Annotated in this window: 47 protein-coding genes and 1 pseudogene (1 of these 48 running past the window's edge); 27 read left to right on the forward strand and 21 right to left on the reverse strand. The window is 70.8% G+C overall.

Annotated elements, in window-relative coordinates; translation table 11 throughout:
• Positions 1-421, forward strand: a 421-nt coding sequence (locus AOK17_RS24485) for a saccharopine dehydrogenase family protein (protein WP_483855181.1), incomplete at its 5' end; no start/stop codon positions are given.
• 52 nt (positions 422-473) lie between these two features.
• Positions 474-1,370, forward strand: coding sequence for an adenosine kinase (locus AOK17_RS24490; protein WP_055614702.1), 897 nt, complete (start codon positions 474-476; stop codon positions 1,368-1,370).
• Here AOK17_RS24490 and mmpA read toward each other — a convergent pair.
• The 3 genes from mmpA to AOK17_RS24500 form a co-directional block, all read right to left on the reverse strand.
• A complete protein-coding gene (gene mmpA / locus AOK17_RS51325; protein ID WP_169801948.1) occupies positions 1,351-1,497 on the reverse strand; it encodes a morphogenic membrane protein MmpA in 147 nt (48 codons plus the stop codon). The genes AOK17_RS24490 and mmpA overlap by 20 nt on opposite strands.
• Before the next feature lie 128 nt (positions 1,498-1,625).
• Positions 1,626-2,318: an endonuclease V gene (locus tag AOK17_RS24495; RefSeq protein WP_055614703.1), complete on the reverse strand. Its 693-nt coding sequence runs from the start codon at positions 2,316-2,318 to the stop codon at positions 1,626-1,628.
• 79 nt (positions 2,319-2,397) lie between these two features.
• Positions 2,398-3,510, reverse strand: a complete 1,113-nt coding sequence (locus AOK17_RS24500) for a WD40/YVTN/BNR-like repeat-containing protein (protein WP_079053257.1) — start codon at positions 3,508-3,510, stop codon at positions 2,398-2,400.
• 297 nt (positions 3,511-3,807) lie between these two features.
• Here AOK17_RS24500 and ssgD point away from each other — a divergent pair, with 297 nt between their 5' ends.
• On the forward strand, positions 3,808-4,224 hold the full coding sequence (gene ssgD / locus AOK17_RS24505; RefSeq protein WP_055614704.1) for a spore wall synthesis regulator SsgD: 417 nt from the start codon (positions 3,808-3,810) through the stop codon (positions 4,222-4,224).
• Between the two features lie 29 nt (positions 4,225-4,253).
• Here the strand turns inward: ssgD and AOK17_RS53985 are convergent.
• Together AOK17_RS53985 and AOK17_RS24510 are read right to left on the reverse strand one after the other, a co-directional pair.
• Positions 4,254-4,448 (reverse strand): annotated as a pseudogene (locus AOK17_RS53985) (isocitrate lyase/phosphoenolpyruvate mutase family protein); the annotation flags it as partial.
• A 46-nt stretch (positions 4,449-4,494) separates the two neighbouring features.
• Positions 4,495-5,163, reverse strand: coding sequence for a GOLPH3/VPS74 family protein (locus tag AOK17_RS24510; RefSeq protein WP_055614705.1), 669 nt, complete (start codon positions 5,161-5,163; stop codon positions 4,495-4,497).
• Positions 5,164-5,484: 321 nt separating this feature from the next.
• Here AOK17_RS24510 and AOK17_RS24515 point away from each other — a divergent pair, with 321 nt between their 5' ends.
• The 4 genes from AOK17_RS24515 (at position 5,485) to AOK17_RS24530 (ending at position 11,621) form a co-directional block, all read left to right on the forward strand.
• Positions 5,485-7,116 carry an ABC-F family ATP-binding cassette domain-containing protein gene (locus AOK17_RS24515; RefSeq protein ID WP_055614706.1) on the forward strand — a complete coding sequence of 544 codons (1,632 nt, stop codon included), beginning with the start codon at positions 5,485-5,487 and terminating at the stop codon, positions 7,114-7,116.
• Positions 7,117-7,126: 10 nt separating this feature from the next.
• Positions 7,127-9,469, forward strand: a complete 2,343-nt coding sequence (locus tag AOK17_RS24520) for an ATP-binding cassette domain-containing protein (protein WP_079053258.1) — start codon at positions 7,127-7,129, stop codon at positions 9,467-9,469.
• Between the two features lie 178 nt (positions 9,470-9,647).
• Positions 9,648-10,424, forward strand: a complete 777-nt coding sequence (gene ddaH / locus AOK17_RS24525; RefSeq protein ID WP_055614707.1) for a dimethylargininase — start codon at positions 9,648-9,650, stop codon at positions 10,422-10,424.
• 216 nt (positions 10,425-10,640) lie between these two features.
• Positions 10,641-11,621 carry an acyl-ACP desaturase gene (locus AOK17_RS24530; protein ID WP_055614708.1) on the forward strand — a complete coding sequence of 327 codons (981 nt, stop codon included), beginning with the start codon at positions 10,641-10,643 and terminating at the stop codon, positions 11,619-11,621.
• A 110-nt stretch (positions 11,622-11,731) separates the two neighbouring features.
• Here AOK17_RS24530 and AOK17_RS24535 read toward each other — a convergent pair whose 3' ends face one another.
• A complete protein-coding gene (locus AOK17_RS24535) occupies positions 11,732-15,124 on the reverse strand; it encodes a hypothetical protein (RefSeq protein WP_055614709.1) in 3,393 nt (1,130 codons plus the stop codon).
• A gap of 177 nt (positions 15,125-15,301) precedes the next feature.
• Between AOK17_RS24535 and AOK17_RS24540 the strand changes: the two genes are divergently transcribed.
• Positions 15,302-17,773: a hypothetical protein gene (locus tag AOK17_RS24540; protein WP_055614710.1), complete on the forward strand. Its 2,472-nt coding sequence runs from the start codon at positions 15,302-15,304 to the stop codon at positions 17,771-17,773.
• A gap of 38 nt (positions 17,774-17,811) precedes the next feature.
• Here the strand turns inward: AOK17_RS24540 and AOK17_RS24545 are convergent, their stop codons facing one another.
• Entirely contained in the window at positions 17,812-18,087 is a 276-nt protein-coding gene (locus AOK17_RS24545; RefSeq protein WP_206190819.1) for a WhiB family transcriptional regulator, read from the reverse strand.
• 383 nt (positions 18,088-18,470) lie between these two features.
• Between AOK17_RS24545 and AOK17_RS24550 the strand changes: the two genes are divergently transcribed.
• Positions 18,471-19,259, forward strand: coding sequence for a VOC family protein (locus AOK17_RS24550; RefSeq protein ID WP_055614712.1), 789 nt, complete (start codon positions 18,471-18,473; stop codon positions 19,257-19,259).
• A gap of 266 nt (positions 19,260-19,525) precedes the next feature.
• A complete protein-coding gene (locus AOK17_RS24555; RefSeq protein ID WP_055614713.1) occupies positions 19,526-20,752 on the forward strand; it encodes a glycoside hydrolase family 64 protein in 1,227 nt (408 codons plus the stop codon).
• 96 nt (positions 20,753-20,848) lie between these two features.
• On the opposite strand, the gene AOK17_RS24560 is transcribed toward AOK17_RS24555, so the two are convergent.
• Together AOK17_RS24560 and AOK17_RS24565 are read right to left on the reverse strand one after the other, a co-directional pair.
• Complete coding sequence (locus AOK17_RS24560) at positions 20,849-21,895, reverse strand: LacI family DNA-binding transcriptional regulator (RefSeq protein ID WP_055614714.1); 1,047 nt, start codon at positions 21,893-21,895, stop codon at positions 20,849-20,851.
• 203 nt (positions 21,896-22,098) lie between these two features.
• Entirely contained in the window at positions 22,099-23,067 is a 969-nt protein-coding gene (locus tag AOK17_RS24565) for a multicopper oxidase domain-containing protein (protein WP_055614771.1), read from the reverse strand.
• Between the two features lie 373 nt (positions 23,068-23,440).
• On the opposite strand from AOK17_RS24565, the gene AOK17_RS24570 reads away from it, so the two are divergent.
• Both AOK17_RS24570 and AOK17_RS24575 read left to right on the forward strand, forming a co-directional pair.
• A complete protein-coding gene (locus AOK17_RS24570; protein ID WP_079053263.1) occupies positions 23,441-25,870 on the forward strand; it encodes a ThuA domain-containing protein in 2,430 nt (809 codons plus the stop codon).
• Between the two features lie 14 nt (positions 25,871-25,884).
• On the forward strand, positions 25,885-28,101 hold the full coding sequence (locus AOK17_RS24575; RefSeq protein WP_206190820.1) for an OmpL47-type beta-barrel domain-containing protein: 2,217 nt from the start codon (positions 25,885-25,887) through the stop codon (positions 28,099-28,101).
• A 23-nt stretch (positions 28,102-28,124) separates the two neighbouring features.
• Here AOK17_RS24575 and ligD read toward each other — a convergent pair whose 3' ends face one another.
• Together ligD and AOK17_RS24585 are read right to left on the reverse strand one after the other, a co-directional pair.
• Positions 28,125-29,159: a non-homologous end-joining DNA ligase gene (gene ligD / locus AOK17_RS24580; RefSeq protein ID WP_055614716.1), complete on the reverse strand. Its 1,035-nt coding sequence runs from the start codon at positions 29,157-29,159 to the stop codon at positions 28,125-28,127.
• A gap of 140 nt (positions 29,160-29,299) precedes the next feature.
• On the reverse strand, positions 29,300-30,085 hold the full coding sequence (locus AOK17_RS24585) for a sulfite exporter TauE/SafE family protein (RefSeq protein WP_055614717.1): 786 nt from the start codon (positions 30,083-30,085) through the stop codon (positions 29,300-29,302).
• Positions 30,086-30,280: 195 nt separating this feature from the next.
• Here AOK17_RS24585 and AOK17_RS24590 point away from each other — a divergent pair, with 195 nt between their 5' ends.
• Both AOK17_RS24590 and AOK17_RS24595 read left to right on the forward strand, forming a co-directional pair.
• Positions 30,281-31,351: an ATP-dependent DNA ligase gene (locus AOK17_RS24590; protein ID WP_055614718.1), complete on the forward strand. Its 1,071-nt coding sequence runs from the start codon at positions 30,281-30,283 to the stop codon at positions 31,349-31,351.
• Positions 31,352-31,564: 213 nt separating this feature from the next.
• Positions 31,565-32,551, forward strand: a complete 987-nt coding sequence (locus tag AOK17_RS24595; protein ID WP_055614719.1) for a DUF3048 domain-containing protein — start codon at positions 31,565-31,567, stop codon at positions 32,549-32,551.
• A gap of 17 nt (positions 32,552-32,568) precedes the next feature.
• Here AOK17_RS24595 and AOK17_RS24600 read toward each other — a convergent pair whose 3' ends face one another.
• Positions 32,569-33,042: a MarR family winged helix-turn-helix transcriptional regulator gene (locus AOK17_RS24600; protein WP_055614720.1), complete on the reverse strand. Its 474-nt coding sequence runs from the start codon at positions 33,040-33,042 to the stop codon at positions 32,569-32,571.
• A gap of 204 nt (positions 33,043-33,246) precedes the next feature.
• On the opposite strand from AOK17_RS24600, the gene AOK17_RS24605 reads away from it, so the two are divergent.
• The 8 genes from AOK17_RS24605 (at position 33,247) to AOK17_RS24640 (ending at position 40,694) form a co-directional block, all read left to right on the forward strand.
• Positions 33,247-34,041, forward strand: a complete 795-nt coding sequence (locus tag AOK17_RS24605; RefSeq protein ID WP_055614721.1) for a CoA transferase subunit A — start codon at positions 33,247-33,249, stop codon at positions 34,039-34,041.
• The gene (locus AOK17_RS24610; protein WP_055614722.1) at positions 34,041-34,712 is read left to right on the forward strand and encodes a CoA transferase subunit B; all 672 of its coding nucleotides are present in this window, start codon (positions 34,041-34,043) and stop codon (positions 34,710-34,712) included. The genes AOK17_RS24605 and AOK17_RS24610 overlap by 1 nt, the downstream gene beginning before the upstream one ends.
• Positions 34,709-35,911 (forward strand): thiolase family protein, encoded by a 1,203-nt coding sequence (locus AOK17_RS24615; RefSeq protein ID WP_055614723.1) that lies wholly within the window; start codon positions 34,709-34,711, stop codon positions 35,909-35,911. Before AOK17_RS24610 ends, AOK17_RS24615 begins: the two co-directional genes overlap by 4 nt.
• 8 nt (positions 35,912-35,919) lie before the next feature.
• Complete coding sequence (gene pcaH, locus AOK17_RS24620) at positions 35,920-36,690, forward strand: protocatechuate 3,4-dioxygenase subunit beta (RefSeq protein WP_055614724.1); 771 nt, start codon at positions 35,920-35,922, stop codon at positions 36,688-36,690.
• A 2-nt stretch (positions 36,691-36,692) separates the two neighbouring features.
• Positions 36,693-37,256, forward strand: coding sequence for a protocatechuate 3,4-dioxygenase subunit alpha (gene pcaG, locus AOK17_RS24625; RefSeq protein ID WP_055614725.1), 564 nt, complete (start codon positions 36,693-36,695; stop codon positions 37,254-37,256).
• Positions 37,257-37,321: 65 nt separating this feature from the next.
• Positions 37,322-38,662, forward strand: a complete 1,341-nt coding sequence (pcaB, locus tag AOK17_RS24630) for a 3-carboxy-cis,cis-muconate cycloisomerase (RefSeq protein ID WP_055614773.1) — start codon at positions 37,322-37,324, stop codon at positions 38,660-38,662.
• Positions 38,659-39,807, forward strand: coding sequence for a bifunctional 3-oxoadipate enol-lactonase/4-carboxymuconolactone decarboxylase PcaDC (gene pcaDC / locus AOK17_RS24635; protein ID WP_055614726.1), 1,149 nt, complete (start codon positions 38,659-38,661; stop codon positions 39,805-39,807). The genes pcaB and pcaDC overlap by 4 nt, the downstream gene beginning before the upstream one ends.
• Positions 39,808-39,893: 86 nt before the next feature.
• Complete coding sequence (locus tag AOK17_RS24640) at positions 39,894-40,694, forward strand: SDR family NAD(P)-dependent oxidoreductase (protein ID WP_055614727.1); 801 nt, start codon at positions 39,894-39,896, stop codon at positions 40,692-40,694.
• Positions 40,695-40,728: 34 nt separating this feature from the next.
• Here AOK17_RS24640 and AOK17_RS24645 read toward each other — a convergent pair whose 3' ends face one another.
• Entirely contained in the window at positions 40,729-43,419 is a 2,691-nt protein-coding gene (locus tag AOK17_RS24645) for an ATP-binding protein (protein ID WP_055614728.1), read from the reverse strand.
• A gap of 225 nt (positions 43,420-43,644) precedes the next feature.
• On the opposite strand from AOK17_RS24645, the gene AOK17_RS24650 reads away from it, so the two are divergent.
• From AOK17_RS24650 to AOK17_RS24660, 3 genes are read left to right on the forward strand one after another with little or no spacing between them, the layout of a single operon-like run.
• A complete protein-coding gene (locus AOK17_RS24650; protein ID WP_055614729.1) occupies positions 43,645-44,949 on the forward strand; it encodes an MFS transporter in 1,305 nt (434 codons plus the stop codon).
• A 4-nt stretch (positions 44,950-44,953) separates the two neighbouring features.
• The gene (locus tag AOK17_RS24655; RefSeq protein WP_055614730.1) at positions 44,954-46,264 is read left to right on the forward strand and encodes an anhydro-N-acetylmuramic acid kinase; all 1,311 of its coding nucleotides are present in this window, start codon (positions 44,954-44,956) and stop codon (positions 46,262-46,264) included.
• Positions 46,265-46,318: 54 nt separating this feature from the next.
• On the forward strand, positions 46,319-47,281 hold the full coding sequence (locus AOK17_RS24660; protein WP_079053259.1) for a DUF2510 domain-containing protein: 963 nt from the start codon (positions 46,319-46,321) through the stop codon (positions 47,279-47,281).
• Between the two features lie 148 nt (positions 47,282-47,429).
• Here AOK17_RS24660 and AOK17_RS24665 read toward each other — a convergent pair whose 3' ends face one another.
• Positions 47,430-48,071 carry a TetR/AcrR family transcriptional regulator gene (locus AOK17_RS24665; RefSeq protein WP_055614731.1) on the reverse strand — a complete coding sequence of 214 codons (642 nt, stop codon included), beginning with the start codon at positions 48,069-48,071 and terminating at the stop codon, positions 47,430-47,432.
• Positions 48,072-48,318: 247 nt separating this feature from the next.
• Between AOK17_RS24665 and AOK17_RS24670 the strand changes: the two genes are divergently transcribed.
• Both AOK17_RS24670 and AOK17_RS24675 read left to right on the forward strand, forming a co-directional pair.
• Entirely contained in the window at positions 48,319-49,197 is an 879-nt protein-coding gene (locus tag AOK17_RS24670) for a phosphatase PAP2 family protein (protein WP_079053260.1), read from the forward strand.
• On the forward strand, positions 49,194-50,201 hold the full coding sequence (locus AOK17_RS24675; protein WP_055614732.1) for a DMT family transporter: 1,008 nt from the start codon (positions 49,194-49,196) through the stop codon (positions 50,199-50,201). The genes AOK17_RS24670 and AOK17_RS24675 overlap by 4 nt, the downstream gene beginning before the upstream one ends.
• Positions 50,202-50,299: 98 nt before the next feature.
• On the opposite strand, the gene AOK17_RS24680 is transcribed toward AOK17_RS24675, so the two are convergent.
• From AOK17_RS24680 to AOK17_RS24710, 7 genes are all read right to left on the reverse strand, one after another.
• On the reverse strand, positions 50,300-51,208 hold the full coding sequence (locus AOK17_RS24680; protein WP_055614733.1) for an LURP-one-related family protein: 909 nt from the start codon (positions 51,206-51,208) through the stop codon (positions 50,300-50,302).
• 86 nt (positions 51,209-51,294) lie between these two features.
• Entirely contained in the window at positions 51,295-53,343 is a 2,049-nt protein-coding gene (locus tag AOK17_RS24685) for a phosphocholine-specific phospholipase C (RefSeq protein WP_055614734.1), read from the reverse strand.
• Positions 53,344-53,522: 179 nt separating this feature from the next.
• Entirely contained in the window at positions 53,523-54,575 is a 1,053-nt protein-coding gene (locus AOK17_RS24690; RefSeq protein WP_055614735.1) for a 2-aminoethylphosphonate ABC transporter substrate-binding protein, read from the reverse strand.
• Positions 54,576-54,642: 67 nt separating this feature from the next.
• Positions 54,643-55,440 (reverse strand): ABC transporter permease, encoded by a 798-nt coding sequence (locus AOK17_RS24695; RefSeq protein ID WP_055614736.1) that lies wholly within the window; start codon positions 55,438-55,440, stop codon positions 54,643-54,645.
• Positions 55,427-56,323 carry a 2-aminoethylphosphonate ABC transporter permease subunit gene (locus AOK17_RS24700; RefSeq protein ID WP_107102486.1) on the reverse strand — a complete coding sequence of 299 codons (897 nt, stop codon included), beginning with the start codon at positions 56,321-56,323 and terminating at the stop codon, positions 55,427-55,429. The genes AOK17_RS24695 and AOK17_RS24700 overlap by 14 nt, the downstream gene beginning before the upstream one ends.
• Positions 56,316-57,368, reverse strand: a complete 1,053-nt coding sequence (locus tag AOK17_RS24705; RefSeq protein ID WP_055614738.1) for an ABC transporter ATP-binding protein — start codon at positions 57,366-57,368, stop codon at positions 56,316-56,318. Before AOK17_RS24705 ends, AOK17_RS24700 begins: the two co-directional genes overlap by 8 nt.
• Positions 57,365-57,671, reverse strand: the 3' end of a protein-coding gene (locus AOK17_RS24710) for a phosphonatase-like hydrolase (RefSeq protein ID WP_055614775.1). 383 nt of this gene lie beyond the right edge of the window; the window shows 307 of its 690 coding nt (coding positions 384-690); its start codon lies beyond the right edge, outside the window — the gene reads right to left on this strand; it ends in the stop codon at positions 57,365-57,367. Before AOK17_RS24710 ends, AOK17_RS24705 begins: the two co-directional genes overlap by 4 nt.

Consider the following 57,671-nt stretch of genomic DNA (forward strand, 5'->3'; position numbering starts at 1 on the left):
GTACGGGCCCGACTTCCGTTACCGGCACTACGCGGCCGTCGAGACGCTGCCGTTCGCGGTGGGCGGGGCGGCGGGGGCCGGGGCGGTCATCGCGGCGGCGCAGGTGCCGCCGGTGCGGCGGTGGCTGTCGGACCGGCTCAAGCCCGGCGACGGGCCCAGCGAGGAGAAGCGGGCGGAGAGTTGGTTCTCCGTGCGGTTCGTCGGCGAGGGGGGTGGTCGGCGCGTGTTCACCGAGGTCTCCGGTGGGGATCCCGGGTACGGGGACACCGCGAAGATGCTGGCCGAGTCCGCGTTGTGCCTTGCGTTCGACGAGCTTCCCTCGACGTCTGGGCAGGTGACGACGGCTGTTGCCATGGGGGACTCGCTGATTGAGCGGCTGCGGGGAGCTGGGATCAGTTTCCGGGTTGCCGCCACGCGGTAGTGCTCCGCGAGGCGCCCCGCGAGCCTGGACCCCGGCCACCACAGGAGTGCACTTGAGCCGCGCGATCGACGTGCTCGTTCTCGGTGGTGCCGGGGTCGACACCATCGTGTACGTGCCCGAGTTGCCGCTGCCCTTCGCCGACAGCCACATGGTGCCCGCGATCGAGACGCGGGCCGGGCAGACCGGGGACTTCGTGGCGCTCGGGGTGCATGCGCTCGGGCTGCGGGCGCACCATCTCGACATGCTCGGTGAGGATCACGCGGGGGATCTGGTGCGGGCGCTTCACCGCGACCGGGGTATCGCGCTCACCGAGGTTCCGCAGCCGGCCGGTACCAAGCGGGCGGTGAACCTCGTCGGGCCGGACGGGCGGCGGCTCTCGCTGTACGACAGCACGCGCGCGCGGGAGGAGGACCGGCTGCCCCCGGAGACCGTACGGGCCCTCGCCGCGAGGAGCCGGCACGCGCATGTCTCCATCACGCACCCCTGCGCGTACGCCCTTCCGGAGCTGCGCGAGGCGGGGGTGAGCATCTCGACCGATCTGCACAACTGGGACGGTACGCAGGCGTATCACGAGGCGTTCGCGTACGAGGCCGACGTCGTGTTCCTGTCGGCGGCCGAGCTGGCGGACCCGGAGCGGACCATGCGGCGGATCGCCGAGCGGGGCCGGGCCGAGGTGGTCGTCGCGACCGCCGGGGCCGAGGGCGCGTACCAGTTGCTGGACGGTGAACTGACCCGCATCCCGGCCGTCACGCCGAGCGCGCCGGTCGTGGACTCGAACGGGGCCGGGGACGCCTTCGCGGCGGGCTATCTCTTCGGCCGGCTGAGCGGCGAACCGCCCGAGCGGTGCGGGCTCTTCGGCGCGATCGCCGGGGCGTACGCGTGCACGGTGCCGGCCACACGGGCCGACGTCATCGGCCGCGAGGAACTGCTCAGAGCGGCCACCCCATGACCGTGTAGATCATCCCGGCTATCCAGGCGACTCCGGCGAGGACGGCGAGGAGCAGTCCGGCCATCACGGCCCGCTCGACGGGCTGGGTGGGGCTGGTGGCGGGCTTCGGGGCGCGGTGTGTCGTCATGCGTCACAGCCTGCCGATCATGCCGGGGGCCCGGCATCCGTACAGATACTCAGAACCGGTACTCAGAAGGCGTACTCAGAAACCGGCGCCGAGTACGCGTACTCAGGGGCCGCCCTCAGGGGTCGTCCTCAGGCGGCCGTCGCCTTCAGCGCGCGTCGGCACAGGGCGTCCGCGTGCCTGGTCGTCTCCGGTTGGCGGAAGCGCGGCGCGAGATGGAGGGTGTGGGCGCAAGCGGTGTCCAGGGTCACCCGGTGGCCGACGGAGACGAACACCGGCTTGACGCCCGGCTGGGTGCGCAGCGCCCGGCCGACCTCCTCCTCGCCCGCGAGCAGCGGTGAGGCGGATCCGCGTGGGGCGCCCGGCTCCTCGTACGTGAAGGTGAACGGGTTCTTGGCGACGCCGACCGTCGGAAGGCCGGTGAGGACGCCGAGGTGGCTGGCCAGGCCGAAGCGGCGCGGGTGGGCGAGACCGTAGCCGTCGCAGACGACCAGGCCCGGTGCGCACGGCAGCGCTTCGAGGGCGGCCAGGACGGCCGGGATCTCCCGGAAGGCCAGCAGCCCGGGGACGTACGGGAACGGCACCTGTCCCACGGCCGTGGCCTCGGCGACCACGTCGAGGGTCGACGCGTCGAGCACGACGGCCGCGGCCACGACGACATCGCGCTCGTCGTCGTACGCCACGTCGACCCCGGTCACCCGGCCGGTTCCCGGCGGCGGCCCGGGCTCGTCGAGCACCACCCGCCCCCGCAACTCGTCCTGCACGGCCCGGGCCTGGTCCTCGGTGGCGGGCCAGCCCGCGGGGATGCGTACGGTCGTCGTCATGATGTGACGAGCGTACGACCCCGCGGCCGACGGTCACTTGCCGTACCCGTTCCGGTCCCGTTCGCCCGGGGGACCCCGGTCAGCGCTCCAGGCGGGCCACCCGGCCCTTCTCGCCGGAGGCCCAGCAGGCCCGGTCGGGGGTGCAGTCCACGGTGTCGTACGAGCCGGTGTCCACGGTGCGCCAGGTGCGGCCACCGTCCGTGGTGAGGTCGGTGCCGGTGGGGCCTACCGCGAGGGCCGACGTGCGGCTGTGCGGGAGCCAGGTGACGCCCGAGCGGTAGGCGGGCGGCGGTGTGCCGGCCGTCGTCCAGGTGCGGCCACCGTCGCGGCTGGTCGCGGCGGCCTGCGGGGAGGCCTGGTCGGCGCGGTAGTCGCCGCCGACCGCGATGCCGTGCGTCCGGTCGCGGAAGGCGACGGCGAAGACGCCGCGCGCCGGGTCGCCCGCCGGGATCGGCGTGTCGGTGACCGTCCAGGTCAGGCCCCGGTCGGAGGAGTGCAGCACGCGCGCGCGTGCCGCTCCGCCGGTGGCCAGCCACACGTCCCGCGACCCCGAGCTCACCAGGCACTGTCCACTCGCCGCGAAGCCCGCCTCGCCCGGCTGGGCCGCGGGCATGCCGGCGCTCGGCAGCACCTTCCAGGAGCGTCCGCCGTCGCGGGTCGACAGGATGCGGAACTTGCCGTCCACCGGGTCGCTCATGGCCAGGCCGTGGCGGCTGTCGAAGAAGGTGATGCAGTCGTAGAAGGCCTTGGCGTCGGTGTTGCGGAACGACTCGGTCCAGGTCGCGCCGCCGTCCTCGGTCCGGAAGACCCTGGACGCCTCGCCCTCGCCGATGGCCAGCACCACGGCACGCCTGCCGTCGAAGGCCTCGATGTCGCGGAACTCCAACTCGGCGGCTCCCGGCGGCGATACGTTCCGCCAGTTCTTGCCGCCGTCGGCGGTGCGCAGCACGGTTCCCTTGGACCCGGCCAGCCAGGCGGTGTTCCGGCTGACGGCGGAGAGCCCGCGGAAGCGGACGTCCGCGCCGCTGTCCTTCAGCTCCCAGTGCGGCGCCTTCCCGCCACCGGAGCCGCTGCCCGGGCCGCCGCCCGGCCTGTTGTCCGCCACCTGGCCCGATCCCTGGTCCGGTCCGTGTGCCTGCGCGGGTGCCGTGAGCGTGGCGGCGAGTGCGAATCCGCACGCCGCCGCCGTCACCAGTCGCCTCGTGGATCCCGTACGGCCTGTGGATCTCGTATGTCTCGTGCGTCGCGTCTTCCCCAAGCCCCTCATGGCGGGCGAAGCTAGCCCACTCCCCCAGTGGCGTCCAGATGCCCCGGAAGGCATCGGCGGTCACTTGAGGAATCTTTGATCACTTCCGTGATTGAAGGCGGTGACGGAGGTCACTCGAATTTCATGCACTTTCATGCGCACGGATCGGCCGGTTCGAGCGTCTCTACAAGTGCCCGGCTCATCCGTCCGCCGTTCGTCCAGCCGTCACAAGGGAGCAAGGCGTTGTCCACCGTCATCGAGCAGCCCGTAGAGGCCCGTCTCGTCGCCGCGGCTCCGCGGATGCCGAGCATTCCCGCAACCCTCCGGTACGACCCGCACGACCCCTTCGCCGTCCGCATGTCCTTCCCGGCCCCTGCCACGCTCGAAGGCGTGGACGTGATCTGGACCTTCGCCCGCGAGCTGCTCGCCTCGGGCCTGGAGGAGCCGGTGGGCCGCGGGGACGTCCGCGTGCGGCCGTACGGGTACGACCGCATCGTCCTGGAGTTCCACGCCCCCGAGGGCACCGCCGTGGTCCACGTCCGCACGGGCGAGCTGCGGCGCTTCCTGGAGAGTACGACCCAGGTCGTGCCCTTCGGTCTGGAGCATCTGCACCAGGACCTGGACCAGCAGCTCGCCGAGCTGCTGCGGGACGCCTGCTGACCCCTTCCGGAGAGATCCCGGAGAGGTCGGCGCCCCTTCCCCAGCAGGGTGTTGAGCTCGCCGTGGTCGAGTCCGCCGGCCGGCGACTCGTACGTTCCCGTGCCCAGCAGCTCCCGCGCGGCACGGCGGACAAGCGCGTGTGCGGCCTGCGCGATGCCCGCGCCGACACCGATCCGGGCGACGCCGAGTGAGGACAGCTCGGCGACGGACGGGGCGCCGGGTCCGACATCCCTCCGTGCCTCACCCGCGGGGCGGGGGCGGCTCCCGCGCTCAGCTTCCGGGCACCCCTGTCGTCGTCATCACCAGGACCACCGCCGAACGGACCTCCTGGACGGCCTTCTTCAAGGCGGGAGTGGTCGCCCCGCTGCGTTCGACCAGGTCCTCGATCCGCTGCTTGTACTGCCGCTGCTCCTTGCCCGACAGCAGGGTGCGCAGCTCGGCCCCGGCGGCGAGGGCGACGAGTGCCGCGTCCTGCTCGGGCACCTCCTCGACGGGCACGGGCCCCTCCAGTACCTCCCGGGCCTCCACGCGCAACGCGTCCACGACGGCGACGCGGTCGATCTCGTACTCCACGGACGGGAACACCCCGAGCACCCGTGTCTTCTCCGCGCGCAGGTACCCGTCGGCGGCGAGCTGCGCCCGTACGGCGTCCAGGGTGACGCGGGCCCGCAGGCCGACCCAGGTCTTCCACCTGTGCGGGCGGGACTCCTCGACGAGTTCCAGGAGCCCGTCGAGGACGGGGTCCCCGGTCTGGGCGTCGGGGTCCGTGGGCGTGGCGATGCCGTCCACGTCGGCGAGCAGCCCGCGCTGTGCCAGCTCGGTGAGGGCACCGGCCCGGACGAGATGGGGAAGGTGGGCGGCGTCGGTGACCTTCAGCTTCGTGGTGTCCCAGGCCAGCAGGTAGAGCCGGGCGGGCAACGAGAGGGAACCGGTGGGCACGGGGTCTCCTTGGTGCGGTCGAGGTGGGGGCTCACGTTAATTCGTTGACAGCCGTGAGAGCCCTTCGTACGGTGTATGACGGTTCTGTTGTCGCCGATTGGAGAAGGACGTTGCTCGTCTGAGGTCCTGAGACACCTCGTCACACACGTATCCGTGTGTGCGCAGCGTGCGACCTCGGCATTCGAGCCGTCCTTCGGAACAGGGCCTTCCCCTTCCCTCCGAGGATGCCTTGAGGATCTCTGTCCGTCCTCTCGGCCGTCGTCGCCGCCCCGGTGTCTCGATACGCGTTGCCCTGACCGCATCAAGTACCGCGAGGCGCGTATGTCAACCTTCCCCACCTCCATCACCTGTACCTCCCTTTCCTTCGCCTGGCCGGACGGCACCTCCGTCTTCGACGATCTGCAGGTGGCTTTCGGACCCGGCAGAACCGGCCTCGTCGGCGTCAACGGATCAGGAAAATCAACCCTGTTGAAGCTGATCGCCGGGCAACTGACCCCGGCCGACGGCACCGTGCGTGTCGCGGGCGAGGTCGGCTATCTGCCGCAGAACGTCACCCTGGACACCGGTCTGCGGGTCGACGAGGCGCTGGACATCGCCGCCAAGCGGACCGCGCTGCACGCCATCGAGGCGGGCGACGTGTCCGAGGCGCACTTCGACGTCGTGGGCGACGACTGGGACGTGGAGGAGCGAGCCGTCGCGACCCTCGGCGAACTCGGCCTCGGCCACATCGAGTTGGACCGCACCATCGGCGAGGTCTCGGGCGGCGAGTCGGTGCTGCTGCGGCTGGCAGCGCTGCTGCTGCGCCGGCCCGACGTCCTCCTCCTCGACGAGCCCACCAACAACCTCGACCTGTACGCGCGCCGACGGCTGTACGCGGCCGTCGAAGCCTGGTCCGGAGTCATGATCGTGGTCAGCCACGACCGTGAACTCCTGGACCTGGTCGACCAGATCGCCGATCTGCGTTCCGGCGAGGTGACCTGGTACGGCGGCAACTACTCGGCGTACGAGGAGGCGCTCGCCACCGAGCAGGAGGCGGCCGAGCGCATGGTGCGTGTCGCCGAGTCCGATCTGAAGAAGCAGAAGCGTGAACTGGCCGAGGCGCAGGTCAAGTTGGCCCGGCGCAAGAAGTACGGACAGAAGATGTTCGAGCAGAAGCGCGAGCCGAAGATCGTCATGGGTGCCCGCAAACGGGCCGCCCAGGAGTCCGCGGGCAAGCACCGGATCATGCACGAGGAGAAACTCGCCGAGGCGAAGGAGCGCCTCGACGACGCCGTGGACGCGGTGCGGGACGACGACGAGATCCGCGTCGACCTGCCGTACACGGCCGTACCGCCGGGCCGGAACGTACTGACGCTCCTGGACCTGGAGTTGGCGTACGGCGCTAGCGTGGGCAGCTTCGATCTGCGCGGGCCCGAGCGGGTCGCGCTGATCGGGCGCAACGGGTCGGGCAAGACGACTCTGCTGCGGACGATCGCGGGAGAGCTGGAACCGGTCTCCGGGGAGGCGCGGGCACATGTGCCCCTGCGTTTCCTGCCGCAGCGGCTCGACGTGCTCGACGACGAGCTGACGGTCGCCGAGAACGTGGCCCGGTTCTCGCCCGGCGCCACCAACAATCGGGTCCGGGCGCGGCTGGCCCGCTTCCTGTTCCGGGGCGCGCGGGCCGACCAGCGGGCGGCGACGCTCTCCGGCGGCGAGCGGTTCCGGGCGGCCCTGGCCGCGCTGATGCTCGCCGAGCCCGCGCCGCAGGTCCTGATGCTGGACGAGCCGACCAACAACCTGGACATGGCGAGCGTGCGGCAGCTCACCACGGCCCTGGAGTCGTACGAGGGAGCGCTGATCGTGGCCAGCCACGACGTGCCGTTCCTGGAGTCCATCGGGATCACCCGCTGGCTGCTGCTGGAAGGAGGAGAACTCAAGGAAATCACGCCAGAAGCTGTCGGGTATCCCGGCTAGCTTCGGCGGTATGAGCCAGTTGACCACCGGTACACATCAGCCCGCCACCGGCCCTGACCAGCACGTTTCCGGTACGCACTCGTTCATCCGGGTGGTCGGGGCCCGGGAGAACAACCTCCAGGACGTGACCCTGCGCATCCCGAAGGGCCGGCTCACGGTCTTCACCGGGGTGTCGGGGTCGGGGAAGTCGTCGGTCGTCTTCGACACCATCGCGGTCGAGTCGCAGCGCCAGCTGAACGAGACCTTCACCTGGTTCGTCCGCAACCGGCTGCCGAAGTACGAGCGACCGCACGCGGAGGCCATCGAGGACCTCTCGCCGGCGATCGTCGTCGACCAGAAACCGGTCGGCGGCCACTCCCGGTCGACGGTGGGCACGATGACGGACGTGTACTCGGTGATCCGGGTGCTGTTCTCGCGGCACGGCAGCCCGAGCGCGGGCCCGGCCACCGCGTACTCGTTCAACGATCCGTCGGGCATGTGCCCCGAGTGCGACGGCCTCGGGCGCACGGTCCGGCCCGACTGGGACCGCATCCTGGATCCGGACCTGTCCCTGGCGGACGGCGCGATCATCTTCCCGCCGTTCGCCGCGGGGACCTGGCAGGGGCAGGGGTACACCAACACCACCGAACTGGACCCGCACAAGCCCGTACGCCAATTCACCACGGCCGAGCGGGAGTTCCTGCTGCGCGGGCGGCCCGGCAGCAAGGTCACCATCAGCGGCTCGGGCGGCACCTGGAACACCGACTACGAAGGGCTCGCCGACCGTTTCGAGCGGCTGTATCTCAAGCGGGACCTGTCCGCGCTCAGCCAGAAGACACGCGACCAGGTGCAGGGCTTCATGACGGAGGGGCTCTGTCCGGGGTGCCGGGGCGCGCGGCTGAACGAGGCGGCACTCGCCACCCGGATCGGCACCGGGCCCGCCGGGCGGCCCGGCCTGTCCATCGCCGACTGCACCAGGATGCAGATCAGCGACCTGATCCCCGTACTGAAGGACATCGACGACCCGGTCGCCACTCCGGTCGCAGCCGCCGCCGTGGCTTCGCTGGAGCGGATCGAGGGGATCGGGCTCGGCTATCTCAGCCTGGACCGGGAGACGCAGACGCTGTCCGGCGGGGAGGGGCAGCGGCTGAAGATGGTGCGGCACCTCGGGTCGAGCCTGACCGGGATGACGTACATCTTCGACGAGCCGAGCGTCGGGCTGCACCCGCGTGACGTGGGGCGGCTCGGGGATCTGCTGCTGCGGCTGCGGGACAAGGGGAACACGGTGCTGGTCGTCGAGCACGACCCGGACGTCATCGCCCTCGCCGACCACATCGTCGATATGGGACCGCGGGCGGGGGCGGACGGCGGCCGGGTCGTCTTCGAGGGGACTCCCGGCGGGCTGGCCTCGGCCGACACCCCGACGGGCCGCTGTCTGCGCCGCCGCACCGAGGTGAAGCGGCGGACGCGGACGGCCACCGGCGGGCTCTGGGTGAAGGGTGCCGGACTGCACAACCTGCGGGACGTGACGGTCGAGTTCCCCACGGGTGTGCTGACCGCGGTGACCGGTGTCGCCGGTTCGGGAAAGAGCACGCTCGTCTCGAAGGAGTTCACGGCCGCGCACCCGGACGCCGTGGTCGTCGACCAGTCGTCCATCGGCATCTCGGCGCGGTCCACTCCGGCGACGTACCTCGGCGTCATGGACACCGTACGGAAGATCTTCGCGCGGGAGACTGGCGTGGAGCCGGGCCTGTTCAGCTTCAACTCCGATGGAGCGTGCGGGACTTGCCAGGGGCGCGGGGTCAGCTACACCGACCTCGCGTTCATGGACCCGGTGACCACGACCTGCCCCGACTGCGAGGGGCGGCGCTTCAAGGACGAGGTGCTGCGGCTGACCGTGGGCGGCAACTCCATCGTCGACGTACTGGAGATGACGGCCGATCAGGCCCTGGGCTTCTTCGAGGACTCGGGCGTCCGCCGCCGTCTGCGGGCTCTACGGGACGTAGGGCTAACGTATTTGACGCTCGGTCAGCCGCTGTCCACTCTCTCCGGCGGGGAACGGCAGCGCATCAAACTCGCGACCCGGCTCCACCGGACGGGGGCGGTGTACGTGCTCGACGAGCCGACGACCGGCCTGCACATGTCGGACGTCGACGGCCTGCTCGCCCTCCTCGACCGGCTGGTCGACGCGGGCAACACCGTCCTGGTCGTCGAGCACAACCTCGAAGTCGTCGCCCACGCCGACTGGGTCATCGACCTGGGGCCCGACGGCGGCAAGGACGGTGGGCGGGTCGTCTTCGAGGGGACGCCGGGGCAGCTTCTGGACGCGGAGGGGTCGTTCACGGCGGAGCACCTGCGGCGGTTCGTGGCGTAGGGCTCCGGCGGGGGCATGAGGGCGAGGGCATGGGGGCGATCGACCGCGGGAGGGAGTGCGGATAGGGACACACCCGCCACAATCCCCTCTCCAGCCCCGCACCCCGGGGGGCTGTTGCGACTCCGGCATGGGCTGCATGATGTGCGGGGACACAACCGGCCGAGACGGAGAAACGTACGTGCCCAGCCAGAAAGCCCTCATCCGCCGCCCGAGCCCCCGCCTGGCCGAGGGTCTGGTCACGCACATCGAACGCACGAAGGTCGACGTCGAGCTGGCGGCCGAACAGTGGGAGGCGTACGCGGAGGCACTGCGTACGCACGGCTGGGAGACCGTCGAGGTGGACCCCGCCGACGACTGCCCGGACTCCGTGTTCGTGGAGGACGCGGTGGTCGTCTACCGCAACGTGGCGCTGATCGGCCGCTCCGGCGCGGAGTCGCGGCGCGGCGAGACCACCGGGGTCGAGGAGACCGTGGCACGGCTCGGCTGCTCGGTGAACTGGGTGTGGGAGCCGGGCACGCTCGACGGCGGTGACGTCCTGAAGGTCGGCGACACGATCTACGTCGGCCGGGGCGGACGGACCAACGGGGCCGGCATCCAGCAGCTGCGGGCCGCCTTCGAACCGCTCGGCGCCCGCGTCGTGGCCGTACCCGTGAGCAAGGTGCTGCACCTGAAATCGGCGGTCACCGCCCTCCCGGACGGCACGGTCGTCGGGCACGAGCCCTTGGTGGACACCCCGTCGATCTTCCCGCGCTTCCTCGGGGTGCCGGAGGAGTCCGGCGCCCACGTGGTGCTCCTCGGCGGCGGCAAGCTGCTGATGGCGGCCAGCGCACCCAAGACCGCCGAGCTGTACGCCGATCTCGGCCACGAGCCCGTCCTCGTCGACATCAGCGAGTTCGAGAAGCTCGAAGGCTGTGTGACTTGCCTCTCGGTCCGGCTCAGGGGGCTGTACGCCTGAACGACCGACTGGGACACCCGTTCGCCCCCTGGGACCTGCGGTGTCCGCCAGGTGGGCGACTCCGGGAGACCGCTGTTGCCGATCTCCGGAGAGATCCTTGCTGATCAGGGCTCTTTACGTCGCGCTTAACCTACGGCATCGTAACCTACGGATACGTAGCCTACGATGCCGTAGGTTGTGTGAACGCTCAGTATTTTCGTCCCCTCTGGAGCCCTCGTGACGATCACTTCTCCCCATCTCGGCAGCCCGTCCTCCGACTGGACCGACGCACGGCTGCTGTTCGCGCTGGAAGAAGTGGTGGAGACCGAGCTCAACCGTCACCTGAAGGTCGCCAAGGACTGGATGCCGCACGAGTACGTGCCCTGGTCCGACGCCCGCAACTTCCCCGGCATCTTCGAGGACGGCGAGGCCTGGGACAAGGAACAGTCCAAGGTCACCGAGCTCGGCCGCATCGCGCTGGTCGTGAACCTCCTCACCGAGGACAACCTGCCCAGCTACCACCACGAAATCGCTTCCCTCTTCGGCCGCGACGGCGCCTGGGGCACCTGGGTGCACCGCTGGACCGCGGAGGAGGGCCGGCACGGCATCGTGATGCGCGACTACCTGCTCGCGTCGCGCGCCGTGGACCCGGACCAGCTCGAAGCCTTCCGCATGATGCACATGAGCGAGGGCTTCGAGTCGGACAACCGCCACTCGATGCTGCACTCCGTCGCGTACGTCGCCTTCCAGGAGCTCGCGACCCGCGTATCGCACCGCAACACCGGCCACCAGTCGGGCGACCCCGTCTGTGACCGCATGCTGGCGCGCATCGCGACCGACGAGAACCTGCACATGGTCTTCTACCGCAACCTCCTCAAGGCCGCGTTCGAGCTCGCCCCGGACCTGACCATGCAGGCCGTGCGGGACGTCGTCGTCCAGTTCCGGATGCCCGGACACGGCATGCCCGGCTTCGAGCGGGCCGCCGCGCAGATGGCGATCGGCGAGGTCTACAACATGCGGATCCACCACGACGACGTGCTGATGCCGGTGCTGCGTCACCTCAAGGTCCTGCAGATCGACGGCCTGGGCCCCGAGGGCCTCAAGGCCCAGGAAGAGCTCGGTCTCTACATGGGCGGGCTCGACGCCGAGGCCTCCAAGTTCGACGAGAAGCTCGCGGCTCGCAAGGCGCGGATGGCGGCGAGGGCCGCGGCCGTCTGACCGATTGGCTCGGGCGAGTCGTTCAGCTGCGGCTCGCCGAGCGCTGAGCGCGCCCACGCGGCGGAGCCGCATATCGACACAGCCCCGCGCCCCTTGGGGCAGCCCCTGGCTCACTCGTACGCCGTCATCTGTGCCAGTGCCGCGTCGCGGACGTCGGGCTGCGGGTGGCGGCGCAGGGTCCGTAGCTGGGCCCGCCACTGAGGCGCCCAGCCCGTGCGGGTGCCGAGTGTGGCCGTGATTGCCGTGGCCAGCAGTCCCTCGCTGTGGCCGCCGTGGACAGTCAGCCGTTGGGCGGCGCCGAGCAGGATCTCGGCGTCGCCCTCCTGCGTCCGGCGGAGCCTGGCGGCGAGTTCCGTGGCGGTGCGGGCCGCGAGCACCGGCCGGCCTGCCGTCAGCGCGGCCAGCCGGTCCAGGGCCGTGTCGACCTGCTCCGCCTCCGCGTCCAGGTCGAGATGGAACGCCGCGATGGTGGCGGCCTGCGGTACGAATCCGTCATAGCTCGCGAGCAGCTCACCGGCTCCTAGGGCCGCTTCCCGGATGGGCCCGGCGGCTGTCCTGGCCTGCTGGGCGAGCCGGGCGACGAGGTAGTCGACCCGTTGGCGGGCGGGGCGGTCGCGACGGGCTTCGGCGTCGGCGGCGAAAGCGTTGGCACTGGTCCCAATTTCGGGCTCGGACTCGGATTCCCCCTCCGCCTCGGCCAGTACGCGCAGAGCCTCCCGCAGGCCCCCCGCTCCCCCGGCCGCTCCTGCCGCCGCGACCACGAGACCCTGCCCCGCCGCCCGCCAGCTCGTGCGGTTCGACAGGTCCGCCGTGGCCGAGGCCAGGACGGTGGGGGCGTCCGGGGACCAGGGCGCCCAGTGGGACAGGGCGGCGAAGGCGAGGGTCGCCGTCGCCGGGTCGTCGGTCGCGCACACGTCACGTACGAGACGGGCGTACCGCGCGCGGTGCCGTTCCGGCAGGTCGAGGGGCGAGACGCGCAGGACGGCCGCGCGGAGCACCGGTTCGGCGCCCGAGGCGTCGTGCAGGAGCGTCCAGACACTCTCCTCGGTGAGCAGCGTGCCCGCAAAGGCTACACACGCGGCCCGGACGTCGAGGTGGGCACCGGGCCGCTCGTACGCCTCGGCGAGGAGCCCCGCGGCCACCGGTATCGGGAGCCGGGCGGCGGCCAGACGGGCGGCCTCCTTGCGGCTGGTCACCTTGATGCCCGGGCCGAGCAGCACCTCGCGCAGCTGTTCCACCAGCCGCGACGGCGGCACGTGCCGGGATGCCCGGGTGGCCGCGTACACGGCGACTCGGGCGCGGTCGTTCCCGGCGTGCGCGAGGAGTTCGGGCAATGCGTCGCCCGGCCGGTCGGTGTGGGCGAGCGCACCGAGCGCGGCCTCCGCGAGCACGACGTCCGACGAGCCGGTCCAGTCGCGTACGAGTCCGACGCCCGCGCCCGGTATCCGCGCGCCCTGCGCGATGGCGGCCACCCGCGTGTACGACGGCAGCCCGGCATCGGCGGCCTGATCGGCCAACTGCCGGGCTACGGCCTCCTGTTGACGTGGCAGCCAGCGTCGTACGTCGTGGTTCACGGGCACTGTCCATGGGCTGCCCTTGGTGAGGAAACGCCCGTACGGCGGGGTGTCCGCGAGGAGCACGTCGAGGAGGTCGGTACGGCGTCGGGTGATCACGTCCAGGACCGGCCACAGTGTTCCCGCCGAGGGTTCGAGCGAGAGGACGCGCGCGGCCCGTTCGTCACGGGTGGCGGGCGGCTCAAGCCACAGCTCGACCGCGTCGCGTACAGTGCCGTCGCTTCCGAACCTGACGGCCTGCCACAGGAGTTCCTGCAGCTCGGGCATGCCCGCGGTGCGACGTCCCACGGCCCGGGCGAGCGAGAAGGCGAGGCTGTAGTCGGACTTCTCCGCGCCCGCCTCGATCCACGGCCGCAGTGCCTCGTACACCTGGTGTTCCTGGCCGCGCCGCAGCTTCTCGTCGAGTCGGCCCAGATCGGCGCGTCCGGTGTTGCCGGAGATCCGGACGAGTGTGCGCAGCGCCCAGTTCACCAACTCGCGCGACCCGCCCGCCGCGTGCTCCCGCAGCACGGACAGGGCGAGCTCGCTGAGGTTGTCCCGGGTCTGGTGCGAGGAGTCCCGGGCCTCGACGGCGTCGGCGGCGATCCGGTCGAGGTGCGGCTCGGCGTCCTCGGTGAACAGGGCGGGCGGGGTGCGGGAGACCGCGTTCAGAGCGGGCAGCCGCACCGGGTCCTGTTCGTTGCGCAGCCGGGCCGACTCCTCCAGGACGGAGGTGACGGCCGCGGAGTCGCCGGAGCGGGCGGCGTTGCGGATCAGCAACGGCCAGGCCAGCGCCCGGTCTTCGGCGGCGGGGCGGCGCGTGGCCTCGACGAGCCGCTCCCGTACCTCGTCGACGGGCAGGAAGGATTCGGCGAGCAGCACGGTGTCCCATGTCTCTCCGCGCTCGCGTGCCGCGGCGGCCATACGCCGGGCCTCCTCGGCGACGCAACTGCGGGGAAGCGCCTCAAGGATGACCGCGTCCACGGAGGCACCGCCGGCGCCCCGATCCGCGGTCGACGCCGTGTAGAAGGCGTGACGGCGAGCGGGCGGCAGCGCCTGCAGGAGCGGCGCGAGGCCACCCGACGCGGCCAGCATCCGCCCGTAGACGGCGAGTTCCTCGGCTTCCGATCGGGCCAGTCTGCGCTGCAGCGAGCGACTGCGTGCGCCGATGTAGGAGGGGAAGCGGCCCGAGATCAGCAGCCGGAGCACGCGTTCCGGCGCGACGGCGGCGAACTCGCCCACCCGGTCGAGGAGTTGAGCCGGGATCCTGGAGGGGCCGAACCGCTCGACCAGCTCCAGGACCCGCAGTGGCTCGGCGGTCACGGTGACGACGACGACCTCCGAGTACCGCTGCCACCAGGCGTCACGCAGCGACTCCGGCAGCCCTGCCAACTCCCGTTCCACCACGCCCAGTAGGGCCCCGGGGTGCCGCCGGCCGAGGGACTTCGAGCCCTTTACGGCGTGCAGCAGCGAGGGCAGCAGCCGGGCGACCGTCGCCGGGGAGCACCCGGGCAGCAGCCGTGCCGCCTCCTCGTCGCCCCATTCCGCCCGCACCCCGTCGACGAGCCGGTCCGCCAGCGCGGTGCGCCGGCCCGCGACAACAGCACGCAGCAGCTGCCGGCGTATCGCCTCGGGCGCGTCGATGAGCGCCGACTCGTAGGCGGAGTCCGGCACTTGGAGACTGTCGGCGGTACGCAACGCGTGCCCGCGCACGAAGGAGTCCGGATCGGCGATACGCGCCGCGATCCACTCGGTGTCCCCGGCGACGGCCGCCGCGACGACGGCGAGCCCTCGCTCGTAGGCACCGCGGGTTTCGAGTTCGTCCAGCAGCGGACGCGTCTCCTCCAATTCCCGTGTGCGAGCGGCGAGTTCGCGCATGCGCAGGGGGTACGGGAGTGGATCGAGGGCGTTCAGCAGGCTCTCGGCCTGGTGCCGCGGGGTGTGGACCATGGGGTGGATTGTGCCTGCCGGGGCCCGTGGTGCGCGCCGAATTACCGATGTGGCCTGCCCCGAAGCCGAAAGCCGCCCATCGTGCCCCGCCCGTCCGCCGTACGCATTTAACCGTCCGTCGTACGCATTTACGGGTCGCCCCCGCGGTGCAACGGTGCCCGGAGGGGGTGACACACCATGGCACAGACCCATGAGTGGATGTTCTACGAGGTCATGTGGCGCGGCTGGGCGGGCAAGGGGCAGGTTCCGTATCCCGTGCCCTGGTGGGCGCAGCAGGCCTTCCGGCGCTGGAGCGACGACTTCGACGCCGGCACGTACGACTCGAAGGAGGCGGCCTTCGCCTCCAACGCCCTGTACCGCTACTGGCACATGGTCGGGGTCAAGGACCACCGGCAGGAATCCCTGATCGGGCAGGCCGGCGAGATCGAGCCGGTCTACGACAAGTACTGTCTCTCGTTCTTCCTGCACGATCCGGCGACGGGCACGCTGCGGCTGCCCCAGCTCCCGGACGGCGGAAGCGTCGAACAGCGCATGGAGGCACCGCACTTACCGGTCGTCGTCACGACGTTCCGTACTCCGGAGGGCGTCGAGCTCGTGCAGCGCACCTTCGCCACACCCGTCGGCGCACGGCAGCGGGACCTCGTCGTCTCACGGGTGACGGTGAGCAGCCCTACCGGGCAGCCGCACGAGGGATTGCTGTGCGCGGCGGTCATGCCCGCCGGGCCGAGCGGGTTCCAGCGGCACGACCGCAACGGCCGTCAGATCACCGACCGGCGGCTGACCTACTTGCGTCACTTGCCGGACGAACAGCGCGTGGAGACCAACTCGGGGTGGGGGCCGGTCTTCGACACCCCGCCCGAGCAGTACGGCGTGTACGGCAACCCGGACTCCTCCTTCGATCCGGACACGTATCTGGCGCACAGCCCGTTCCACGACCTGGTTACGGGCGGCAAGCTGAACGGCGCCCTGGACGCGCAGGACCAGGTGGCCGGGCTGTGCAGTGCCGTGTTCGCCTGGCCGTTCCGGGTCACCGCGGACGAGGTCTTCGAGCTGGACGTACGGCTACCGGTCGATCTGTACGCCGGAGCCGACGATCTCGCGGAGCTGAAGGGAACCCAGGCAACTGAACTGGAGTCCGCCAACCGCGACTTCTGGGCGGCGAAGCTGCTGGGCCAGGGACTCCAGCCTCAACTACCGTCCCCGGTCGGCCATCTGACGGACCTCTTCCGGCAGTCGCGGTCACAGCTGCTGATCCTCTCCGACCACGGGGAGATCCATCCGGGCCCGACGGTCTACGACTCGTTCTGGATCCGCGACTCGTCGGTGGAGGCCACAGCCTGCTCGCTGGTCGGCGATTCCGCCCTGGCGGAGCACCAGTTGGGCACGCACTACCCGCTGCGGTTCAACCGGGGCACCGGCCGGATCGGCCCCTGCGCCGAGTACGGCTTCTACGGCGGCCCGCACGAGAAGGACGACCGCGAGTGGGACAGCAACGGCCAGGCACTGTGGGCCATCGGCCGGTTCGACCGAACCGTCGGCCGACAGACGGCGTTCGGGGCGAAGTTGTACGTCCCGTACGTGCGCGACGCGGCCCGCTGGCTCCGCGACAACCGTGACGGGTACGGACTGTTGTACAGCGGCTGGAGCGCCGAGCACCTCGGCGAACGCGACAAGCCGCACTACTGGGACGACCTCTGGGGCCTCGCCGGGCTGTACGAGGCGGCGCGCCTCGCGGAACGGATCGACGCACCGGAGGTACCCGAACTCTGGGCCGCCTTCGACGACTTGAAGCGCGCCACCGGCGACTCGATCCGCTGGGTGCTGGCCGAGCAGCGCGCTCGCGGCGCCTGGGAGACGTACATCCCGACCGGGCCCGCCGACGTCGGACGGCTCGACTCCACGATGATCGGCACGGCCGCCTACTTCCACCCGCTGCGCCTGCACATGGGCAGCAAGCTGGGCGAGGAGGTCGACCGGGCCGCCCGCTCAACCCTGGACACGATGTACGCGCACTTCGTCACCGGCGGCTATCGCCACGAGGCGGCCTGGAACGCGTACGGGCCTTATCTGACCCTCCAGTTGGCGCACGCCTACCTGCTCGCGGGTGATCCCGCACGGATGGACGAGTTGCTCGGCTGGACGGTCGGCGCGGGCTTCCCACGAACGGCGGGACGGGTGGCGGCACTTGGCGCGTGGAACGAGCAGCACGCGTTCCCGGTCGCCTCGGACTTCGCCGAAGTCCCGTACCGGCCCTGGTACATGGGCGACATCCCGCACGGCTGGGCGGCTGCCGAGTATCTGCTGCTGATCCGCGACATCCTCTTCTTCGAGGCGGACGAGGACCGCGATCCGCATCTCTACATCGCGCCGGGCATACGTCCGCACTGGGTGCCGGAGGGCGAGGAGGTCGCGGTGGAGGCGGCGCCCACGCTCTTCGGGGAACCGTTCGGGTACCGGCTCGCGCACGATATGGCCGAGCGAACGGTGACCGTCGACATCACGGAGGCTCCGGACGGGGTGCGGTTCGTTTATCCGTGCCGGTTCGGCCGGGTGCGGGCGGCGTCGGCGGACGGGCGGGACCTGGAGGTGACGGGCCAGGACGTGCGGGTACCGGCCGGGACGGAGCGGTTCACCGTGACGTACGGGTGAGACCTACGAGTGAGACATACGAGTAACCGGCGCCGCCGTCAGTACTGCTGCTGGTGCTGGTGCTGCTGCTGGTCCTGCGTGCGGCGGAGACTGAGCCGCTCCTTCTCGGACAGGCCACCCCAGACGCCGAAGCGTTCGTCGTGGTCGAGCGCGTATTCGAGGCAGGCGGAGCGTATCTCGCACAGTCCGCAGATGCGCTTCGCCTCACGCACCGAACTGCCCGGCTCGGGAAAGAAGAACTCGGATCCGGTCTGGGCGCACAGTGCCTGTTCCTGCCAGGAGAGGTCGGGCGCGGCAATGGTGTCGTTGTGCATGCCCAGGATCGTGCCGCGCACCGAAAAACGTTCGATCAACGCCGGATCAATGCCAAGCCCCGACACCCCGCTGGGGCCCTCCACGCCGCGACCGGCCCCAGCGCGAGCGCAGACCCATTGATGCGCGCGGACCCCATGGTGCCGCCGACAACCGCCCGGCCGCACGGCGGCGCGCCCTATAGGGGCGCGCGGAACTGCGCGGCCAGCCCCCACCGGCCCGCACGCAACTAGGACAGCGAGACAGCACCCCACACAGGGAGCACCCGACTACCAAGAGTAACCACAAGCCCCACCAAGCCCAGCGGCAGCGCTCCGGCAGCGATTGTCAGTGCGCGGTGCAAGACTCGGGGTGCAGGCAACGGGACCCCTCAAAGGAGGGCAACATGCTCACCACCCGTTTCGTCACCGGCGCCCCGAACTGGGTCGATCTCGGCACGAGCGACATCGACGGCGCCACATCCTTCTATAACCGCCTCTTCGGCTGGGACTTCCGGTCGGCGGGACCGGAGTCCGGCGGTTACGGCTTCTTCCAACTGGCGGGGAAGACCGCCGCCGGCGGCATGCAGACCTCTCCCGAGCAGGGCCCACCGTCCTGGAACGTGTTTTTTCAGACCCCGGACGCCGACGCCACGGCCAAGGCCGTAGAGCAGACCGGCGGCAGGGTGCTCATGGCGCCGGACGACGTCATGAAGGAGGGCCGACTGGCCGTCTTCAGCGACAAGGCCGGCGTCTCCTTCGGCGTCTGGCAGCCGGGCCAACTGCGCGGCATCGACATCGCGGGCGACCCGGGCTCCTTGTGCTGGGTCGAGCTCTACACACCGGACATCGCCGCGGCGGCAGCTTTCTACTACTCCGTACTGGGCCTGGAGACCTCGGCCATGCCGTTCCCGGGCGGCACATACACCTGCCTCAACCCCGCGGCGGGCGGCGAGGACTCCATGTTCGGCGGTGTCGTCCCGCTGGCCGACGACCCGACGGAGCGGGAGACGGGCGCCTACTGGCTGCCGTACTTCGAAGTCACGGACACCGATGCCCTGGTCGCCAAGGCCGAGGAGTTGGGCGGCACGGTCCGGATGCCCGCCACGTCGGTGGAAGGCGTAGGCCGTATCGCCAAGCTCGCCGACCCGTACGGCGCGCGCTTCGCGGTGATCAAGAGCGAACCGCAGAGCTGACCACACGACTGACGACACGGCAGACAACAGGGCAGCCAGCAGGGCGAACGGTGGCCGGGTCCCCACGATCGGGACCCGGCCACCGGACCGTCAACTTCGCCATCAACTTCGCCGTCAACTTCTGAACGCAAGCAGATTTCGAGAGCGCTCTCAGTCATAACCCTTGACGCCCCAACTCCCCCTGGGAACAGTGGTGCACCGCAGGGCGCCGATCCCCCACAGGTCGGCCCGTCCCCCTGCCTCCCCCCACATCCCAGGAGACTTCCGTGATCTCACGCAGAGCGTTCCTGTCCGGAGCCGCAGCCGTCGGAGCCACCGCAAGTTACCCCGTCTGGGGAAGCGCTCTCAGCCCCACCGCCGAGGCGGCCCCCGCCACATGTGAACTCGCCCTCACGAACGCCTCGTTGCCGGGCACGGTCCGCGCGTACGTCACCGGGCACGAGCAGGCGACCGGCAACTGGGTGCTGCTGCGGGCCGACGGCAGCGTCTACCGGCCCACCTCCCCCTCGGCGCCGCAGACCCCGCTGCCCGTCGACTGCGCCATCCCGCTCGGCGCCGCCGGCTCGGCCCCGAAGGTCCTGACGCTGCCTCAGATGTTCGGCGCCCGTGTCTACTTCGTCCGGGACAGCACGCTCAACTTCTTCCTCAACCCGGGCCCCGCGCTCGTGGAGCCCGCGTTCGCCACGCCCGGCGACTCGAACTACGGCAAGACCTGGTCGTTCTGCGAGTTCACGTTCAACACCCAGCAGCTGTACGCCAACATCAGCTACGTCGATCTGGTCACCGCCCTCCCGATCGGCCTGACCCTGGAGGGCGACACCACGCACACGGTCGCGCCCCTGCCCGACGGCGCCGTCGACCGGATCGCCTCCGACCTCACGGCACAGGCGGCCAGGGACGGCCAGCCCTGGGACAAGCTGGTGATCCGCGGCGACGGCGGCTCCGTACTGCGGGTGATCTCCCCGCAGAACCTGATGGCCCCGTACTTCGACCGGCCCGCCGAGATGCCGTTCCGCGACCTCTGGAACAGCTACATCGACGAGGTGTGGGCGAAGTACCGCTCGACCGACCTGAAGATCGACCTCCAGGGCGGCCGGGGCACGCTCACCGGCCGGGTCAGCGGTGACACGCTCACCTTCGCGGGCGGCCACACCTTCGCCAAGCCCACGTCGAAGGACATCTTCACCTGCAACCACGGGCCGTTCGCCAACAACCCGGGCGACTCCGACGACAAGAAGGCCCTCCTCGCCCGCCTCGCCGCCGGCTTCAACCGCTCGATCATGCTCACCCACCCCACCCAGCCCAACGGCACGACCACCGCCGACTACTACAAGGGCTCGGCCGTCAACCACTGGTCGCGCGTCGTCCACGCCAACTCGCCCATCGGCTACGCCTTCCCGTACGACGACGTACGCCCCGACGGCCAGCCCGACGTATCGGGCGCGGCCCACGACGGCAACCCACGCCGCTTCACGGTGACGGTCGGCTCGTAGCGGAGGGCGCCCCATCAGGGGCGCGGGGAACTGCGCGAGCAACGCACACCGACCCGCACCCAGAACACAGCTGATCCCGCGCCAACCCGCGGAGCCCTACGCCGAGGCCCGCCGAACCAGTGTCGTCGGCAGAACGACACTGGACGGCGCCCCCGCCAACCCGCCGGAGGCCGACGCGGAGGAGGTCCGGTCGAGCCCCCGCAACAGCAACCGCGCCATCAGCCGACCCATCTCCTCTATGTCCTGCCGGACCGTCGTGAGCGGTGGGTCGGCCTGCTCGGTGAACGGCAGCATGTCGTCGAAGCCGACCACCGCGACGTCCTCGGGCACCCGCCGCCCCCGCTCGCGCAGGACCCGCATGGCGCCCACCGCCGTGAGGTCGTTGGCGGCGAACACCGCGTCCAGGTCGGGGCAGCGGTCGAGGAGTTCCCGCATCGCACGCTCACCGCCCCCGGGGGTGAAGTCGCCCTCGGCGATCAGCTTCGGGTCGGCGTCCACCATCACGTCCCGGAACCCGTCGAGCCGGTCGACCGCCGAGGTCTGGTCGAGGGCGCCGGTGATGTGGGCGATGTTCCGGCGGCCCAGCCCGACGAGATGACGTACGGCCTCGCGGGCGCCGCCCCGGTTGTCGCAGTCGACGTACACCGCGCCGCGCGAGCCGTCGATCCAGCCGGGCCGCCCGCCGTACACCGTCGGCACCCCGTGGATGAGGCCGGGCAGCGGGTCGTCGAGGTGCAGGGAGAAGACGAGCGCGCCGTCGACATGGCCGCCGGCGAGATAGCGGCCCACGCGCGCGTGGTCGGCGCGCCCCTCCGTGAGCAGCAGCACGAGCTGCGAGTCGTGAGCCGTCAGTTCCTTGCTGATGCCGCGGAGCTGAAGCGCGAAGAAGGGGTCGGCGAAGACCTTGGTCTCCGGTTCGGCGATCACCACGGCGACGGCGTCGTGCCGCCGGGTCACGAGGCTGCGCGCGGCCTGGTTGGGCACGTAGCCGAGTTCCTCGACGGCCTGCCTGACCCGCTCGACCAGGGGCTCCCGCACACCGTCACCGCCGTTGACGACACGCGACACGGTGGCCCGGGACACTCCGGCCCTGGCGGCCACGGCCTCCAGTGTCGGACGGGGCTCTGTCGACTGCTCGGACACCTCGGGGCTCCTCAGGGCGGCGTTTGCGGATCAGGATAGCCGCCGTACGACGCGTCATTGAGAGCGCTCCCTTTTCGAATGGTCGAATGCGCTTGCCCAAGAATCCCTGAGAACTGCCTTGCCGGCGCCCCGAAGGGACGCGAGGAACTGCGCGACCGGCCACATCCACCCCGCAGACACCAACCGGCCCGCCGGCGGAGCCGTCAGTGCTCGTGCGGCTCGTGCGGCTCGTACCCCGGGATCGTCCCGTCCGTCTTCTTCACCAGGAACAGGCCCGCCATCCCCATGTCGGAATGGCTCTGGACGTGGCAGTGGTACATCCACGCCCCGGCGCCGACGCCCTCCCCGGCGATGACCTGGAAGCCGAACGAGTCGGCGGGCCCCACGATCTTGTTGTCGATGACCTGGCTCGGGTCGTCGGGGCCGGTCAGCAGCCCGGTGCGGTTGTCCGCCCAGCGATGACCGTGCACATGGAACGTGTGGTAGTACTCCCCGTGTGTGATCATCACGAACTCGACCCGATCGCCCACCGTGGCCTCGAAGTTGGGGCTCTGGTGGCCGGGCTTGTTGTTGATCGTCATGTCGTTGAAGACGATCGTGTGCGTCTTGTCGGGGAGGATGTCGCCCTTGCGGCGGACGATCACAGGACCGTAGAGGCCCTTGCGGAGGCCGACCGTGCCGTGTTCGGTGCCGACGACGTGGTCGTGGTAGTGCCAGTAGCCCGCGCTGCCCGCCCGCCAGGTGCCGTCCTTGCGGCGGCCGGGGGCGTGGGTGCGCCAGGTGTACGTACGGGTGTCGCCCGGTTCGACCTGGGACCTGCTCAGCTTCGTGCCGTCGCTGGAGATCTCGTAGTCCACGCCGTGGACGTGCAGACTCGCCGCCACGTCCATGGTGTTCTCGACCTCGATGTGGGCGGTGTCGCCCTCGTTGAGCTCGATCAGCGGGCCGGGGATCGAGGCCTTGCCCTTCTCGAAGCCGTAGCCCATCGATCCGTCGGCGAGCTTCTCGATGTAGAGCTTGAGGTGCTTCACCTCGCCGCCCGCGGGCGCGGTCCGGACCGGACTGTCCGCGGAGGTGGCGTCCTGCGCCGCTACGAGCGACAACGATGTCGCGACCGTGGCCACCGCGGCCCCGCCCAGCACCATCCGCCGGCTGAGGCCGCGTCTGTCCATGTCGTCCGTGGTGCCCATGCCGAACTCCCCCAACTGGGTGCGGAATCAACGGAATTGACGGAATTGAAGGACCGAGTGACAGAGACGAACCCGGGAGACGGTAGTGGCATCGCGTCCGTTTATCCACACTCAGGACAAAGTTCGTGCGATCCCGGTCGTACCTATTGGCGAGTTCCACGAAAAGGTCTAGCTTCCATGGCGCTGTTGCTGTGACGCGAGTGAGCCAAAGGGACCCAGGCTGTAGCGCCCCGGCGGCGAACCGAGCCCTAAAGGAAGCAGAGGGGTGGGTGACCACATGCGGTTCACACCGCATCAAAAGCCCTTGACCGTACGAGGGTTGAGCAGAGGTAGACGGAGAGGCTGGGCGGCCGCGCTGGCCGCCGGAGTCGTCACCGCGGGCGTCCTCTCGGGGCCGGCCGCGAGCGCGCGCCAGGCACCCGACCCGGCGCTGACAACGATGTCGATCAAGTCGCCGCCCGGCGGCGCCAACGTACGCGTGCTGATCTTCCACGGATCCGCGGCGAACGGCGAGGAGTCGCCCGTCGTCAACGCCGGGATCGAGGCGATCGAGGACATTGGTCTGACGGGGCCGGCGGCACAACGGTTCAGCGTGACGGCCACGGACGACGCCTCGGTCTTCACCAACGACACGAAGCTCAGCCGCTTCAACGCCGTCGTCTTCCTGACCGGCGGCGGTGACATCCTCGAACCGGAGCAGGAGTCCGGCCTCGAGGCGTACATGGAGGCGGGCGGCGGTTTCCTCGGCATCCATGACGCGGCCCGCGCCGAGCCCTACTCGGACTGGTTCTCGGGACTCGTCGGCGCCCGTCCGGCGGCCGGCAGCCCAACCGCCGTACAGCGCGCGACCGTTGAGGTCGGTGACCGCCGGCACCCGGCCACCAAGGACCTTCCGCTCCAGTGGAAGCGCCCCGACCAGTGGCTGAACTGGGTCAAGAACCCGTCCGGCGACGTGCACACGGTGGCCCGCGTCCGCGAGTCGACGTACCAGCCGGGCGACAGCAAGAACGGCGCGGACCACCCGGTGTCCTGGTGCCGTGACTACGACGGCGGCCGGTCCTTCTACACCGGCATGGGCGGCACGGTCTCCTCGTACGACGAGACGGACTTCCGCGCCCATCTGCGCGGGGCCCTGAACTGGACGACCCGTATCGCGCAGGCCGACTGCAAGGCCACGATCAACGCCAACTACAAGGCGGAGCGCCTGACCCAGCCCAACCAGCCGGGCCAGAACGACCAGATCGGCGAGCCGCACGGGCTGGTCACCGCGCCCGACGGCCGCGTGCTCTACATCGGCCGGGGCGGCGCCGACTCCTCGCAGCCCGTCGTGACGGACTGGGCCAACCCGGACATCGGCAAGGGCAAGGGCGAGATCCACGTCTACGACCCGAAGACCAAGAAGGTCACGCTGGCCGGCGCGCTCACCGTCTTCGGCAACAAGGGCGGCGGCGACGAGCTCATCAAGGTCGAAGAGGGCCTGCTGGGCATCGAGTTGGACCCGCGGTTCGAGGAGAACGGCTGGGTGTATCTGCACTACACACCCCACTCCCGGATCAACCGCGACACCCGGATGGCCGAGCGCTACGTCTCCCGCTTCACCCTCAGCTCGACCACGGGCAAGCTGGACATGTCCAGCGAGAAGGTCCTGCTGAAGTGGCCCGTCCAGATCCACAGCTGCTGCCACTCGGGCGGCGGCATGGCGTGGGACTCGAAGGGCAACCTCTACGTCGCGACCGGCGACAACAACTCCAGTGGCTTCAGCAGCGGTTACTCGGGCAACAACCCGCAGCCGAACTACAAGGGCGTCTCCTTCGCCGACGCGCGCCGCACGGCGGGCAACACCAACAACCTCAACGGCAAGATCCTGCGCATCCACCCGGAGCAGGACGGCACGTACACCCTGCCCGAGGGGAACCTCTTCACGGGCAAGGAGACCGCCGAGGGCGGCGGCAAGACGCGCGGCGAGATCTATGTGATGGGTGTCAGGAACCCGGCACGCATCTCCATCGACAAGAAGACCGACACCCTGTACGCGGGCTGGGTCGGCCCGGACGCCTCGGCGCCGTCGACGACCTGGGGTCCGGCGAAGTACGACACGTTCGCCGCGATCACCAAGCCGGGCAACCACGGCTGGCCGTACTGCATGGGCAACAAGCAGCCCTACCGGGACCGCAACCTGCCCGACCCCAACCAGCCGCTCGGCTGGTACAACTGCGACGCGCCGAAGAACGAGTCGCCCAACAACGACGGCCTGGTCAACCTGCCGCCGGTCACCTCCAACACCATCTGGTACTCGCCCCAGGGCGGCGGCCCGGACTTCCCGCGGGACGCCAACGGCATCCCGTCGTACAAGGCGGAGGACCAGAAGTTCCTGCTGCCGTGGCTGAAGGGCGGCGGCCAGGCGGCCATGGACGGGCCGGTCTACCGGTACGACGCCACGACCGCGAGCGACGCCAAGTGGCCCTCGTACTGGGACGGCAAGTGGTTCGTCGGTGACTTCTACGACGCCGACCAGCCGCGGCACGCGGTGCTGCTCGACCCCAAGACGGCCGGGCAGGGCGGCATTCCGGTGCACGCCGAGTCGCTGAAGAAGATCATTCCCATCGGCAACGACGGCATCAAGAACCTCATGGACTGGAAGTTCGGCCCCGACGGCACGCTGTACGTCCTCGACTACGGGCGCGGCTTCTTCACGTCGGACTCCAAGTCCGCGCTGTGGCAGGTGACGTACAAGGGCGGTGGCCCCACGCCTGCCGCCGATCAGCTGGCCAGGGAGGCGCAGTGACAAGCGTGACGGGCATGCGAAGGCGAAGAACTGGACGACTGTGGGTGGCGCTCGTGGCGTCGCTGCTGATGGTGCTCGGGCTCGCGTCCACCTCGGCGTCCGGCCAGACCGACGGCGCTCCGGCCGGCGCGGCAGCCGCCGCGCAGACACTCACGTGGACGGCCGGCGACGACATCACCAAGTACGCGTCCGCCCCCACCACGGCGGTCGCGGGCCCCACGACGATCGTCTTCGAGAACAGCAGGGCGACCGGCAACACCATGGGAATGCCGCACACGTTGACGTTCGACGTGTCCGACCCGGAGTATCAGAACGACGTACCGCTGAACATCCTGGCCAGCCCGAACGACGACCAGGGCGGCAAGTACACGGCCGAGGTGACACTCACTCCCGGCCGGTACCGCTACTTCTGCACCATCCCCGGCCACGGCCAGATGCAGGGCATCCTCGTGGTCACCGAGGGGACCGGTGAGGACACCACGGCGCCGGAGACCGCGGCGGACGTGAGCGGTACGCAGAACGCGGACGGCGCGTACGTCGGTTCGGCGACCGTGACGCTCAGCGCGACGGACGCCGGTTCGGGTGTGGAACGGATCGAGTACGCGATCGGTGACGCGGGTGCCTGGCAGCCGTACACCACACCGGTGGTGGTCGATCAGGTCGGCGCCCACAAGGTCCGCTACCGGGCGCTCGACAAGGCCGGGAACATGGCCGCCGAGAAGGCGGAGTCGTTCACGGTGGTGGCCAAGCCGACGGACGACACCACTCCCCCGGAGACCTCGGCCTCCGTGACCGGTGAGCAGAACCCGCAAGGGGAGTACCTCTCCATGGCGACCGTCACGGTGACGGCCTCCGACACCGGTTCCGGCGTCAACACCATCGAGTACGCGATCGGTGACGCGGGTGCCTGGCAGCCGTACACCGCCCCGGTCATGGTCCACGAGGTGGGCACCCACAAGGTGCGCTTCCGGGCCACGGACAAGGCGGGCAACGCGGCGGCCGAGAAGTCCGTCTCGTTCACCGTCGTCGCACCGCCCGAGGAGGACAAGACTCCCCCGGTGACCGGCGTGAGCGTCGACGGCACGAAGAACTCGTCCGGGGCGTACATCAACAACGCCAAGGTGACGGTGACCGCGTCGGACGCGCACGGTTCGGGGGTCGAGGCGATCGAGTACTCGCTCGACGGCGGGCCCTACCTCGCCTACACCACTCCCGTGGTGGTCGACCGCGTGGGCGCGCACACCGTGGCGTACCGCGCGCGCGACAAGGCGGGCAACACCTCCGACGCCCGGTCCGTGAGCTTCACGGTCGCCCCGGGCGGTGGCGTGCCGGCGCCCAACTGTGCCGAGTACGACGAGCGGTTGACGGTCATCGTCGGCACGATCGACTCGGGCGTGCCGAACCGGATCACCAACAGCCGTTGCCGCATCAACGAGTTGATCGAGGACGAGAAGGAGTGGACGTCCCACGCGCTGTTCCTCAAGCACGTGACGACGGTCCTGGACGCCCTCCTCAAGGAAGGTGTCGTCGTCCAGCGCGAGTACAACCTGATCAACAAGGCGGCCAAGCAGTCGGGCATCGGCAAGCCCGGCCAGACCGAGGGCTACCGGACGATCCTCGACGGTACGCCGGCGTCGTTCGCCAAGTGGCAGCACGTGGGCGGCGGTTCGTTCGGCCTGAACGCCGACGGGACCATCACCTCGGGCACGTCGAAGGCCGGTCTCGGCATGCTGTGGTTCCCCGAGCGCAAGTACGGGGACTTCTCGCTGAAGCTCCAGTGGCGTGACGACGCGCCGGGCACGGGCAACGCCAACTCCGGTGTGTTCGTGCGGTTCCCGGGAGTCCACAACCACCCCGAGGAGTCCCGGCCCGAGTGGGTCGCCATCAAGTACGGGCACGAGATCCAGGCGTTCGACAGCCCAACCGGCGACATGTACAAGAGCGGTTCGATCTACGGCTTCGACCGCGTGGGTCTGGCCGGGGCCGGTGTCACCCAGAAGGGCACCTGGAACGACTACGAGATCCGTGTGGTGGACCAGCACTACTCGATCTACCGCAATGGTGTGCTGATCAACGAGTTCGACAACACCGGTGGCCAGGACTTCACCCCGCCACGCTCGGACGACCCGGGCACGGACGGGCGACGGTTCGCCTCCGGCTATCTCGGACTGCAGGTGCACGGCACGACGGATGTCGTCTCGTACCGGGACATCAGGATAAAGGAGCTGTGATCAAGGAGTTGAAGAAGCTGTGATCAGGGAGCTGTAGGGCCGTTCTCCTTCTTGTTCCTGGCCCTGCTGGGCTGTACCCGCTTGGGCTCACCCGGCATCTTCGGGTACTCGGGCGGGTACGGCAGATCGCCCAGGCCGTGGTCGTGTTCGTCGCGGCTGGCGAGTTCGAGCAGGGCTTCGAGGGAGTAGGCATGCTCGTCCATGTCCGCGTGCACATCGCCGAGTCGGGCGAAGCGCGCGGGCATGGTCGCGAGGTCGAAGTCGCGGGGTACGGCGTCGGGGACCTCGTCCCAGGTGAGGGGCGCCGACACCGGGGCGTGCGGGCGGGGGCGTACGGAGTAGGCGGAGGCGATGGTGCGGTCACGGGCCGTCTGGTTGTAGTCGACGAAGATCTTCGCGCCCCGCTCCTCCTTCCACCAGGCCGTGGTCACCTGCTCCGGCATCCGCCGCTCCAGCTCGCGTCCGACGGCGATCGCGGCACGGCGGACCTGGGTGAAGGTCCAGCGGGGCTCGATCGGCACGAAGACGTGCAGACCGCGACCTCCGGACGTCTTGGGAAAGCCGCGCAGATCCCCGTACTCGTGGAGCACCTCGCGCAGTTCGTGCGCGGCGCGGACGGCGTCGCCGTAGTCGGTGCCCGGTTGCGGGTCGAGGTCGATGCGGAGCTCGTCGGGCCGGTCGACGTCGTCACGGCGTACCGGCCAGGGGTGGAAGGTGAGCGTGCCGTACTGGGCGGCCCACAGGACGGCGGCGACCTCGGTGGGGCACATCTCGTCGGCACTGCGTCCGCTGGGAAAGGTGATGTGGGCAGTCGGAATCCAGTCGGGCATGTTCTTGGGCGCCCGCTTCTGGAAGAACGACTCGCCGGTCACGCCGTCCGGGTACCGCTCCAGGGTCGTGGGCCGGTTCCGCAGCGCACGCAGGATGCCGGGACCGACGGCGATGTAGTACTCGGCGAGGTCCCGCTTGGTGAACCCACGCTCCGGAAAGAAGACCTTGCCCGGACTGGACAGCCGCACCTTCCGCCCGGCCGCCTCCAGCTCCACCGCGTCTGCCATGCGAGCCACGGTAGGCGCATGGCGCACACCTCGCATATCAGGGCGCGTGCCACCACGAAGGGCGAGCCACCTCCGGTCCGGGCGGGGTCACACACCGTCACACGCCACTGCCCCGTGACAGCGAAGTCTGATCGAGCAGGTCAGCGCAGTGCGTTGAACAGGTAGAGGGTGCCGAGTGCGGCGGCCAGGGTGCCGAGCAGCAGGCGGAGGAACGTCTCGGGCATGCGTGGCTGGAGGCGTGCTCCGAGGTAGCCGCCGATGAGACCGCCCAGTCCGCAGGCCAGGCCCAGGAACCAGTCGGGGGCGATGCTGCCGCTGCGGACCAGGGACAGCACGGCGTATGTGGAGGCGCCGACCAGGGAGGTGGCGAAGGTGGAGGCGAGCGCGGCGGGGGCGACCTTGGAGACGGGGACACCCCGGCCGACGAGGATGGGGCCGAGGATCGAGCCGCCGCCGATGCCGTAGATGCCACCCACGACCCCGACCGCGAGCGCCAGGCCGGTGATCGTCCGGGGCGCGGGCTCCGGGCGTCGTGCCTCCGGGAGTGCGGGGCGGAGGGTCCGGGCGATGAGCCACGTACCGAGCGGCAGCATCAGAGCGGCCACCAGAAGCCGGAAGACGTTCGGGCCCGGAAGGGCGAACACGCGGATGACCGCTCCGAGGATCACACCGGGCAGGGTGCCCAGCACCATACGGCGCACGAGCGGGCCCTTCAGGGTGCCGTCGCGTCGGTAACGCAGCAGGGCGCCGGGCCCCGCGACCACGTTGTAGAGCAGGTTCGTGGGCGTGACGGCCGGGTTGGGCACGGCGAAGACGCTGAGCTGCACGGGGAGCAGGAACACGGCGCCGGACACTCCGACCGGCGCGGTCACCACGGCGATCAGCATCCCGACCGCAAGGCCGGCCGCTCCCAGCTCCCACTCCACCCGATGCCCCCGCGTTGCCTGAGCCCGTCCCGTTCCGGCCTCCCGCGACAGAGTAGATCGCCCGCTTCTCGTATCCCTGGCGCGCTCCCGACCTGGGCGGTCAAGGATCGACGGCACGCGCTCAACCTTCGCTGGTGATCCGGCGCGAGTAACGCTCATCAGGCGGGCACCATTCACGGCTCATAGAGTCGGACCATGGATCTGCCGGTGATGCCACCCGTGAAGCCCATGCTCGCCAAGTCCGTGGCGAGGATTCCGCCGGACATGCACTACGAGGCGAAGTGGGACGGGTTCCGGGCGATCGTTTTCCGGGACGGGGACGAGGTCGAGATCGGCAGCCGCAGCACGAAGTCGCTGGTCAGGTACTTCCCCGAGTTGGTGGAGGCACTGCGGGAGCGGCTTCCGGAGCGGTGCGTGATCGACGGTGAGATCGTGATCGCGCGCAAGGGGCGGCTCGACTTCGACGCGCTCACCGAGCGCATCCACCCGGCGGCCTCTCGCGTGAAGACGCTCTCCGAGCGGAATCCGGCGTCGTTCGTGGCGTTCGACCTGCTCGCGCTCGCCGACGAGTCGCTGCTGGACGTGCCGCTGAGTGATCGGCGTGCCTTGCTGGTGGCCGCGCTGTCCGGCGCCACGGCTCCCGTCCACGTGGCCCCGGCGACCACGGACATCGAGGTGGCGCAGCGGTGGTTCGAGCAGTACGAGGGTGCGGGCCTCGACGGGGTGGTCGCCAAGCCGCTCGCGCTGCGCTACGGGCAGGACGAGCGCCTGATGTACAAGATCAAGCACGAGCGCACCGCGGATGTCGTCGTCGCGGGCTACCGGCTCCACAAGAGCGGGCCGGTCGTCGGTTCGCTGCTGCTCGGGCTGTACGACGCCCATGGCACGTTGCAGCACGTGGGGGTGTGCGCGGCGTTCACGATGAAGCGGCGTGAGGAGCTGATCGCGGAGCTGGAGCCGCTGCGGATGGAGTCGGCCGCCGGGCATCCGTGGGCGGCGTGGACGGAGGGTGAGGCGCACGAGTCGGCACGGATGCCGGGCGCGCCCAGCCGGTGGACCGGCAAGAAGGACCTCTCCTGGCTGCCGCTGCGGCCGGAGCTGGTCTGCGAGGTGGCGTACGAGCACATGGAGAACGGCGAGCGCTTCCGGCACACGGCCCGCTTCCGCCGGTGGCGCCCGGACCGTACGCCCGAGAGCTGCACGTACGCCCAGCTGGAGGAGCCGGTCGGCTACGACCTGGCGGACATCCTGGGACCGCGGGCCTGACCGCGGGACTCATCGGCGCCGACCGGACGGCAGTGGGCGGGGCTCATGTGGGTACTCGGACGGTCTCCGCCGGGCCCCTCGGCATGTATCGATCGGTCATCAACTTGCGCTGATCGGCCGATCAGCGCGCGCAATCAGAACCGAGCGGGTAAAGCCATCAATGAACTGATAAGCACACAATCATCAATACGAGAATTGGTGGCAACGGTGGGCATGGGACGGATGGCGCTCAGGCGGCGCCGCACGATGACGGCGGCACTGCTGGCTGCCACGGTGGCCGCCGCCCTGGCGTCGGGCTGTACGACAGCCGGGAACCGGCTCGACGACGGGCGCGGCGACGTCCCCGACAGCACGGACAGCGGCAGCCCGGAGAGCGTGGCACCCCGCGCCCCCTCACCGCTCGCCGTGAAGATCGACAACGTCCCCGCCGCCAGGCCGCAGACGGGCCTGGACGCCGCGGACATCGTGTACGCGGAGCAGGTGGAGGGCGGTCTCAGCCGGCTGATGGCGGTGTACGCGACGAAGCTGCCGAAGGCCATCGGCCCGGTGCGCAGCGCCCGCGAGTCCGATCTGGAGCTGCTGCGCCAGTTCAACGAGCCGACGCTGGCCTTCTCGGGCGCGCAGGGCAAGCTGATGCCGCTGATCGACAGGGCGCCGCTGCGCGCGGTGTCCCCGGAGGACGACGATGGGGCGTACTACCGGGGGTCGGACAAGCCCTTGCCGCACAACCTCTATCTGCGCCCGGAGCGGCTCCTGAAGTCCGTGCCCGGAGCGGACGCGCTGACGACGGGGTTCCGGTACGGGGCGGCGCCCGCGGGCGGCAAGGCCGAGAGCTCGCGTACGGTCCGTTTCCCGGCGGCCCGTTTCACCTTCGACTGGGCGCAGGACCGGCAGCGCTGGCTGGTGTCGATGGACGGCAGTCCGACGGTGACGACGGACGGCAAGCGGGTGGCGGCCTCGACGGTCGTCGTGCAGTACGTGAACGTCCGGAAGTCCTCGTTCCGCGACTTCCTGGGCAACAACACCCCGTACACGAACACCGTGGGCTCGGGGACGGCGAAGGTCCTGCGTGACGGCAAGGTCTTCGACGCCGGCTGGAAGCGTCCGGCGGCCAAGGACGGCACGGAGTTCACGACCACGGACGGCAGTCCCCTGAACTTCGCGGAGGGCCAGGTCTGGGTGGTGTTCGCGAAGGCCTGAGGCTCAGCGCTGTGTCCTCAGCGCTGTGTGACGAGGGGAGCCACCGGGGCGCCCGGGTTGCGCAGTCCCTCCGCCGCGTCCGACACCCGCTGGAGCAGATCGAAGAAGACGGTCTGCTCCTCGCCGGAGAGCGGGGCCAGGAAGACCTGGTTCATCCGCGCCGTCCGTACCGTCAGCTTCCGGTGGACGCGCACGCCCTCGTCGGTGAGGCGGAGCAGGAAGCGCCGACCGTCCTGGGTGTCGCGGACCTTGTCCAGCAGTCCGCGCCGGCCCAGGCGGCTGATGACCTCGGCGATGGTGGACCGGTCGAGCCCGACCCGCTCCCCCACCGAGCGCTGGTCGAGCCCCGGTTCGGCGACGAGCGCGTTCAGGACCGCGAACTGGGGTGAGGTGATCTCCTCGGAGACCATCGTGTTCCAGAGCAGGTAGTGCGCCTGCTGCAGTCGCCGGGCCAGGTGCCCGGGGTGGGCGGAGAGATCCACCGCGGCCATGTGCCCTCCTTGTTCGTTGGTGCACTGAACGATACCGGGCAGGCGCTCTCTTTGTCTCGCCGCTCGACGAGACTCTGAGCTGCGGATTCACTCGGGGTCTTGACGGTCCGGGGTTCGAATGGCAGCGTGTTTGAAACCTCGAAGAAATACTCAGTGCCCTGACTAATCGGGCCGCTGACGCTCGGCAGAGATGAGGCTTCGCAGATGGACAAGGTGGTCGCCACAGCCGCCGAGGCAGTGGCCGATGTGCCCGACGGCGCGACCCTGGCGGTCGGCGGTTTCGGGCTCAGCGGTGTGCCGAACGTGCTGATCGAGGCGTTGTACGAGCGCGGGGTCTCCGGCCTGGGCGTGGTCTCCAACAACTGCGGGGCGATGGAGTCGGGCCTGGCGGTACTGCTGGCGGCGGGCCGCATCGCCCGGGTGACCGGCTCCTACATCGGCGCGAACAAGGAGTTCGCGCGGCAGTATCTGGCCGGTGAGCTGGAGGTGGAGATGATCCCGCAGGGCACGCTGGCCGAGCGGCTGCGGGCCGGTGGCGCCGGGATCCCCGCGTTCTACACGCCGGCCGGGGTCGGCACGCAGGTCGCGGACGGCGGGCTGCCGTGGCGCTACGACGGCAGCGGCGGGGTGGCGCTCGCCTCGCCGCCCAAGGAGGTGCGGGAGTTCGACGGTACGGAGTATGTGCTGGAGCACGGGATCCGTACCGACTTCGCGCTGGTGCGGGCGGCCAAGGGCGACCGGCACGGGAACCTCGTCTTCAACAAGTCGACCCGGAACTTCAATCCGCTGGCCGCGATGGCCGGACGGCTGACGATCGCCGAGGTGGAGGAGCTGGTGGAGCCGGGCGAGATCGACCCGGACGCCGTGCATCTGCCGGGCATCTTCGTGCAGCGGGTCCTCGCCCTCACGCCCGAGCAGGCGAACACCAAGCTGATCGAGAAGCGGACGGTCTCGGCACCCGTCACAAAGGGAGCCGCAGAGGGAACGGTGAGTGCGTGATGGCCTGGAGCAGGGAAGAGATGGCCGCCCGCGCCGCGCGTGAGCTTCACGACCGCCAGTACGTGAATCTCGGCATCGGTCTGCCGACGCTGATCCCCAACTACCTCCCGCCGGGCGTGGAGGTGATCCTGGAGTCGGAGAACGGGATCCTGGGCACCGGCCCGTATCCGACCGAGGAGCAGGTCGACCCGGATCTGATCAACGCGGGCAAGGAGACCGTCACGGTCCTGCCCGGCGCCTCCTACTTCGACTCGTCGCTCTCCTTCGGGATGATCCGCGGCGGGCACATCGATGTCGCCGTGCTGGGCGCGATGCAGGTGTCCGCGGGCGGGGACCTGGCGAACTGGGCCATCCCCGGCAAGATGATCACCGGGATCGGCGGGGCGATGGACCTCGTCCACGGCGCCCGTACGGTGATCGTGGTGATGACGCACACCGCCAAGGACGGCTCGCCGAAGATCCTTCAGGAGTGCGCGCTGCCGCTGACCGGCAAGGCGTGCGTCAACCGGGTCATCACCGACCTCGGCGTCCTGGACGTCACCGACGAGGGCTTGGTGCTCGTCGAGACCGCGCCCGGTGTCACCGTCGAGGAGGTCGTGGCGAAGACCGCCGCGAAGGTCCGTATCGCCGACGAGCTCACTGACCAGCTCACCGAGGAGATCCAGTCGTGAAGGACGTCTACATCGTCGACGCGGTCCGCACCCCGTTCGGCAAGTACAGCGGGGCGCTGGCATCCGTCCGTCCGGACGACCTGGCCGCGCACGCCATCCGTGAACTCCTGTCCCGCACACCGGAGTTGGACCCGTCCCGGATCGAGGACGTGTACTTCGGCAACGCGAACGGCGCCGGTGAGGAGAACCGCAACGTCGCCCGCATGGCCGGACTGCTGGCCGGGCTGCCCACCTCCGTACCGGGCGTGACGGTCAACCGGCTGTGCGCCTCCGGTCTCGAAGCGGTCATCCAGGCCGCCCGCGCCATCGCGGTCGGGGACGCCCACGTCGCCCTCGCCGGCGGTGTGGAGTCGATGAGCCGCGCCCCCTATGTGCTGCCCAAGAACGACAAGCCCTTCCCCTCCGGGCACACCGAGATGTACTCCACCACGCTGGGCTGGCGGATGGTCAACCCGAAGATGGACCCGCAGTGGACCATCCCGCTGGGCGAGTCCGCCGAACTCATCGCCGACAAGCACAAGATCAGCCGCGAGCAGCAGGACGAGTACGCGCTCGGCAGCCACCAGAAGGCCGCCCGGGCCCAGGCCGACGGCCTGTTCGACGCCGAGCTCGCGCCGGTGCCGGTCCCGCAGCGCAAGGGCGACCCGCTGGCCTTCGGCGCCGACGAATGCGTACGGGCCTCGACGTCGCTGGAGGCGATGGCCAGGCTCAAGCCGTCCTTCCGCACCGAGAACGGCACGGTCACCGCGGGGAACGCGTCACCTCTGAACGACGGCGCCGCCGCCCTGCTCCTGGTCGACGAGGAGGGCCTGCGCGCCACCGGCCGCGAACCCCTCGCCCGCGTCTCGGCGACCGGTGTCTCCGCGCTCGACCCGGACTACTTCGGACTGGCCCCCGTCGAGGCCGTCAACCGCGCACTCGCCAAGGCGGGCAAGGGATTTGACGACCTGTCAACTCTTGAACTGAACGAGGCGTTCGCCGCACAGGTCCTGGGCTGTGTCGCCGAGTGGCCCGAGTTCGACCCGGCGGTCCTCAACCCGCAGGGCGGTGCCATCGCGCTCGGCCACCCGCTGGGCGCGTCCGGTGCCCGGCTCGCCGGGACCGTGGCGCACCAGCTCGCCCGCAAGGGCTCCGGGGTCGGCGTCGCCACCCTCTGCATCGGCGTCGGCCAGGGCCTCGCCCTCGTACTGGAGCGTTAGGAACCCTCATGGCTCTCACCCAGTCGGACATCGACATCGAGATCAAGGATCTCCAGGACACGTACGACAAGGCGGTCGCGGGCGGCGCCCCGGTCCTGAACCACCCGCGGCGCGACTACGCCCCGTACCGCAGCTCGCTCCTGCGCCACCCCAAGCAGCCGCTGGTCGCCGTGAGCGGAGGCGACCCGGAGGCGGTCGAGCTGTCGGGGCCGGTGTTCGGGGTCACCGACATCACCGAGCACGACAGCGATCTGACCCTCCAGCACCGGGGCGAGCCGATAGGCGAGCGCATGACCGTCTCGGGCCGGCTGCTCGACCGCGACGGCCGTCCCGTGCGCGGCCAGCTCGTCGAGATCTGGCAGGCCAACGCCGCCGGCCGGTACGCCCATCTGCGCGAGCAGCACCCGGCGCCGCACGACCCCAACTTCACCGGTGTGGGGCGGACCCTGACGGATGATCAGGGCCGGTACTCGTTCACCACGATCAAGCCGGGCCCGTACCCGTGGGGCAACCACACCAACGCGTGGCGGCCCGCGCACATCCACTTCTCGGTGTTCGGCACGGCGTTCACCCAGCGGCTCGTGACGCAGATGTACTTCCCGAGCGACCCGCTGTTCCGGTACGACCCGATCCTCCAGTCCGTGACGGACGAGGCGGCCCGGAACCGGCTGATCGCCGCCTACGACCACGACCTCTCGCAGCCCGAGTTCTCGATGGGCTACGAATGGGACATCGTCCTCGACGGTCCCTCCGCCACCTGGATCGAGGAAGGCCGTTGAGCATGGCCGAGCAGCTTCTCCCCACCCCGTCCCACACCATCGGCCCGTTCTACGGCCACGCGCTCCCCTTCCCGGGCGGCGCCGAGGTGGCGCCGCAGGGCCACTCCGACGCGATCACCCTGCACGGGTACGTGTTCGACGGCGCGGGCACGCCGATCCCCGACGCCCTCCTGGACTTCTGGCAGGCGGCACCCGACGGCTCACTGACGGGCGCGCCCGGCTCGATGCGCCGTGACCCGTCGACGGGCGGGTTCGTGGGCCGCAACGGCGTCGACTTCACGGGCTACGGGCGGGTCCCCACGGACGCCGACGGGCACTACGCGCTCCACACGCTGCCGCCGGGCAACACCGGGCTGCCATACATCAGCGTGTGCGTGTTCGCGCGCGGTCTGACGCACCACCTCTTCACCCGCGCGTACCTCGCCGACGGCGCGGACCCGCTGCTCGACTCACTGCCGGCCGAGCGGCGCGCCACGCTGATCGCGGCCGAGGGCGCGAACCGGACGTACCGTTTCGACATCCGCCTTCAGGGCGAAGGCGAAACGGTCTTCCTGGAGTTCCAGTGACAGCTGCCGCCCCTGCCGATCCCGGCGATCCCGTCGGTTCCAGCGATCCCGGCGATCCTCTCGGCTTGGACGTCGGCCTGCTCGCGCCCGGACGTGCGGGCTCGCCCGCCGAGTCGGCGACCGGCGACCGCGCCTTCCTTCAGGCGCTGCTCGACGCGGAGGCGGCACTCACCCGCGCGCAGGCCTCGCTCGGCCTCGCCCCTGCGGGGGCCGCCGCCGCGGTCACCGCGGCGGCCGACGCGGCGCGCTTCGACGTCCGCGATCTGGCGCTCCGCGCGCGGGGCGGCGGCAATCCGGTGATCCCGCTGGTCGCGGACCTGACGGCGGCGGTCGAGGCCGTCGACACCGAGTACGCCCCCTACGTCCACCGGGGCGCGACCAGCCAGGACGTCATGGACACGGCCGCCATGCTGGTCGCCGCCCGGACGCTGGACCTGGTCCTGGCGGACCTCGCCCGTACGGAGCGTGCGCTGGCGCGGCTCGCGCGCGAGCACCGGGACACGGTGATGCCGGGGCGCACCCTCACCCAGCACGCCGTACCGACCACCTTCGGGCTGAAGGCGGCCGGCTGGCGGTCGCTGGTGCTGGACGCCAGGGACCGTGTACAGGCCGTACGGGACCGGCTCCCGGCCCAACTCGGCGGCGCGGCGGGCACGTTGGCGGCCTTCACCGCGTACGGAACTCCGGACACGGGCGCCCTCGTCGAGGCGTACGCCCGTGAACTGGGCCTCGCCACGCCGGTGTTGCCCTGGCACACCCTGCGCACGCCCGTCGCCGACCTGGCGGGAGCCCTCGCGTTCACCGCGGGCGCCCTCGGCAAGGCGGCCACGGACGTGCTCACCCTCGCCCGTACGGAGATCCGTGAGCTGAGCGAGGGCACGGGCGGCGGCTCCTCCGCGATGCCGCACAAGGCGAACCCGGTGCGCTCCACCCTCGTCGCCGCGGCGGCCCGCCGGGCGCCGCAGCTCGCCGCGACGCTGTACGGGTCCCTGGCCGCCGAGGACGAACGGCCCGCCGGTGCCTGGCACGCCGAGTGGGAGCCCCTGCGTGACCTGCTGCGGCTGGTCGGCGGGGCCGCGCGTGACACGGCCGAGCTGACCGAGGGGCTGCGGGTCCACGCGGACGCGATGCGCGCCCATCTGGACCTCACCCACGGCCTGATCGTCTCCGAGCGGCTGTCCGCCGAACTCGCGCCGGTGCTCGGGCGGGCCCGCGCCAAGGAGCTGCTCACCCGGGCGGCGCGACGGGCCACCGCCGAGAACCGCCCGCTCGTGGAACTCCTCACCGAGGAGCCCGAGTTGAAGGATCCCGCGTTGAAGGACCTCGACCTCGCGGCCCTCACCGACCCGACCCGGTACACCGGTTCCGCCGGAGCCCTCACCGACCGTGCCCTGGAGCGAAGTTGAGCACCCGACAGCCCCTTTCCGACGGCAAGTCGCTCCACCACCGCGCCGAGGGTCCCGTAACCGCTCCCCCGCTTCTCCTCGGCCCGTCCCTCGGCACGTCGACGGCCCTGTGGGACAAGGTCGCGCCCGAACTGTCCGTCACCCACCGGATCGTGCGCTGGGACCTGCCGGGGCACGGCGGCACCCCCGCCGCACTGATCGGCCCCGGCGCGACCGTCGCCGACCTCGCCGCACTGGTGCTCGCGCTCGCCGACTCGCTCGGCATCGACCGGTTCTCGTACGCCGGTGTCTCGCTCGGCGGCGCGGTGGGGCTGCATCTCGCCGTCCATCACCCCGAGCGGATCGAGCGGCTCGCGGTGATCTGCTCCTCCGCCCACTTCAACGGCTCCAGGCCGTGGGAGGAGCGGGCCGCGCTGGTGCGCGCCGAGGGGCTGGCCGGGCTTGCGGAGGGGGCCAACTCCCGTTGGTTCACACCGGGTTTCACCGTTCCGGAGCTCGTCGAGGACCATCGGACGGCGGATCCGGACGCGTACGCCGCCTGCTGCGACGCGCTCGCGGCCTTCGACATCCGGGAGCGGCTGCCGGAGATCGGCGCGCCGACGCTGCTCGTCGCCGGGCGTGAGGATCCCGCGACGCCGCCCGCGCATCTGCGCGAGATCGCCGACGCGGTGCCCGGTGCCGCGCTCGTCGAGATTCCGGGGGCCTCGCACCTGGCGCCCGCGCAGTGCCCGGAGGCCGTACTCACCGCTCTGCGCGCGCACTTCGACGGCGGCGCCAAGCGGGGCATGGAGGTCCGCCGTCAGGTGCTCGGCGACACGCACGTCGACCGTGCGCAGGCCCGGCAGTCGGAATTCACGGCACGGTTCCAGGACTTCATCTCGCGGTACGCGTGGGGCGAGATCTGGACCGACCCGACGCTGGCGCGCCGCGAGCGCAGCATGATCACACTGACCGCACTGGTGGCGCACGGCCACTACGACGAGCTGGCGATGCACATCCGCGCCGCCCGCCGCAACGGGCTCACCCCGGAGGAGATCGGCGCCGTGCTGCTGCAGACCGCCGTGTACTGCGGGGTCCCGGCGGCCAACTCGGCGTTCGCCGTGGCCCAGCGGGTGCTCGCCGAGGAGGACGAGACGGCCGGCTGACGTGCCGGCCGTCGGACGGTGCCCCTGTTGGTCGTACGCTCAGCGGCACCTCGTACGAACGGTGTCGCCGTGCCTAGGGTGAGGGCATGCCCACTGTTCTGATCACCGGTGCCACCTCCGGACTCGGCCGGTACGTGGCCTTCGAGCTCGCCCGTTCCGGTTTCGTCGTCCTCGCCCACGGCCGCGATCCGGGGCGTACCGAGCGGCTGGTCGCGGAGCTGCGTACGGAGGGCGAGGCGCACGGGTTCGTGGCGGACCTGGCGTCGCTGGCGCAGGTGCGTGAGCTGGGCTCGCGGGTCGCGGCGGCGCACCCCCGGCTCGATGTCCTGATCAACAACGCGGGGGTGGGCTTCGGGATGCCCGGGGCAGACCGGGAGGAGAGCGTCGACGGCCACGAGCTGCGGCTCGCGGTCAACTACCTCGCGCCGGTCGCCCTGACCCGTGCCCTTCTTCCGGTGCTGCGCGCGAGCGCCCCGTCCCGCATCGTGAATGTCGGCTCGGCGGGCCAACAGCCGCTGGACTTCGACGACTTCGGGACGGCACGGGACTACGGCGGGGTGACGGCGTACTGCCGCAGCAAACTCGCCCTGGCCGCCCACACGTTCGCCCTCGCCGAGGAACTCGCGGGCACCGGTGTCTCCGTCAACGTGCTGCACCCCGCCACCTTCATCGACACCGCGATGGTCCGCGAGGCCGGCGTCGAGCCGCTGTCCACGATCTCCGACGGCGCGGCGGGTGTACTGGCCCTCGCCACCACGGAGTCGGGGCAGGCCGGCACCGGCCAGTACTTCGACGGTACGAGTCCTGCGCGGGCCCACGCGGAGGCGTACGACCGGGACATGTGGAAGCGCCTGCAGGCGGCGACGGACCGGCTGCTCGGAACCTGAGGGCGGCCGGGCCACCGGGCCGTCCGCCCCTCGGTCACCGTGGGCGGGGCACTCGGCCAGAGTGCAGTGCCAGTGCCTCCCGGGCCCTGGTCACCAGGCTGTCCGCGCCGCAGGTGCGTGCCAGTGTCAGACCGCGGGTCAGCTCCGTGACGGAGTGGGACGCGATGCCGTACTCGACGCGGGCCGCCGCGTGCTCGTAGGCGCAGGGTGACGCCTCCAGGTAGGCGACCGCCTGGGCGAGCAGTGTGACCGAGCGCCGGCCGGTCTCCAGGGCGGCGGCGCAGCGCAAGGCTTCTCCTATGGCGGAGTCCGTGCCGAAGCGTTCGGCCTGTGTGCGGGCGTCGGCCGCCACCTCGGCGGCGCGCCGCGGGTCGGAGACGGCGAGGGTGCGGGCCAGGTCTCCGGCCCAGGGCGCCATCACCGTGTTGTGGCCGCCGCGGGCCGCGGACCTCTTCTCGGCGGTCTCCAGCTCGTTCACGCCCTCCTCGACGCGGCCGGTGGCGATCAGCAGGCGGCCCCTGATCGAGTGGGTGTCCGGCAGGACGATCGTGGACGGGTGGGGCGGCTCGAAGGAGTACCGCTCGGCGATCTCCTCGGCCGCACCGACATGGCCGCGGGCGAGCAGCGTGTCGATGAGCATGCACGCCGCCGACCAGTGCATGGGCAGACCGCTGCCCACCCGGTCCGCCAGCCGGAGTGCTTCGCGCAGGGACTCCTCGGCGTCCACGAGGCGGCCCCGTCTGCGGAGCACGTAGCCGCCGAAGGCGTGCGCGACGGCCAGATGGCCGCCGCTCCACCCGGCGTGCTCGTACGTCCGCTGGGCCTCCGTGAAGAGGCCCTCGGCGCGGTCGAGGCGGTCCGCGAACGCGTAGGAGATGCCGAGCATCATCAGGAGCTCGAAGCTCCACTCGGTGTCGGTCCAGCCGAGGCCCGGCGCGAGGCGGCCGTTGACGAGGGCGCGGTCGCAGTTCTCGACGACCTCCTCGGCGTTCTCCCCGCGGGTCATCGCGTCGAAGGCGCGCAGGATGAGCAGGGCGCGCTCGGAGTTGTCGCGGCCGGTGAGCGGCTTGACGAGCTCGGCGAGGCGGCGGGAGCGGCCGGGCGCGTCCTCCTCGGCGACGTGGACGCCCTCCCACATGTAGTGCACGGCCTGCAGGCGCATACGGGCGGGACCGGGCTGGAGCCGGTCGGCCTCCGCGTCGACCGCGGCGACGGCCTCCTCCGGCTGGTCGTTGTGGATGAGGGCGGAGGAGAGCCGGCAGACCGCGTCGACCCGCAGTTCCTCCTCCAGGCCGTGCAGCGTGAGTGCCTGCCGCAGGTGCCCGATCGTCGTCGCGGGCGAGGTGAGGAGCGTGGCGCAGCCCAACTCGTAGAGCACGCGCGCGTGGACCTCCGGAAGCGGCGGTTCCAGCAGGGCGCACTCCAGACAGCGGCGGGCCGCGTCCGGGGCGCCGACGGCGAGGTGCTCGCGGGCGGCCTCGCGCATCTGCTCGACGAGTTCGGGGTCGTCGTCCGGATGTACCTCGAGGAGGTGGCGGGAGGCCGCGGCGGCGCCGAGGCCCGACGCGGTGACGACCGAGGCGGCCACGCCGTGCATCGCGGTGCGCAGCGCGTCCGGGATCGAGCGGTAGACGGCGGTGGCGATGAGCGGGTGGACGAACTCCAGGTCCCCGTCGTCGACTTGACCGGTCGTCTGGCCGGCCTCGGTGAGGATGCGCGCCGCGCCGAGGAGCGCCGCACATCGCTCCGCCTCGTCCCGCGGCATGCCGGCGAGTTCGGCCGCCAGTTCCAGGGAGATCTGCGTGCCGAGGATGGCCGCCGCCCAGGCGAACCGGGTGGCGTCCACGCCGAGCCCTTCGAGCCGGTCGACGAGTCCGCGCCCGCGCGCCGCGCGGTTCAGCGCGCGTAGTTCCGAGGCCGAGTCCTCGACCGGCTCGAAGTCGCTGTCCTGGACCTTGGCGAGGAGCTCCACGGTCTCGTACGGGTTGCCGCCGGTGACGGCCCAGACCTCGCGGCAGAACGGGACGTCGGCGTGCGCGCCGAGCGTGGCGCGGGTCAGTCCGGCCGTGGCGTCCGGGGTCAGCGCGCGCAGGGAGGGCGTCGGGCCGGCCAGGGCGCCGATGGAGTCGAGGTGGCGGGCGCTCTCACCGGTGGCGTCCCCGGGGCGGCGGGCGACCACGACGAGGACGGGCAGGTCGTCGAGGCGCTCCGCGAAGGCGGCGAGCCAGTGCAGGCTCTCCTGGTCGGCCCAGTGCGCGTCGTCGATGAGCAGCACCAGCGGCCACTCGCGTCGGGCCAGCCTGCGCACGGCCGCGACCAGGCCGTCGCACACGCCCTGCGGGTCGGCCTGGCGGTCGCCCGATTCGGCGATCCCGAGGGCGGGTCCCGCGATGTCGTACCAGTCGCCGAAGTACTCACGCGCCTCGTCGGGCATCAGCGCCACGAGCGCGGGCTGCAGCAACTGCCGTACGACGTTGAAGGGAACGGACGTGATGGTCTCGCCGCCACGTGCCGACCACACCGTGCATTTGCGTGTCTCCGCGATCCGGCGCGACTCGGCGAGCAGCGCGGTCTTGCCGATGCCCGCCTCTCCGGTGAAGACCAGCAGGCTGCCCGAGGCCGAACCCGCGCAGAGCGCGTCGACTGCCTCCGCGACCGCGGCAAGTTCCGCGTCGCGCTCCCAGAGGGGTGCCGAGGCGGCCGTTCCCGGCCGTGCCTCCGTCATCCCGCTACCTCCCCAGGTCGCCCAAACGACGTACAGACCTTGAGCCTAGCCCTCCGGAAGACACGATGGAGCCTGGTCGGGACACCTGCTGCCGCGACGGGTGACGCCGGCGGCCCGAAGACGACCGCCGACACCACCGACCGGCCAGGGTGAAAGTTATTGACAGTCAAAAGCCGTGTGCTGAAACTAACTTTCCAACATCGTCAGGGCGGTGGGAGGAACGGCATGGGCGCTCCGGCGCACGGCTCCGACCTGCGGACCGACCGGCCCGCGCGCTCCCGCAGGGCGCTGGTCGCGGGGTCCGTGGGCAACTTCATCGAGTGGTACGAGTTCGGCGTCTACGGCTACTTCGCGACGGTCATCGCGGCCCGGTTCTTCACCCCCGAGGGCGGCAGCGAGGCCGAGGCCCTGGTCAGGACGTACGCGTCCTTCGCTCTCGCGTTCTTCTTCCGGCCCGTGGGCGCCGCGCTGTTCGGGCGGCTCGGCGACCGCGTCGGACGCCGTCCCGTACTCATCATGGTCATCGTCCTCATGACGGCCGCCACGACCCTGATCGGCGTGCTGCCCACGTACGACACGGTGGGCGCCCTCGCCCCCTGGCTGCTGACCTTTCTGAGGGTCCTTCAGGGGCTTTCCGCGGGTGGCGAGTTCGGGGGCGCGGTGTCGGTGATGACGGAGTTCGCGCCACCGGGCAGGCGGGGCCTGTACGGGTCGTGGCAGTCGTTCACGGTGGCGCTGGGGCTGTTGGGCGGGGCGGGAGTGGCCGCACTGCTGGCGACCGTGCTCAGTGAGGGGCAACTGGGCGACTGGGGCTGGCGGTTGCCGTTCCTGCTGACACTGCCGATGGGACTCGGGGCGCTGTGGCTGCGCCTGCGGCTCGACGAGACGCCGTCCTTCGAGTCGCTCCAGGAGGAGTCCCGGCCGGAGCGACCGCCCGGGCGTGAGGTGGCGAAGGCGATCGCGCTGGGCGCGGGGCGCATCATGGGCTGGGCGGCGGCCGGTTACACGTTCCTCGTCGTGCTCCCCTCGTATCTGCAGAGTTCGCTGAACGCGACGTTCCAGCAGGCGCTGGTCGCCACCGTCCTCGCCAACCTGGGCTTCGCGGTCACGATCGTCCCGGCGGGCCTGCTCAGCGACCGGATCGGCCGGCGGCCGGTGATGCTGACGGGCGCGCTGCTGGTCACCGTCCTCGCGGTCCCGCTGCTCAACCTCCTTCAGAACACGGGCACTTCAAACGCTGTGAAGGGTGGTGCCGTGTTCGTCGCTGGCGCCGTCGTGGGGCTGATGGCGGGGCCGGGCCCCGCGATGCTCTCGGAGATGTTCCCCACGAGCGTCCGCTACACGGGTCTTGGACTCGCCTACGCCCTGTCCAATGCCGTGTTCTCGGGCTGCGCGGGCCTCATCATCACGGAGACCATCAAGCGGACGGGCAGCGTGGACATTCCGGCGTACTACGCGGCCGTGACGTGCGCGGTGAGCGTGTTCGCACTTCTGACGCTCCGTAAGGAGCCGGTACGGCAAGGGAGTTGAACGGATGCGGGTGATCGGCCTGATGTCCGGCACGTCGTACGACGCGATCGACGCGGCGGCGGCCGACCTGCGGCTCGACGGGGACAGGCTGGTGCTGCGGCCTCTCGGCACGGTCGGCGACGCCTACGGGGCCGAGGTGCGCGATGCCCTCGCGGCGGCGCTGCCTCCGGCGGCCACGACCCTCGCCGAGGTGTGCCGCCTGGACACGCTCATCGGGCAGGCCTTCGCCGCGACCGCTCTGCGCGCCGACCGTGAACTGTGCGACGGACGGGCCGAGTTGGTGGTCTCGCACGGTCAGACCGTCTACCACTGGACCGACGGCGGGCAGGTGCGCGGCACCCTGCAGATCGGGCAGCCCGCCTGGATCGCGGAGGCCACCGGACTGCCCGTGGTCGCCGACCTCCGGCCACGCGACATCGCCGCCGGCGGCCAGGGGGCGCCCCTGGTGAGCCTCGTCGACCTGCTGTGGCTGCGCGGCAGGCCGGGCACCCCGGTCGCGCTGAACCTCGGCGGCATCGCCAACCTCACCGCGCCCGACGGCACCGCCTTCGACACGGGTCCCGCGGGCGCGCTCATCGACGCGGCCGTCCACCACTTCACCGGCCGCGCCTACGACACGGACGGGGCGCTGGCCGCCCGCGGCACGGTCCACGAGCCGCTGCTGCGCCGGCTCCTCGACGAGCCGTACTACGCGCTGCCCGCGCCGAAGACGACCGGCAAGGAACTGTTCCACCGGGACTACCTGCTGGCGGCTCTGGCAACTCTGGCGGACCCGGCTGCACTGGCCACGCCGGCCGTGGCGGCCGAGCCGGCAGCTCCGGCAGCTCCGGCAGCTCCGGCAGCTCCGGCAGCTCCGGCAGCTCCGGCAGCTCCGGCAGCTCCGGCAGCTCCGGCAGCTCCGGCAGCGACAACGGCTCCGACCGGCATCGGCACTCTCGCACACCAGGACGTGATCGCCACCCTCACCCGGCTCACCGCGCGCACGGTCGCGGACGCCGTCCGTTCCGTGGGCGCCACCGAGGTCATCGCCTCGGGCGGGGGCACGCGCAATCCCGTCCTCATGGCGATGCTCGCCGAGGAGTTGCCGGGGGTGCCCCTGCACACCTCCGACGCGCTGGGCCTGCCGGCGGCGGCGAAGGAGGCGTACGCGTTCGCCGTCCTCGGCTTCCTGACGCTGCACGGTCTCGTGGGCACCGACCCGAGGAGCACCGGCGCCCGGCATCCCAGCGTGCTGGGCTCGGTGACACCGGGGCGGGACGGGCTGCCGCGGGTGCCCCGGGGCTTGAAACAGCCGGTGCGGCTGGTGATTGGGTGAAATGAATCCGGGTCCTCTCATCCGGCTTTCACTCGCGCCTCATACGGTGGACCCATGACGCAGGCGACTCCCCCCGGCTGGTATCCCGATCCCGGGCAGACAATTGACGGCCCCGCCACGCAGCGCTGGTGGGACGGTAGGACATGGACGGACCAGACCCGCCCCGCGGAGTCCGGCGCCATTTGGGGTCCTCCGGCGTTCTCACCGGACTCGCCCTATCCGGGCGCGCACCCAGGCGGCCCGCGGCGCAAAGGGCGCACGGCGATAGCCGTCGCCGTCGCCGTGGCGGTCCTCGCCGGTATCGGCGGCGGGGTGTACGCGCTGACCGCGGACGACGGCTCGGGCGGCACCGATTCGACCAACACCCAGCCCGTGCCGACCCAGCCGGGCGGCCCGCAGGGGCAGGACGGCGGCGGTCAGGGCGGCCCCGGCGCCCCGGAGGGCGGCGAGTCCGGGACCCCGCAGCCGCTGCCGTCCGAAGAGGGCTACGCCACGGACCCGATCAACGGCATCAGCCTGCCCGTGCCCGACGGCTGGAGCGGCGCGACCATCCAGGTGGGCGCGCAGGTGACGACCAAGGGCTCCTACAAGTGCCCCGGCGACACCTCGGCGGAGTGCAGCCTCGGCGGCGCCTACTCCGCCCCCGCGCTCGCACTGGAGCTCAAGGCCACCACCGCCGAGGCCGCCGCCAAGGAGGACATCGCCAAGAACGCCGAGGAGTCCTACGGCGGCAAGAGCTACGGCAAGATCACCTCGCACGACGAGCTCTCGTCCAAGGCCGTGACCGTGGCCGGGCAGAAGGGCTACGCGGTCCGCTGGAAGGTCGTCACGAGCAAGGGCGACGACGGCTACGTCGAGTCGCTCGTCTTCCCGGCGCCCTCCAACTCCAAGCAGCTCGTCGTCGTGCGCTTCGGCATCGATGTCAGCTCCAAGGCCCCCAAGCAGTCGGTCATCGACGAGATCACCAAGGGCATCAAGGAGGCCGCGGGCGGCGGCGGCAACGGGCAGAACGTGTAGGACGTACGACGGTCACCAATCGGCCGGGTGGAGCGCCTCTCCGCTGGAGAGGAACCCCACCCGGCCGGGGGGTGCGCGCCGCCCCCGTCCCCACGGTGCGGCGCGAGCAGGTCACCGTCCAGTCATCCCATGGACGGCGGCCTGGGTCTCAGGTGGTGTCCGGCGGCCCGGTGGTGTCCGAGAGCCCCAGGGCCGGCAGCAGGGCCACCTCCACATAGCGCAGGAGGTAGTCCGCGTCCGCGGGGCACCCCTCCAGCAGGGGGCGGACGCGGAGCACGCCGAGCAGTTGCGCCGGCACGAACTCCAGGACCGGATGGTCGGCCGTGATCTCCCCGCGTTCGACCGCGCGCCGGACCATCCCGCGGAGCGCCTCCAGTTCGGGCTCCACCAGTGCGTCACGCAGCGCGAGCTTCAGCTCCTCGTCCTGCATCACGGACTGGCCGAGCGCCTGCAGCAGCCTGGTGTCCTCGTCCGACCGCTCGCCCGCGGTGCGCGCGACCGCGCGCAGGTCGCCCGCGAGCGAGCCGGTGTCGATACCGATGAACTTGGGACAGTGGTTGGCCCGCAGCGCGGCTGCCACGAACTGCGGCTTCGTCTTCCACTGCCGGTAGAGCGTGGACTTGCTGCACCGGGTGCTGGAGGCGACGCCCTCCATGGTCAGCGCGTCATAGCCGCACTCGCGGATCTGGTCGAGCACGGCGTCGAAGAACTCCTGCTCACGCTGAGGCGTGATCTTGGAGCGGCGCGAGGCGACGACCGTCTCCGGTTCGTCCGCTGCCTGCGACGTCATGGCTCTTCTCCTCGCTGGTCCCGGCGGCCCCGTGCGGGCCCGCTTCCCGTGTGCTCTCCAGTGTGGCCCTCGACCGGCCCTCAGTGTGGCGTAAGTCCTATCGATACGCCAGTGTACCGGAACGCGAACGTATCGGTACACTGTCGTATCGATGAGCCTTGGACAGGACCCACCCCTGTGTCGAGTGGATCCCCTCCTGGGCTCACCACGCACCAGCACGACCAGAACGTCAGCAAGGGGGCCGGGGATGGAAAGCCGATCCGAGCCTGCAAGAGAGCCTGCAAGAGAAGGGGAGGCCGCGATACAGCGGCCGCCCCTCGTCCGTGAGCTCCTGCTCGTCGCGGGGCTCTTCCTCGTCTACAAGCTCGGCCGGCAGCTGGCCACGGGCCACACCGGTGAGGCCTTCGACAACGCGCACCGGGTCTGGGACCTCGAACGGTTCCTGCGTCTGCCCGGCGAAGGCGACGTACAGTCGGCGCTGCTGCACAGCGACACCCTCGTGCACGTGGTCAACACGTACTACGCGACCGTCCACTTCCCCGCCACCGCGGCCTTCCTGATCTGGCTGTACCTGCGGCGGCCCGGGCACTACGTGTGGGCCCGCCGGGTGCTCGCCGCGGTCACCGCCGCCGCCCTGGTGGTGCACCTCACGTTCCCGCTCGCCCCGCCCCGCATGCTCGCCGCGACGGGCCTCGTGGACACCGGCCAGGTGTACGGGCCCACGGTGTACGGCGCCTCGCCCGAGACCGACTCGCTGTCGAACCAGTTCGCGGCGATGCCCTCGCTGCACTTCGGCTGGGCCCTGATGGTCGCGATCGGCCTGATCGCCGCGACCCGGTCCCGGTGGCGGTGGCTCTGGCTGCTGCATCCGCTGGTCACGCTGCTGGTGATCGTCGGCACGGCCAACCACTACTGGCTCGACGCGGTCGTCGCGGCCTCGCTGCTCGGCATCGCCCTCGCCGTGATCCGCGCACCGCGCCGGACGGCGGCACCGGCGGCGCCCGCCCGGGAGCGCGTGGGCGCCGGCAGCTCCGTACCGGAAGGGCCGGAGGCACCGGACGAACCCGGCGGGCCGGAGGCACCCGGCGCGCAGGACGCTCCGGAGCTCGTGGGAGCCGGACGATGAGCGCCACGCTCGTCGCCGTCGTCCTGTCGCTGTTCTCGGCCGTGGCGTACGCCGCCGCGGCTGTGGCCCAGCAGCGGCTGGCCGCCCGGACCCCCGACTCCGGGGTGCTCCGGCTGCTCGGCAGCGGTGCCTGGTGGTGGTCGGTGGGCCTCAACGCGGCGGCGGCGCTGCTGCACGTGGCCGCCCTCAAGTACGGGCCCCTCACGCTGGTCCAGCCGCTCGGCGCGCTCACGCTCGTCGCCGCGGTGCCGCTGGGCGCGCGGATGGCGGGGCGGCGCGTCACCTTCGTCGAGTGGCGCGGTACGGCGCTGACGCTGGCCGGGCTCGCGGCCCTGCTGGTCACGGCGACCGGGCCCGCGCCCGACGATGTGCTGAGCGTCCCGCAGGCGCTGGCCGTGGCGGGCACGACCATGGCCCTCGTCGGCGTACTGGCCAGGCCGGGCACCCGCCCCGGGCTGCGGCACGCGACCTCGTCCGGCTTCGCCTCGGGTGTCGCCTCGGCGCTCACGCAGACCGTCACGGTCGCCGCGACGGACCGCTCGGAGTCTCTGCTCAGCGGACAGGTGATCGTGGTCGCGCTGCTGGTCGCCGCGTTCGCGGCGGGCGGGCTGCTGCTGTCGCAGACCGCCTACAAGGGCGGGCTCGGCGCTCCCCTCGCGGTGGTGACGCTGGCCAACCCGATCGCCGCCGCGGTGATCGGCCTCTCGCTGCTCGGCGAGCGGCTGCAGGGCGGCGCGGCGGGCCTGCTGCTCGCGCTGGCCGGTGCGGCGGTCGCGGCCTGGGGCGTGGTGACGCTGTCGCGCGCCACGCCGCAGCTCTCGCCGGAGCCCTCGCCGGAGCCCTCGCCGGAGCCCTCGCCGGAGTCCTCGCCGGAGTCACCGGAGCCTTCGGTGGACGAAGAGCACCCGGTGGCGGCCGTTCTCGCCCTGGCGCCCGGATCGGCGTTGAACGAGCCGTCGTTGCTGCCTCGGCAGCCGAAGCCCGGGCGTCTCACCCCGCTGTAGGCGACGACGGAACGCACGACGGCATGAGGGAGGGCCGTCGCGGATGTCCGCGACCGCCCTCCCTCATGACACTGATGACGAACTGACGAACCGATTCGTCAGCCAAGCCCTCGGCTGTCCTGCTTGAGCGCCGTGTCGACGGTCAGCGCCGTCGCTATCACGAGGCTCAACAGGGGCTCGGGAAGCTGGTAGTGCAGTTGCAGGACGTAGTTGTCCGCGGTCGTGAACATCGTCTTGGCGAGGCCTTCCCAGGTCTTGGTGATCCGGGCGACCTCGTTGTCGGCGTGGTCGACGATCGAGAAGTTCCAGGCGCGCCAGTTCTCCGCCTTGATCGCGCCGACCTGCTTGCCGTCGACCTTGATCGCGAAGTTGATCTTCCCGACCATGTTCTGCTGGGCGATCTCACCGACCGGCGAACCGTCCGGACGCGCCACGAGCACCCGCGACTTCATGAACTTCCGGGGACGGGTCAGCAGCAGCTGCGGCTGGCCGTACGCGTCGCGGATCTCCAGCTTGTGCGTCATGAACTGGTCGAGGCTCGCGAAGAAGCGCAGCACCTTCTTCAGCGTGCCCTGTCCGACCTGCACCACCGCGCCGAGCTGGTTGCCCTGCTGGTCCATGACCTTGTACTCGTTGGTCAGCTCGATCAGCTTGGCCTTCTGGTTCACCACCAGGACCGGCTCGGTGAACAGCGTGCCCCCGCCGGCGGCGTTCGGTGCGACACCGGCCTGCTGGTGCACCTGCTGCTGCACACGCGGGTCGAACCCTCCCGCCTGCTGCGGAACCTGCTGCGCCGGCTGCTGGTACCCGGGCTGCGGCTGCTGCACAGGCTGCTGCTGCACGGCCTTGACCGGCTGCACGGCCTGAGCCTGCTGCGCGGCCTGGGCCTGCTGCTGGTCCTGGTTGGTGTGCTGGGTCCACTGGACGCCGTCCCAGTAACGCAGCGTCTGGGGCAGACCCTGAGGATCCGGATACCAACCTGCAGGAGTGTTCGAATGCGTGGTCACCGGGGCACAGTACCCCGGGTCCGCCAGTACCTGACCAGCCCGTGCGATGTGGGACTCATCGCATCCCCGGTGGCGAATCGCACCCTCTACGCCCTGGCGATCGCCGGGTCGCTGACGCCCACCCGGCCGTTCTCGACGTGCCCGGCGAACCGGCGCAGGAACGATCCGTCCGCGTCGGACACGGTGAGGTCGTACCAGCGCCTGCTCGCCCCCAGGTCCACGGTGTGCCTGACGGTCGCGCCGGGCCGTACCCGGATCGACCTGGGCCTGCCGCCGTAGCCGTTGGTGAGCTTGAGCTCGGCCGTGCGGGAGCCCTTGTTGGTGAAGGTCAGCTCGATGTCGTCCCCGTCGTGCCGTGCGGTGACCTCGGGTCCGGCAGTCTTGCCCGGCCCCTTGAAGACACGTACGAAGCCGTTGGGCCCGTGCACGGTCAGGTCGTACGAGCCGTTCGAGTAGGCGGAGTTCCAGGTGTCCGAGACGCTCTTGCCGGCCTCGGTGGTGTAGGTCCAGGGTCCGTCGGTGCGGCTCCCGGAGGTGACGTGGAAGGAGGCGCCGGCCTTCTTGCCCGAGGCGAAGGTCAGCGTGAACTTCCCGGCCTTCGGGTCCACCGAGCCGTCGATCCACGGGGCGTACCGCAGCGGGCGGGCGGGCCGCAGACCGCGCTCCTGCTTCGGCAGCTTCGGATCCGCGGGCGGGGTCGGCTTGTAGTCCGGGTGCCGGTCCTTGTCCGGCGGCTCGTACGCGTCGGTGTCCGGGAGGTCGGCCGGTTTGCTGTCCTTGCGGGAGAAGTCGAAGGCGGCGGTCAGGTCGCCGCAGATGGCCCGCCGCCAGGGCGAGATGTTCGGCTCCTCGACGCCGAAGCGGCGTTCCATGAACCGGATGATCGAGGTGTGGTCGAGGGTCTCGGAGCAGACGTAACCGCCCTTGCTCCACGGCGAGACGACGAGCATCGGCACGCGCGGGCCGAGCCCGTAGGGGCCCGCGACATGGGTCGAGCTGCCCGCGAATAGGTCCGGGCCGACATCGACGGTGGACTTGCCCCGGCCGGCGTCGCGCGGCGGCAGCGGCGGGACGAGGTGGTCGAAGAAGCCGTCGTTCTCGTCGTACGTGATGAACAGGGCCGTCTTCGCCCACACCTTGGGGTCGGAGGTGAGGGCCTCCAGGACCTGGGAGATGTACCAGGCGCCGTAGTTCGAGGGCCAGTTGGAGTGCTCGGAGAAGGCCTCGGGGGCGGCGATGTACGAGACCTGCGGCAGCTTGCCGCCCTTGACGTCGGCCCGTAGCTGGTCGAAGAAGCCCTCACCCTTGCGCGCGTCGGTGCCGGTGCGGGCCTTGTCGTACAGCGGGTCGCCGGCCTTGGCGTTGCGGTACTTGTTGAAGTAGAGCAGCGAGTTGTCGCCGTAGTTGCCGCGGTAGGCGTCCGAGATCCAGCCCCAGGAGCCGGCCGCGTCCAGGCCGTCGCCGATGTCCTGGTAGACCTTCCAGGAGATCCCGGCCTTCTCCAGGCGCTCGGGGTACGTCGTCCAGTCGTAGCCGAGCTCGTCGTTGCCGAGGACCGGCCCGCCGCCCTTGCCGTCGTTCCCCGTGAAGCCCGTCCACATGTAGTAGCGGTTCGGGTCGGTGGAGCCGATGAACGAGCAGTGGTACGCGTCGCAGACGGTGAAGGTGTCCGCGAGCGCGTAGTGGAACGGGATGTCCTCGCGGGTCAGGTACGCCATGGTCGTGGCGCCCTTCGCGGGGACCCACTTGTCGTACTTGCCGCCGTTGTAGGCCGCGTGCCCGTCGGGCCAGCTGTGCGGCAGGCCCTCCAGGAACTGCATGCCGAGGTCGTCGGCCTCCGGGTGGAAGGGCAGCAGCTCCTTGGTGCCGTCCGACTGGTGCCACACGGATTTGCCGTTGTCGAGCGTGACCGGGTGGGGGTCGCCGAAGCCGCGTACGCCTCTCAGCGCACCGAAGTAGTGATCGAAGGAACGGTTCTCCTGCATAAGGACGACGATGTGCTCGACGTCCTCGATGGTGCCGCGGTGGTACCCCGCGGGGATGGCCGCGGCCTTGGCGATGCTCTCCGACAGCGCGGTGAACGCCGCGGTGCCGCCTGCGAGTTGGAGAAATCGGCGCCGATTCACTTCGGGCATGGCTGGTGACCTCTTGTCCTGAAGGGGTACTGAGGGCGAGTAGGTGATGGAACGTGCGCGAATGGAGTGTTCCAAGAGCAACAAACGACAGGGAAGGGTCGCGTGGCATCTGTGTGAAAGACGGCGGTACGTGAGGTGCGCGTCCGGAACACGGTGTTGCGGTGTGCCTGCGCGAACGGTCAGCTTCCGGTCGCTTCCTTCCAGTCATCGACGTACGAGGTGAGGTTCTTGTCGATGTCGGCCCAGTCGGGCTCAAAGACCTCCACGCCGTCCATGAGCTTGGTGAGCGCGATCGCGTTGGCGTCCGTGGGCTTGGTGTCCTGGCGGGCGCTGATGCCGCCGCCGATCTCGCTGACCTGCTGCTGTGCCTTGCGGCTCAGCATGTAGTCGAGGAGCTTCTTGGCGTTGTCGCTGTGCGGGGCGCCGGTGACGAGCCCGGCCGCGTAGGGCAGGGCGAAGGTGGTGGGCCTGCCCGTGGCGGTCGCCGGGAACCAGATGGCGAGGTTCGGCATGGACTTGGCCTGGGCGAAGTTCATCTGGACATCGCCGTTCGCCACGAGGAGTTCGCCCTTGTCGACCTTGGGCGCGAGCTTGCCCGTGGAGGCGGACGGGCCGACGTTGTTGGACTGGAGCCTGCCGAGGTAGTCCATGGCGGCCTTCTCGCCGCCGAAGTCGTGCATCGCCTTGATCAGTACGGCGGTTCCGTCACCCGCGACACCGGGCGTGGAGTACTGGATCTTGTTCTTGTACTCGGCGTCGAGGAGCTGCTCCCACGTGGTGGGGGCCTGCTTGAGTTCCTTCTTGTTGTAGACGAACCCGAAGTAGTTGTTGACGACGGAGGTCCAGGTGCCCTCGGCCCCCTTGTCGGCGCCGTCGACCTGGTCGGATCCGGCCGGGGTGTACTTCTGGAGCAGCCCCTTGCCGTCGGCCTGCTGGATGAACGGCGGGAGCGTGACGAGCACGTCGGCCTGCGTGTTGCTCTTCTCGCGGACGGCGCGCTGCACGACCTCGCCGGAGCCGCCCTCGACGTACTCGACCTTGATCCCGGTCTCCTTCTCGAAGTCCTTGAAGATCCGGTCGTACCAGCCGTCGCCGTTCTCGCCCTTGAGGCCGTCGGCGCTGTAGACGGTGACGACCTTCTCGTCGGAGGCGGCGGAGGTGCCTCCGCAGGCGGTGAGCGGGGCGGCGAGGAGACAGAGGGCGGCGATCGGGACGAGCCTGTTGCGAGGCATGGCGAGGTGAACTCCTTGCGCTGAAAGGGCTGTTCAGGGATATCGAGCGGGTTGCTCGGGGGTGGGGTCAGCGGTACGAGGCCTTGCTGCGTACGCGGGAGACGGCGAGCAGGGCGATCAGCGTCGCCGTCATCAGGACCACGGCGAGCGCGGAGCCGGCGAACAGGGCGCCGCGGTCGGTGGCCGCGTAGATCAGGACCGGAAGCGGAGTCCAGTCGGGCGGGTAGAGCATCATCGTGGCGCTCAACTCGCCCATGGAGAGGGCGAAGCAGAGGCCGCCGGCGGCGGTGAGCGAGGGCAGCAGCAGGGGCAGCTTCACTCGCCACAGCACGTAGGAAGGGCGGGCGCCGAGCGAGGCCGCGGCCTGCTCGTACGCCGGGTCGAGCCGGGCGATCGCGGCCGAGACCGACTGGTACGCGAACGCGGTGACGAGGACGGCGTGCGCGAGGATCACGATCGACCGGGTGCCGTTGAGCAGCAGCGGCGGCTTGGAGAAGGCGACGAGGATCGCGAGCCCGACGACGACGGAGGGCACGGCGACGGGCAGCACGAACAAGGCGTCCAGGAACCGTCGTTGGCGTCGTTTGAGTCCCGACGCGGCGAGGGCGGCCCAGGTCCCCACGGCCATCGCGAGCAGGCTCGCGGTGAGCGCGGTGACCAGGCTGGTGGTCAGCGCCTGGAGAGCCTCGCCGCGGGTGGCGGCGTCGTAGTGCCCGGTGGTGAAGCCGGACGGCAGGACGCTCGACCAGTTGGTGGCGAACGACGCGGCCAGGATCACCAGCAGGGGCAGCGCGAACAGAGGGAGGAAGAGGACGAGGAACAGGACCCAGGCGGTCCACTTCCCTTTCCTGCTATGCACCAGCACGACGGCTCACCACCCGGTAGAGGCCGTAGAGCCCCACGGAGATCAGGACGTTGACGACGGCGACCACGCACGCGCCCGGATAGTCGGACTCCAGGATCGCCTTGCTGTAGACGAGCATCGGCAGGGTCGTCACCCCTTTCGCCCCGGTGAAGAGCACGATCCCGAACTCGTTGAGGCACAGGACGAGGACGAGGCTCCCGCCGGCCGCGAGCGCGGGCAGCGCCTCCGGCAGGATCACCGTCCGGATGATCCGCGCGGGCCGCGCACCGAGGCCGGCCGCCACCTCCAGCTGCGCGGTGTCGAGCTGCGAGAAGGCGGCGAGGAGCGGTCGTACGACGAAGGGCGTGAAGTACGTGACCTCGGCGAGGAGCACGCCCCACGGCGTGGTGAGGAACCGGAACGGCCCGTCCGCCGCGCCCGTGACGTCCGTCCAGAGGCCGTTGGCCATGCCGACGGTGCCGTAGATGAAGAGCAGGGCGAGCGTGATCAGGAAGGACGGGAAGGAGAGGAAGACGTCGATGAACCTGGCGACGCTCCGCGCCCCCGGGAACGGCACGAACGCGATGATCAGCGCCAGGACGAACCCGAGCACCAGACATCCGACGGTCGCCCCGACCGCCAGCCACACGGTGGTCCACAGGGCCTCACGGAAGGCTTCGGAGCCGAGGACGTCGGAGTACGGCTGGAGCGAGGTCCCGCCGGTGTCGGGCTGGAAGGACTGCTGGACGACGAGGGCGAGGGGGTAGAGGAAGACGAGGGCGAGCAAGACGACTGGCGGCAGGGCAGCCAACCAGGGGCGCGGGGCTGTGCTCGATTTGCGGCTGCCGCCGCGTGGGCGCGACCAGCCACGACTCACCCGCGGCCGACGAGCAACCTCAGTCATGGCCCCCTCCCGCAGGCAGCAACACCGCGTCCTCCGGTGCGAAGTGCAGCGTCACCGCGTCCCCGTGAGCCGGCGGAGCCTTGAGTTCCCGCAGGTCCGCCATCAGCCGGTGGCCGTCCACGTCGACGTACAGCCGGTGGGTGGCGCCCCGCCACTGGATCTCGTCGACGGTTCCGGCGAGTTGGTTGGGGCCGGAACCGAGGCCGACGAGGTGGGGGCGTACACACAGGGTCGCCTGAGCGCCGCACGCGATCCCTGCCGTCCCGACCTCGACCTCACGCCCGCCGAAGGAGACACCGCCCTCCCCCACCGTCACGGGCAGCAGATTCGCGTTGCCGACGAAGGAGGCCGTGAACTCGGTCCTCGGCGCCCGGTAGAGCTGGTGAGGGGTCCCGCAGTCCTGGAGACGGGCCCGGTCCATCACCGCGATCCGGTCGGCCAGCGTCAGCGCCTCGACCTGGTCGTGGGTGACGTACAGGATCGACACGTCGGGCAACTCACGGTGAAGCCGGGCGAGTTCGGCCAGCATCCCGGAGCGCAACTGGGCGTCCAGCGCGGACAGCGGTTCGTCGAGAAGCAGTACGCCGGGCCGGATGGCCAACGCCCGTGCGATGGCGACGCGTTGCTGCTGGCCGCCGGACAACTCCCGGGGATGGCGGCGCGCGTACGCCGCCATCCCGGTCATCTCCAGCGCCTCGGCCACCCGCGCGCGTATCTCACTCTTCGCGACCTTGCGCGCCTTCAGCCCGAAGGCCACGTTGTCCTCGACGCGCATGTGCGGGAACAGCGCGTACTGCTGGACGACCATCCCGATCCCCCGCCGGTGCGGGGGCAGTTCGGTCACATCGCGCTCGCCCAGGTACACCCGCCCGGAGACTGGCCGCACGAACCCGGCGACCGCCCGCAGCGCGGTGGTCTTGCCGGACCCGGACGGCCCGAGCAGGGCCATCACCTCGCCGGGTTCGACGGTGAGGTCGAGCGCGTCGAGGACGACGTTCCCGTCGTAGGCGACCGTCACCGAGTCGAATCGGATGCCGCTGCTCATGCGAGGGCTCCCGGCAACTCCGCCACGGATCCCAGCACTTGGGTGGCCCCGGACGCCCGCAGCGCGTTCTCGTCGTGCGCGCCGGTCAGGACACCGGCGACCGCGCCCGCCCCCGCACGGACCCCGCTGAGCATGTCGTACGAGGTGTCGCCCACGACGGCGATCTGCCGGACGTCGTCCGCCGCCGCCGTCCGCAGGAAGGCGCCGAGGACCATGTCGGGGTAAGGGCGCCCGCGGCCCCCGGCGTCGGCGGGGCACAGCGTCAGCGGCACCAGGTCCTGCCAGCCGAGCGCGGCCAGGATC

The sequence above is a fragment of the Streptomyces phaeochromogenes genome, from assembly GCF_001418655.1.
Classification (GTDB): domain Bacteria; phylum Actinomycetota; class Actinomycetes; order Streptomycetales; family Streptomycetaceae; genus Streptomyces; species Streptomyces phaeochromogenes.

Excerpts from the sequence above, each read along its gene's own strand:
- AOK17_RS24595 (WP_055614719.1), top strand. The coding sequence starts at position 31,565 with ATGGGACGGATGGCGCTCAGGCGGCGCCGCACGATGACGGCGGCACTG.
- mmpA (WP_169801948.1), bottom strand. The coding sequence starts at position 1,497 with ATGACGACACACCGCGCCCCGAAGCCCGCCACCAGCCCCACCCAGCCC.
- AOK17_RS24650 (WP_055614729.1), top strand. The coding sequence starts at position 43,645 with ATGGGCGCTCCGGCGCACGGCTCCGACCTGCGGACCGACCGGCCCGCG.
- AOK17_RS24660 (WP_079053259.1), top strand. The coding sequence starts at position 46,319 with ATGACGCAGGCGACTCCCCCCGGCTGGTATCCCGATCCCGGGCAGACA.
- AOK17_RS24540 (WP_055614710.1), top strand. The coding sequence starts at position 15,302 with ATGGCACAGACCCATGAGTGGATGTTCTACGAGGTCATGTGGCGCGGC.
- AOK17_RS24605 (WP_055614721.1), top strand. The coding sequence starts at position 33,247 with ATGGACAAGGTGGTCGCCACAGCCGCCGAGGCAGTGGCCGATGTGCCC.
- AOK17_RS24575 (WP_206190820.1), top strand. The coding sequence starts at position 25,885 with ATGCGAAGGCGAAGAACTGGACGACTGTGGGTGGCGCTCGTGGCGTCG.
- ligD (WP_055614716.1), bottom strand. The coding sequence starts at position 29,159 with ATGGCAGACGCGGTGGAGCTGGAGGCGGCCGGGCGGAAGGTGCGGCTG.
- AOK17_RS24665 (WP_055614731.1), bottom strand. The coding sequence starts at position 48,071 with ATGACGTCGCAGGCAGCGGACGAACCGGAGACGGTCGTCGCCTCGCGC.
- AOK17_RS24600 (WP_055614720.1), bottom strand. The coding sequence starts at position 33,042 with ATGGCCGCGGTGGATCTCTCCGCCCACCCCGGGCACCTGGCCCGGCGA.
- AOK17_RS24675 (WP_055614732.1), top strand. The coding sequence starts at position 49,194 with ATGAGCGCCACGCTCGTCGCCGTCGTCCTGTCGCTGTTCTCGGCCGTG.
- AOK17_RS24495 (WP_055614703.1), bottom strand. The coding sequence starts at position 2,318 with ATGACGACGACCGTACGCATCCCCGCGGGCTGGCCCGCCACCGAGGAC.
- AOK17_RS24685 (WP_055614734.1), bottom strand. The coding sequence starts at position 53,343 with ATGCCCGAAGTGAATCGGCGCCGATTTCTCCAACTCGCAGGCGGCACC.
- AOK17_RS24705 (WP_055614738.1), bottom strand. The coding sequence starts at position 57,368 with ATGAGCAGCGGCATCCGATTCGACTCGGTGACGGTCGCCTACGACGGG.
- AOK17_RS24515 (WP_055614706.1), top strand. The coding sequence starts at position 5,485 with ATGTCAACCTTCCCCACCTCCATCACCTGTACCTCCCTTTCCTTCGCC.
- AOK17_RS24550 (WP_055614712.1), top strand. The coding sequence starts at position 18,471 with ATGCTCACCACCCGTTTCGTCACCGGCGCCCCGAACTGGGTCGATCTC.
- AOK17_RS24535 (WP_055614709.1), bottom strand. The coding sequence starts at position 15,124 with ATGGTCCACACCCCGCGGCACCAGGCCGAGAGCCTGCTGAACGCCCTC.
- pcaG (WP_055614725.1), top strand. The coding sequence starts at position 36,693 with ATGGCCGAGCAGCTTCTCCCCACCCCGTCCCACACCATCGGCCCGTTC.
- AOK17_RS24640 (WP_055614727.1), top strand. The coding sequence starts at position 39,894 with ATGCCCACTGTTCTGATCACCGGTGCCACCTCCGGACTCGGCCGGTAC.
- pcaH (WP_055614724.1), top strand. The coding sequence starts at position 35,920 with ATGGCTCTCACCCAGTCGGACATCGACATCGAGATCAAGGATCTCCAG.
- AOK17_RS24645 (WP_055614728.1), bottom strand. The coding sequence starts at position 43,419 with ATGACGGAGGCACGGCCGGGAACGGCCGCCTCGGCACCCCTCTGGGAG.
- AOK17_RS24690 (WP_055614735.1), bottom strand. The coding sequence starts at position 54,575 with ATGCCTCGCAACAGGCTCGTCCCGATCGCCGCCCTCTGTCTCCTCGCC.
- AOK17_RS24700 (WP_107102486.1), bottom strand. The coding sequence starts at position 56,323 with ATGACTGAGGTTGCTCGTCGGCCGCGGGTGAGTCGTGGCTGGTCGCGC.
- AOK17_RS24565 (WP_055614771.1), bottom strand. The coding sequence starts at position 23,067 with ATGGACAGACGCGGCCTCAGCCGGCGGATGGTGCTGGGCGGGGCCGCG.
- AOK17_RS24590 (WP_055614718.1), top strand. The coding sequence starts at position 30,281 with ATGGATCTGCCGGTGATGCCACCCGTGAAGCCCATGCTCGCCAAGTCC.
- AOK17_RS24670 (WP_079053260.1), top strand. The coding sequence starts at position 48,319 with ATGGAAAGCCGATCCGAGCCTGCAAGAGAGCCTGCAAGAGAAGGGGAG.
- AOK17_RS24520 (WP_079053258.1), top strand. The coding sequence starts at position 7,127 with ATGAGCCAGTTGACCACCGGTACACATCAGCCCGCCACCGGCCCTGAC.
- AOK17_RS24610 (WP_055614722.1), top strand. The coding sequence starts at position 34,041 with ATGGCCTGGAGCAGGGAAGAGATGGCCGCCCGCGCCGCGCGTGAGCTT.
- AOK17_RS24545 (WP_206190819.1), bottom strand. The coding sequence starts at position 18,087 with ATGCACAACGACACCATTGCCGCGCCCGACCTCTCCTGGCAGGAACAG.
- AOK17_RS24655 (WP_055614730.1), top strand. The coding sequence starts at position 44,954 with ATGCGGGTGATCGGCCTGATGTCCGGCACGTCGTACGACGCGATCGAC.